A 46853-nucleotide genomic window follows, 5' to 3' on the forward strand; every position below is an offset into this window, starting at 1 on the left:
CGAATGCGCTGGGTCAGTCGACACAGTTGTCGTCTGACCCAGCGCATTCGCGAGCAAGCCCGCTCCCACAGGGGATTTTTGTCGTTTTGGAAATCCGGGTTCAGTGGCGGTTGCGCCCCATCCGGCACGCAATCTCGAACGCCTGGCGGATCGCGCCGACGTTGGCCTTGCCCTGCCCCGCGATATCAAACGCAGTGCCATGGGCCGGGGTGGTGATCGGGATCGGCAACCCGCCCTGCACCGTCACCCCACGGGAGAAGCCCATCAGCTTGATCGCGATCTGACCCTGGTCGTGGTACATCGTCACCACTGCGTCGAAGGCACTGGCATCGCCCTGGACCTTGAGGAAAATCGTATCGGCCGGATAAGGTCCGTCCGCCGCGATTCCCAGCGCCTGGGCCGAGCGGACCGCCGGGCCGATGATGTCCAGCTCCTCGCGACCGAACGAGCCGTTGTCGCCGTTGTGCGGGTTCAGGCCGCATACGCCGATCCGCGGCTTTTCCAGTCCGTTGCGCTTGAGCGCCGTGTCGATCAGTTGAATCGCCTCAACCACCCGTTGCTGGCTGAGCAGGCCCGGCACATCGGCCAGGGCCACGTGGGAGGTCACCCGTGAAGTCCAAAGGTTATCGAGCACGTTGAATTCGCAGAACGGCCCGTGGAAATCCAGCAGCTCGGCGAACCAGTGCAACTCGTCACTGTGGGCCATGCCGGCCATGTGCAACGAGGTTTTGTTCAACGGGCCGAACAGTACCGCATCAGTGGTGCCGGCCTCGGTCAGGCGCAGGGCTTTTTCCAGGGTGTCGAGGCTGTAGCGACCGCCGATCACACTGGCTTCGCTGCGAGGAAACTCACCGATGGTGTCGCCACGAAAGTCATAGAACAACGGCGTGTCATCGACGAATGCCAGATGCTCCAGGGACTCGACGCGACGATAGGGAAACTCCATCCCGGCGATGCGCATGCCTCGACGCATTTCCGCTTCGTCGGCAATCAGGATCACATTAGCCTGGCTGCGCACTTCGGGCTCGCCGAGCAGGCGGGCGATCAGCTCAGGGCCGATGCCCGCCGGGTCCCCAAGGACCATCGCGATGGTGGATTTGCTCATGCTTCACTCCTCAAGGGTTCAGGCTGCGCCCGGTCGATGGCGCAAGGTTCGCAGCGATAGACCCGCTGCGCGTTGCTGTAGAAAAGTCGCTCCTGATCGGCCGTCGGCAGATCGGCGACGATGGATTTGAAACCGCTGTAGATGTCATCGAACGAGCCGCAGAGGCTGTCCACGGGGAAGTTGCTGGCGAACATCGCCCGGTGGCTGCCGAACATCGCGATCACTTCGCGCACGATCCAGGCGTTGTCCTTGGCGCGCCAGCGCTGGCCGCCCTGCCCCAGACCGGAAATCTTCACCTGCACATTTGGCCACTGTGCCAGTCGCGCCATCGCCAGACGCCATCCCGCCAGGCCTTCGGCACTGCGGTCGTTGGGCAATCCGGTATGGTTGAGAATCAGCGTGATACCGGGAAAATCCCGGGCCAGGCGCTCGGCCTCGTGCAGGTTCCACCAGGGTGTCTGCAAGTCGAAATGCAAGCTCAGCCCTTCGAGCGTGGCGTAACTGCGGCGCCAGCGTTCGTCGCTCATCAGGCTGCGCATATGCCCGACTTGTTGCGGCGTGGCCGGCCCGCCGGGTTTGTGCCGCACGCTGCGCACATGCTTGAAGCGCGCCTGTGCGGCCAGGACATCGATGGCGTCCGGGTGGTCGAGCCAGGCTTGCGCCACGATCGCATTGGGCACGCCGTAGCGAGCGGCCAGTTGTTCGATGAATCGGGTTTCGCCAATCGGGTCCTTGGGGTTCCATTCGGTCTCGACGTACACCGTTTGCACCACGCGATGCTCGCCGGCATCGGCGAAGTAATCCTCGGGAAAATAGCGACGCTTGATGGCGCTGTAGTCACCGTATCGAAACGGGATATTGGCCTGGGGCGCGAGCCAGGGGTGATCGTTGACGGTCGGGTCCCAGAAGTGATGATGGGCGTCGATGATCGGGCCGTTCCATAACGCATTAGTCATGACGCACCTCATCCAGGCTGATGAACAAGGTCGCCAGCACGAAGACTGCCGAGCACGCAGCGAAGAACCCGAGCACCGGAGCAAAGCCACCGGTCGCTTGCAGGATCACCCCCACCAGAATCGGTACCGCGATGCCGCCCGTGCTGCCGGCCATGTTCATCACGCCGCCGATCAGGCCGACCCGCGCCGGCGCCGCCAATAGCGCCGGGAAGCTCCAGTAGAGACTGCCCCACATCAGGAAAAACGCGGTCATGGCCAACAGCGCCACCGCCGCAAAAGAATTACTCAAGGTCGGCAGCAACAGGAACGCGCCCAGAGCCACCAGGCCGGAAAACGCCAGCAGGCTCTTGACCGCCACACCGCGGCTGACGCCTTTGCGGATCAAGCCATCGCAGAGGAAACCACCGGTCAACGAGCCGAGCGCACCGCAAACGAAGATCACGAAGGTCGCCGCACCAATGCCCTTGATATCAAAACCACGGGCCTGGGCCAGGTAACTCGGGCCCCAGGTCAGCAGGCCGAAATACACCATGGCCCAACTGGCCCGGCCGATCAGCAAACCGCTCAGGGAACGGGCCGCGATGCCCAGGCCTTTGACCGCTACCCGCGCGGCTTCGGCAGCGGGAGTGGCGCGACCGGCGTTGATCTTCTCCAACTCATCTTCATTGACCTGCGGATGACTGGCCGGGTCATCGCGCAGGTAACGCCGCGCCAGCCAAGCCAACACCAGGGTCGCAATACCGGCGATCACAAACGCCAGGCGCCAGGAGTCCAGGGAGGCAATCAGCCAGGCAATGATCAACCCACCAAGGGCCACGCCCAACGGGCTGCCACTGTCCATCAGCACCGCCCCGCGACTGCGCTCGCTCGGCGCCAGCCACAGGGAAATCAGTTTACCGCCCGACGGGAACAGCGGTGCTTCGGCGGCCCCCAGCGCAACCCGGGCAAACAACAACGACAAGCCGCCGGTGGCGAACGCCGCCAGCACCTGAAACGTGCCCCACAACCCGGTGGACCAGCTGATGACCCGGTGCGGACCAAATCGATCAATCAACCAGCCGCCCGGAATCTGCAACAACGCATAGGCCCAGAAGAAGCTGCTGAGGATCAGCCCTTGCAGGCTCGGTGACAGGGAGAATTCATGGGCGATGGTCGGCATCGCGATGGACAGCGACACCCGGTCGATCAGGTTGACCATGGTCAGCGCGAAGATGATCGCGAAGATCCGCCAACGCACGTTGCTGGCCTTGGCGGTGGAGCTCTGCGCGGGTACCGCGGCCTGGGGCTGGATATCTGCACCGGCCAGATTCAGGGATGCACTGGAACGAGCCATGGTGCGTACCTCTTTTATTATTTTTGTGGAGACAGCAGCGCCGCTTCCTGGCGACGTTTGTGAGCACTATCGAAGGCTCGGTGATAACCGTCTAATCAAAACTTGAAATCAGGCGATAGCCTCGAGTTATGTCATGCCCTGCTTTCAATGCCCTTTCAACCATGCACGCCCTTCACTGTAGGAGCGAGCCAGCTCGCGATGGACTTCAACAAAAACGCTTGTTTCCTGAGTTAACGCAGCGCCCTTGAGTACATCGCGAGCAGGCTCGCTCCTACAGAAGTGCCTGTTCGTTTGCCGAGCTATAACCCCAGGCTATCGGTGTATGTATTGTTTTGACTAGACGCCGTGCCCGCACCTTCACACACTCAGCCCAGGCTTGCGGCTTCACGGCACAGTCAAGTCGCTCATAACAATTACAAGAACATAAAAACGAGGCTCTTCCATCATGCGAAATGCATTCGTCCGTCGCACCTCCCGTCTGTTTCTCGGCTGCACCCTGATCACCGCCAGCGCCCTTCCCGCTTTTGCTAACGCCTGGCAACCGGACAAGAACGTCGAAATCGTCGTCGCCGGTGGCCCCGGTGGTGGCACTGACCAGCTCGGTCGCCTGATCCAGTCGATCATCACCACCCACAAGCTGCTCGACGTGAACACCATCGTCCTGAACAAGGGCGGCGGCAACGGTGCCGAAGCCTTCCTCGACATGAAAATGAACAAGGGCGATGCCGAGAAACTGGTGATCGGCACCAACAACATCTACCTGTTGCCTCTGGTGTCCAAGCTCGGTTACCAGTGGCAGGAGCTGACCCCGATTGCCGCCGTGGCCGAGGATGACTTCATTCTCTGGAGCTATAAGGGCGCGCCGTGGAAGGATGCGAAAAGCTTCTACGAAGCGGTCAAGGCTGACCCGTCGAATCTGCGCATGGGAGGCAGCCAGTCCAAGGACGTCGACCAGACCCTGACCCTCCTGCTGAACCAGACCAACAACAGCAAACTGGTGTACATCCCGTTCAAGAGCGGCAGCGAGGCCGCGACCCAATTGGCCGGAAAACACATCGCCGCCAACGTCAACAACCCCAGTGAAAGCATCAGTCAATGGCGTGGCGATCAGGTCCAGCCGCTCTGCGTGTTCAGCAAGGAGCGCATGAGCTACACCGACAAAGTCGCCGGCGACAAGTCCTGGGCGGACGTGCCGACTTGTCACGAACAAGGTCTGGGCATCGATCAGTATCGCTTCCCGCGCACCGTGTTCATGCCCGGCGAAGTCACCGCCGAACAGCGGGCGTTCTATGTCGAGCTAATGCGCAAAGTCACGGAAACTCCGGAGTTCAAGGCCTACGTCAAGCAGAACGCTCTGGTGCCGACCTTCCTCGAAGGCGAGCCACTGACCGCCTACATCGAAAAAGACACCGCCCGCGTCACCCCGGTGTTCAAAGAAGCCGGTTGGTTGAAAAACTAAAGTTGTCACGACCGCTCGCCTGCGGGCGGTCGTCATCTGCTGGAGGTGTTTCATGTCCCATTCTTCGGATTCACCGGCACGGGTCGGCACCCGTTGGGTCGAACTCGGCCTGGCGTTGTTCACCACCCTGATCGGGGTTGTGGTGATGTTCGGCAGCGTCGAGCAAGGCATCGGCTGGGGGGATACCGGCCCCGAGCCGGGTTACTTCCCCTTCTACATCGGCCTGATGTTGAGCGCCGCGAGCATCGCCAACGGCGTGTTGACCGTGGTGCGCTGGCAAGCATTGAGCGTTGCGTTCGTCAGTTACAGTGCATTCAAACAAGTGATGTCGGTGTTCATCCCGATTGCGCTGTTCGTCGGCACCATGCCCTTCACCGGCATCTATGTGTCCTCGGCGTGTTTCATTGCCTGGTTCATGTGGCGTGACAAAGTGCGCGCCAAACCGTACAGCAAATGGATGATTGGCAGTGTGTCCCTGGGCGCGGTGCTCGCCAGTTACCTGATTTTCGCGTTGTGGTTCAAGGTGCCGCTGGATGCCGGCCCACTGGGCGACTGGATTGCCCTGGCCGGGAGAAATTTCAAATGAGCGAGTTCGATTCCCTGCTGCAAGGCATGAACCTGATCCTTACGCCGGGCCATATCGGCCTGATGGTGATCGGCGTGCTGCTGGGCATCCTGGTCGGCGTGTTGCCCGGTCTCGGTGCCCCCAATGGCGTGGCGCTGTTGCTGCCGCTGACCTTCACCATGTCACCGGTGTCGGCGATCATCCTGTTGTCGTGCATGTATTGGGGCGCGCTGTTCGGCGGCTCGATCACCTCGATACTGTTCAACATCCCCGGAGAGCCCTCATCGGTGGCGACCACCTTCGACGGATATCCGATGGCTCGCGAAGGCCGCGCCGCCGAAGCGCTGACCGCCGCGTTCAGCTCGGCCTTGATCGGCGCGCTGTGCGGTGTGTTGCTGCTGACTTTTGTGTCGACCCGGATTGCCGAATTCGCCATGTCCTTCAGTTCGCCGGAGTTCTTCGCGGTGTACCTGTTGGCGTTCTGCACCTTCATCGGCATGAGCAAGAACCCGCCGCTGAAAACCATGGTGGCGATGATGATCGGTTTCGCCATGGCGGCGGTCGGCATGGACACCGTGTCCGGCAACCTGCGCCTGACATTCGACCAGCCGATCCTGATGACCGGCATCAGCTTCGAAGTCGCGGTGATCGGTCTGTTCGGCATCGGTGAAATCCTCTGCACCGTCGAGGAAGGCCTGGTATTCCGTGGTGAGCATGCGCGGATCACGCCGATGGTGATTTTGCGCACCTGGGCGAAATTGCCGCGCTACTGGTGGACGATTGTGCGCAGCACCCTGGTCGGTTGCTGGATGGGCATCACCCCGGGCGGACCGACCGCCGCGTCATTCATGAGCTACAGCCTGGCCCGGCGTTTCTCGAAGAACCGCGAAAACTTCGGCAAGGGCGAAATCGAAGGGGTGATCGCCCCGGAAACCGCCGACCACGCCGCCGGCACCAGTGCCCTGCTGCCGATGCTGACACTGGGCATTCCCGGTTCCGCTACGGCCGCGGTGATGCTCGGTGGCTTGATGATCTGGGGCCTGCATCCGGGGCCGACGCTGTTCGTCGAGCAACACGATTTTGTCTGGGGCCTGATCGCCAGCATGTACCTGGGCAACGTAGTGAGCCTGATCGTCGTGCTGGCCACTGTGCCGTTGTTCGCTTCGATCCTGCGCATTCCGTTCTCGATCATCGCGCCGATCATCATCATGGTCTGCGCCATCGGTGCCTACTCGGTGCACAACTCGTTCTTCGACGTGGTGCTGATGCTCGGCTTCGGTGCGCTGGGTTATCTGTTCAAGAAACTCGGCTACCCGATTGCGCCGCTGGTGCTGGCGGCGGTGCTGGGGGACAAGGCAGAAGATGCGTTCCGCCAGTCGATGCTGTTCTCCGACGGGCACCTGGGGATCTTCTGGTCCAACCCGTTGGTCGGCAGCCTGACCACGGCAGCGCTGCTGATGCTGTTCTGGCCGTTGATTTCCAAAGCGCTGCAAAGCCTGATGGGCCTGCGCAAATCCCACGTTGCCAAGGCAAAATCGGTGCTGTGACACAGCAATGCTGGCAACGCCTGGCATTTGTTGTCAGGCTTGCCACAGTCCTTCTTTCGAGCACGGCCAATGACCCGAATTCCTGATGCCAATGTGATCCACAGTCGACTGCGCCTGCGCCAACTGCGGTTGATGCTGGCGTTGCAGGAATTCGGCTCGTTGCGCCGCGCCGCCGACCACATTGGCATGACCCAACCGGCTGCGACCAAAATGCTCCATGAAGCCGAGGACCTGTTGGGCGTCGAGCTGTTCGAGCGTCTGCCCCGGGGCATGCGCTCTACCCCGTTCGGGGAAACGGTCATCTACTACGCGCGTATGGTATTCGCCGAACTCAGCGGCATGCGTGAAGAACTGGTCGCTCTCGAATCCGGCAACCTTGGCCGGGTCGCGGTCGGGGCCATTCCGGCGCTGGCCTCGGGGCTACTGACCCGCACCATCGCCACCTTGAAACAAAGTCACCCGCGCTTGTCGATGAGCATTCAGGTCGACACCAGCGACGTACTGGTGCAGGCACTTTTACAGGATCAACTGGATATCGTGCTGGGGCGGATTCCGGCCGGTGCCCGGGCCGAAGAGCTGCTGTTCGACAGCCTTGGCGAGGAAGCTCTGTGCGTGATTTGCGGCGCACAGAATCCATTGGCGAAGGCCACGCAACTGAGTTGGGCCGAATTGCAGAACATGACCTGGGTGCTGCAACAACAGCCCAGCCCGATGCGCGCGATCATCAACCAGGTATTCCACAACGCGCGGGTCGACATCCCGAGCAGCATCGTCGAAACCACGTCGATCATGACCTTGCTGTCGTTGATCCAGCAGACCGACATGCTCGGCGTCACACCGCTGTCGGTGGTCGAGGATTATCCGGGTCGGGATTTGCTCGCGGTGCTGCCGATCAAGTTCGAGGCGCGACTGCCGCCTTTCGGGCTGATCACCCGGCGCCATCGCATTCAGTCTTCAGCGATGCAGGCGTTCATGAATTCGGTGCGGGCCGAGCATGCACTGGCCAAATGATAAAGGCCCGGAGCATTGCTCCAGGCCTTCTCGGGTTTACCCGCAATTACACGGTTTTACGGAAGACGAACACCAGACCGACAATGATCAGCAGCATGCCGAACAAGCTCAACATCGCCAGGCGATTGCCGAAGATCAGATAATCCATCACCGCCGTTACCGCTGGCACCAGGTAAAACAGGCTGGTGACATTCACCAGATTGCCTTGAGCAATCAAGCGGTACAGCAACAACGTTGCCAGCACCGACACCACCAGCCCCATCCACAACACCGGCAGGATGAAACCGCTGCTGTGCTCGAAGTGAAACGGCTGGAAGGGTACGAAAATCCCGCACAACAGCAGTCCGGCCAGATACTGCACCGGCAGTGTGCCGAGGGGATTGTCGGTGATGCGTTTCTGCATGATCGAACCGAACGTCATGCTCGCCAGCGCCAGCAGACCGAAGAGCATGCCCGCCAAAGACATGCCGGCCAAACCGATGCCCTGGTAAACCACCATGATCAACCCGGCCAAGCCTAGCGCCAGACCGAACATCCGGCTTATTGATCGGTGCCGCTCCATGATCACTACGGTGAGAATCGGCTGCACGCCCATGATGGTCGCCATCACCCCGGGCGTGACTTTAAGGTCCAGGGCCAGCAGATAGAAAATCTGATACGCCCCCAACAACACCACGCCGGTGACCATCGCATACAGCATCGGTTTGCCGCCCTTGGGCAACCTCAGCTTGAGCAACGGCACCAGCAACACCAGGCCGCCCAGGGCGATGACGAAACGGAACATCAGGAAGGCAAAGGGCGACGCGTGGGCCAGCCCCCATTTGGAGAAGATCGCCCCGCTGCTCCACAGCAGAACGAACAGGCTCGTGGACGCCGCCGCGAGCGCGGAGTTTTTCGAAAGGACAAACATGAATACCACCTGTAGTCAGGCAAAAAGCCAACTCAGCCGAAGCTGAAATTCAGTCGTTTTTTTCAGGCGGGCGCTTTTTCAGACGTGCTTGGGAACAGCAGAGAGCAGCTGTTCAGCCCGAAATGCCAACGCCTGGCGGTGAGACCACCGCGCACACTGGTGTGCGACTGACAGGAGGGGGGTAATGACTGATCTGCCCCGGCTGCTGATTCCCGCACGGCACGACGCCAGCGTTGACCGCTGAATCGACTACCGCGTTGATGAGGGATGCAGGCATTGGGCTGATCTTTGTTCGAGGGATAAAAAAGTGAGTCCGAAACTCACCGTGCGCCGACTATAACCAGCGTTCGACATGGATTGCAACGACTCGACCAAAAGGCCAGCTACGACAGTCGGTACAGAGTCTGCATTGTGCGGTTGGAGGGGTATTCAGGGATTGCGCGAAAACCTGTAAAAACCGCTCACAACGAGCGGTTCTTTTATTCTGTATCCAGCGTTAGCCAAACAACCAATACCCCAACAACATCAGCACCAGCACCGCCAGTACCGGACGCAGTACACGGTAGGCCTTGGGATTGCGCCGCTTCCATTGCTTGACCACACCACTGAGTTTATCGCTGGAGTTCTTGCTCCAGGCATAGACCCGGTTGATGCCTCCCACTCGCTCGTCATCAAGGTTCTGCGGTGCCGTCGCACGACCTAGCCAGGCGCTGATACTGCGATTGATGCGGGTCATGAAGCGATTGCTCAGCGGACGTTCGATATCGCAGAACAGTATGACACGGGTCTTTTGCGTTTCATTCTTGACCCAGTGCACGTAGGTCTCGTCGAACATCACGTCTTCACCATCGCGCCAGGCGTAAACCTGACCATCGACAAAGATGCGGCAACCATCGGAATTGGGAGTGGACAGGCCCAAGTGATAACGCAGGGAACCGGCAAACGGATCGCGATGCGGATTGAGGTGGCTGCCGCCCGGCAGTAGCGCGAACATGGCGCCTTTGACGCTGGGGATGCTGTTGACCAGTTGCACGGTTTTCGGGCACAAGGCTTCGGCGGAAGTCAGCGGTTTGTCGTACCACTTGAGATAGAAACGCTTCCAGCCCTTCTTGAAGAACGAGCCAAAGCCGGCGTCGTTGTTCTTTGCCGCCGCGCGGATATACCCCTCGTCGAACAAGTGCATCGCTTCGTCGCGAATCACCTCCCAGTTGTCCTTGAGTACATCAAGTTCCGGGAACTTGCTGCGATCCAGATACGGTTTCGAAGGTACACCGGAAAACAGGTACATCAGGGCGTTATAGGGGGCGAACAGTGCCGAATGGTTAACGAACTGGCGCAAAACCGGCAGGCGCGTCTTGCCGCGCAAATGCACATAGAGGGTGCTACCGAGAAACAGCAACAACAACGAGGCTTTCGCGGCAAACGACGGGATCATCGACAACTCCTTTGAAGATAAACGGCACCGCACCACGTCCATTGCCCGACGTGGCTACCAGCATGATAAACACTACCGCCCCGGTGAAAACCTGCACTTTTCAACATTCAATGTTAATGAATGTGCAACAAAGCACTTATTAACATAAGGTGCCTGAACGCTGGCTGATGCAATCCATCATCAACCGGAACAGATCAATGGATCGCAACCAGCGATAACGCCTCAACCGTCAGCGCCAGTCACGATCCGCCAATATCTGGCACTTACTGGCGATTCTCCTGTTCGGTAAACAGATCACTGAACAGCATGCTCGACAGGTAACGCTCACCGGAATCCGGCAAGATCACGACAATGGTCTTGCCCTGCATTTCCGGGGTCTCCGCCAGTCTTACGGCCACCGCCATGGCGGCGCCGCTGGAAATCCCGCACAAGATTCCCTCTTCCTGCATCAAGCGCAAGGCCATGGCCTTGGACTCTTCGTCACTGACCAGTTCCACCCGATCGACGATCGACAAATCGAGGTTCTTCGGCACAAAACCGGCACCGATGCCCTGGATCTTGTGCGGGCTCGGCTTGATTTCTTCACCCGCCAGGGCCTGGGTGATCACCGGCGACACCACTGGCTCCACCGCCACCGAAAGTATCGGTTTGCCCTGGGTGTTCTTGATATACCGTGAAACCCCGGTGATGGTTCCACCGGTTCCGACACCTGCCACCAGCACGTCGACCGCGCCGTCGGTATCGTTCCAGATCTCCGGGCCGGTGGTTTTTTCGTGGATGGCCGGGTTGGCCGGGTTGTCGAATTGCGCCGGCATGAAGTACTTCGACGGGTCGCCGGCAACGATTTCACCGGCCTTCTCGATGGCGCCTTTCATGCCTTTGGCCGGCTCGGTCAACACCAGTTCGGCGCCCAGTGCCTTGAGTACCTTGCGGCGTTCGATACTCATGGACGCCGGCATGGTCAGCATCAGCTTGTAGCCACGGGCGGCGGCCACGAAGGCCAGGCCGATGCCGGTATTGCCGGAGGTGGGTTCTACGATGGTCATCCCCGGCTTGAGTTTGCCGCTGCCCTCGGCATCCCAGATCATGTTCGCACCGATCCGGCACTTGACCGAGTAACCGGGGTTGCGCCCTTCGATCTTGACCAGGATGGTCACACCACGCGGCGCAATACGATTGATCTGCACCAGCGGCGTATTACCGATGGAGTGGGCGTTGTCAGCGAAAATGCGGCTCATGGCTGGGTCCTTAACGACAGCATTGAAATAGGGCATCAAGGTAAGCCTCTTGCCCGCAGGCGTCCAGTCGGGTCGAACGTCCGCTTATCAGTGCAGTCAATGGCTTTAGACAGCCAGAGATTTGCCGCCATGAAACGTCGATACAGCTGGCCCCTGTGGACCCTCGCCGGCCTCGGTCTGCTGCTGGTTGCCTTGCACATTGCCCTGCCCTACATCGTGCGCGATTACCTCAACGAGAGATTGGCGAACATGGGTGACTACCGCGGCCAGATTACCGACGTGGACCTGGCCCTGTGGCGCGGCGCCTACAAAATCAATGGACTGAAAATCGTCAAGGTCAATGGCAAGGTCCCCGTGCCTTTCGTCAATGCGCCATTGATTGACCTCTCCGTCAGCTGGCACTCGCTCTGGCATGACCACGCAGTGGTGGCCGAGGCGCAGTTCGACAAACCCGAGGTCAACTTCGTCGATGGCGCCAACAAGCAAAATTCCCAGACCGGCGAGGGTACCGACTGGCGAGCACAATTAGGCAAGCTGCTGCCCATTACCCTGAACGAAGTGCGGATCAACGACGGCAAGATCAGTTTTCGCAACTTCAACTCCAAGCCACCCGTGAACATGAATGCCACAAAAGTGGATGCCAACATCTACAACCTGACCAACGTGGTCGACACCAAAGGCAAGCGTGATGCGCGCTTCGAAGGCAAAGCCCTGCTGCTGGGGCACGCACCACTGGAAACCACAGCCACATTCGATCCCTTGAGCGACTTCGAAGACTTCGAGTTTCGCTTGCGCACCACGGATATCGAGCTCAAGCGCTTGAACGACTTCGCCGCGGCCTACGGCAAGTTCGACTTCAACGCCGGCCATGGCGACGTGGTGATCGAAGCCTCAGCCAGCAAGGGGCGACTGACCGGCTATATCAAGCCATTGCTGCGCGATGTTGACGTGTTCAACTGGCAGCAGGATGTGCAAAGCGAGGACAAAGGGCTATTCCGCTCGATTTGGGAAGCCCTCGTCGGTGGTACCGAGACCGTCTTGAAAAACCAGGGCAAAAACCAGTTTGCGACACGGGTCGAGCTCAAGGGTAATGTGCATCAGCAAGATGTCAGCGCATTCCAGGCTTTTTTACAGATTTTGCGCAATGGTTTCATCCAGGCATTCAATGCGCGGTATGAACGGCCAAAGCCGGATGCAGGCTGAGTCACCAAGTGACGCCCCATTCAGAGACTGAATAAGCCGTCTGCGTTCACAGTCGACCGGACACCGCGTTATAGTCGGGGCTGACTCTTTTATTGCTCCCCCGCCCTGCCTCGTACAGGTCGGCGTTACCGTTCGAGGATTAGCAGATGAAGTTCGAAGGCACCCAGGCCTACGTCGCCACCGATGACCTGAAGCTGGCGGTCAACGCCGCCATCACCCTGGAGCGGCCGTTGCTGGTCAAGGGCGAACCGGGCACCGGCAAGACCATGCTCGCCGAGCAACTGGCCGAATCCTTTGGCGCCAAGCTGATCACCTGGCACATCAAATCCACCACCAAGGCCCACCAGGGCCTGTACGAGTACGACGCGGTCAGCCGCCTGCGCGATTCGCAGCTCGGCACGGAAAAGGTCCACGACGTTCGCAACTACCTGAAAAAGGGCAAGCTCTGGGAAGCCTTCGAATCCGAAGAACGAGTCATCCTGCTGATCGACGAAATCGACAAGGCCGACATCGAATTCCCGAACGACTTGCTGCAAGAACTCGACAAGATGGAGTTCTACGTTTACGAGATCGACGAGACCATCAAGGCCAAAAAACGTCCGATCATCATCATTACCTCCAACAACGAAAAAGAGCTGCCGGATGCGTTCCTGCGCCGCTGCTTCTTCCACTACATCGCTTTCCCGGATCGCGTAACGATGCAGCGGATCGTCGACGTGCACTACCCGGACATCAAGAAAGACCTGGTCAGCGAAGCGCTGGACGTGTTCTTCGACGTACGCAAGGTGCCGGGCCTGAAGAAGAAGCCTTCGACCTCCGAGCTGGTGGACTGGCTGAAGCTGTTGATGGCCGACAACATCGGCGAAGCGGTGCTGCGCGAGCGTGATCCGACCAAGGCCATCCCGCCGCTGGCCGGTGCGCTGGTCAAGAACGAACAGGACGTGCAACTGCTGGAGCGTCTGGCGTTCATGAGCCGTCGCGGCAGCCGATAAGGGTCAACGCCATGTTGCTCAACCTGTTCAATGAAATGCGTGCAGCCAAGGTGCCGGTCTCGGTGCGTGAGCTGCTGGACCTGATCAACGCGCTGAAACAACGCGTGACCTTCGCCGACATGGACGAGTTCTATTACCTGTCCCGGGCGATCCTGGTGAAGGACGAAAAGCATTTCGACAAATTCGACCGGGCGTTCGGTGCCTACTTCAATGGCCTTGAAAAACTCGACGACCACTTGCAGGCCTTGATTCCCGAAGACTGGCTGCGCAAGGAATTCGAGCGTTCGCTGACCGACGAAGAGCGGGCGGCGATCCAGTCCCTGGGTGGCCTGGACAAGCTGATCGAAGAGTTCAAGAAACGTCTGGAAGAACAAAAGGAACGCCACGCCGGTGGCAACAAGTGGATCGGCACCGGTGGCACCAGCCCGTTCGGTTCCGGCGGTTTCAACCCGGAAGGCATTCGGGTCGGCGATGCCGGCAAGCGCCAGGGCAAGGCGGTCAAGGTCTGGGACCAGCGCGAATACAAGAACCTCGACGATTCGGTCGAGCTGGGCACCCGCAACATCAAGGTCGCCCTGCGGCGCTTGCGCAAGTTTGCCCGACAGGGCGCGGCCGAAGAGCTGGACATCGACGGCACCATCGACCATACCGCCAAGGATGCCGGCCTGCTGAACATCCAGATGCGGCCGGAGCGGCGTAACACCGTCAAGCTGTTGCTACTGTTCGACATCGGCGGCTCGATGGACGCCCATGTGAAGATTTGCGAGGAGCTGTTCTCGGCCTGCAAGACCGAGTTCAAGCATCTGGAGTACTTCTACTTCCACAACTTCATTTATGAATCGGTGTGGAAGAACAACATGCGCCGCACCTCCGAGCGTACTTCGACCATGGACCTGCTGCACAAGTACGGCGCCGACTACAAAGTGATCTTCATCGGTGACGCCGCCATGGCGCCCTATGAAATCACCCAGGCGGGCGGCAGCGTCGAGCACTGGAACGAAGAAGCCGGTTACGTGTGGATGCAGCGGTTCAAGGAGAAGTACAAGAAACTCATCTGGATCAACCCGTATCCGAAGGACACGTGGGGCTATACCTCTTCGACCAACATCGTGCGGGACTTGATTGAGGACCAGATGTATCCGCTGACCCTTCGCGGGCTGGAGGAAGGGATGCGGTTTCTGTCCAAGTAGAAATTCGTCGCCTGTGGAGGCCTCTTCGCGAGCAAGCCCGCTCCCACATTGGTTTTGTGCACGACACAGATCAAATGTGGGAGCGGGCTTGCTCGCGAAGCTTTTAGCCTTTCAAAAAGCGCTGCAAGTACTCGACCTGTTCACGATGAGCGACATCCTGCACCACCGGCCGCAACCGCACCCGCGCCCCTGGCAGGCACTGCGCAAGCCGCGCCAGCGCCAACGGTGTCAATGCCCCCAATCGCGGATAACCACCGATGGTCTGCCGATCATTGAGCAACACAATCGGCTGCCCGTCAGGCGGCACTTGCACCGCCCCCAACGGAATACCTTCGGAAATCATCGGTTTGCCCTGGTACTGCAGCGCCGTGCCCAACAGGCGAATGCCCATCCGGTCGGCTCGGCTGTCAAGACTCCACACGCTGTTGAACGCATCGAACAGACTCTGCCCGCTGAACTCGCCAATCTGCGCACCCAGCACCAGATCCAGCAATGGCTCGCCGGTGAAGTCCGGCACGCATTGGCTTGGCAACTCCCGCAGCAATACCAGCGAGTTCCCCGAGTAGCTCAAGGACGCGCCTTTACCCAGCGCATGGCCCATTCCGTCCAGGCCACCCAGTTCCTCACGGACCACCGTCGCGCTGCTGCCCAGCACTTTCGGTGCATCAAACCCACCCGGCGCCGCCAGATAGGCCCGGGCGCCGAGTAGCGGCCGGGTGAATTGCAAACGCTGACCTTTGTGCAACCTGAAACTGCGCCATGGCGCCAGCGCTTCGCCGTCCACCTGCGCGCCAAGATCCGCTCCGGCCAAGGCCAGCACGCAATCTTCCTCGGCCGCGAGGGTGAATCCGCCAAGGGTGATTTCGATTACCGGCGCATCCAGCCCGTTGCCCAATAGCCAGTTGGCCCAGGACATCGAACGCCAATCGGCGGCTCCGCCCTGGGTCACGCCCAGATGCCGCACGCCGAATCGACCGGCATCCTGCAACAGGCACAGCGCCGTACTCGCTTCAATGGTCAGACGGCTCATGCCTGGGCCTCCAGTGGCGTATCGTCACCGCCCAGATTAATGAATTCGGCATGGCCAACTGCTTCGAACCGTACGGTGTCACCGGGTTGCATCAGGCTGTAGCCGTCACGGTTGCGATCGAACAATTTGGCCGGTGTGCGGCCGATCAGGTTCCAGCCCCCCGGCGACACCACCGGGTAGGCTGCCGTCTGCCGTTCGGCGATGCCGACACTGCCGGCGGCGACTTTCTTGCGGGGCGTGTTCAGACGCGGCGCGGCAAGCACCTCTTCCACCAGCCCCATGAAGGCGAAGCCCGGCGCAAAGCCCAGGGCAAACACCTGATATTCACGCTCGCAGTGACGACGGATCACCTCCTCCACCGCCAACCCGCTGCGTTGCGACAACAGGCTCAATTCCGGACCGACGCTCAAGTCGTACCACACCGGCAACACATGGCAGGTACCGCGCGTACGCGCATTGGGCGACAGATCGATCAACGCCTGGGCAATCAATTCCCGGGCCTGGGCAGGACTCAGCGCGGTCAAGTCGTAATGCACCATCAAGGTGGTGTAGGACGGCACCAGATCGATCAGATGCCCGGCAAATGCCGTGCGCAGACTTTCACTGGCCGCCAGCATCCACGGCATGTTGGTTTCGGCAATTTCATCGAACAGGCGCACCATCAGGCAGTCCAGCGCCACCACTTCCACCCGCAGCTTCATGACGCGCTCTGCCGGTTCAAGGCTTCACGGATGCGTTGCACGGCAGCGACCGAACTGGCGTTGTCGCCGTGCACGCACAGGGTATTGGCCTGCAAATGCAGGGCGCTGCCATCGCTGGCAGTGAGCGGATCGCCACGGGCAATGGTCAGCGCCTGCTCGATGATTTTTTCCGGATCGTGATGCACCGCTCCCGGCAGTTGTCGCGACACCAGTCTGCCGGCGCTGTCATAAGCGCGGTCGGCAAAAGCCTCGAACCACAGGGTCACGCCGTATTCATCGCCCAGTTGTTGGGCGGCGCTGTTGTCGCGGGTGGCCATCAACATCAACGGCAGGTTGCGATCATAGGACGCTACCGCTTGCAGCACCGCGCGCAGTTGTGCCGGGTTGGCCATCATGTCGTTGTACATCGCGCCATGGGGTTTGACGTAACTGACACGACCGCCCTGGGCCCGGCAGATGCCGTCGAGGGCGCCGATCTGGTAATGCAGAATGTCTTGAAGTTCCTGGGGGGCATAGGCCATGGATCGACGGCCGAACCCCACCAGGTCCTGATAGGCCGGATGCGCGCCAACTTGCACACCGTGGCTGAGGGCCAGGCTGACGGTCTTGCGCATGATGCTCGGGTCGCCGGCGTGAAAACCGCAGGCGATGTTGGCGCAATCGATGAAGGGCATGATTTCCGCGTCCAGACCCATGGTCCAGCTGCCGAAACTCTCGCCGATGTCGCAGTTCAATAGCAGGCGGCTCACACTGAACACTCCTGTAGGCTTTATTCTTTTCAGCTGCGGGACATATCTGTAAGACAGCCCCGCAGATTATCAGTTACTGGGCGTCGAGTTGCTTGCCACGGGTTTCCGGCAAACTCAAGGCCGCGAGGATCACCACGCCGTAGGAAACCGCCGCAAAGGCACCGATGCCTACACTCAGCGGCACAGTCTGGCTGAGCAGGCCAATCAACAGTGGAAACAACGCCGCCAGCGCCCGTCCGATGTTGTAGCAAAAACCCTGGCCCGAACCGCGAATGCGCGTGGGGAACAACTCGGTCAGGAATGCACCCATGCCACTGAAGATCCCGGAGGCAAAGAAGCCCAGCGGAAAGCCCAGCCACAGCATCACGCCGTTGCTGACCGGCAGTTGCGTGTACAGCAACACAATGGTGAACGAGCCGACGGCGAACAGGATGAAGTTCTTTTTACGTCCGAGGATGTCGGTCAAATAGGCGCTGATGACATAACCCACGTAGGACCCGACGATCACCATCGCCAGATAACCGCTGGTATTGAGTACGCTCAAACCACGCTCGTTCTTCAGGAAAGTCGGCAACCAGGAAGTGATCGCGTAGTAACCACCCAGCGCACCGGTGGTCAGCAACGAAGCGCGAATCGTGGTGAAGAGCATGCCGGGGGCGAAAATCTCGTAGAACTTCGACGGGTTGCTCGGCTCCTGCCTGGCTTTGGCTTCACGATAGATTTCCGGGTCCTTGACCAGGCGACGGACGAATATCACGAAGATTGCCGGCACGATGCCGAGGATGAACAGCGCGCGCCAGGCGTCTTCCGGTGGCAATACCGAGAACAGCAGCGCATACAGAATCGCCGTCAACCCCCAACCCAGCGCCCAGCCGGACTGCACCATGCCCACGGCCTTGCCACGGTCCTTGGCTCGAATGACTTCACCGATCAGCACCGCGCCGGCCGTCCACTCGCCGCCGAAACCGAAGCCCATCAGGGTCCGCGCAATCAGCAGTTGCTCGTAGCTCTGGGCAAAGCCGCAGAGGAAGGTGAAGAAGGCAAACCACAACACCGTCAGTTGCAAGGTGCGCACACGACCGATGCGGTCGGACAGAATCCCTGCCACCCAACCACCGATGGCCGAAGCGATCAGTGTACTGGTATGAATCAGCCCGGCTTGACCGGTGGTGATGCCCCACATGGCGATCAGGGTCGGCACCACGAAGCTGAGCATCTGGGTGTCCATGCCGTCCAGGCCATAGCCGATCTTGCAGCTCCAGAAGGTGCGGCGTTCCTGCTGATTGATGTTGCGATACCAGTCGAAAGGTCCCGGGCGGGCCGAGGCTTTCGAAATGGCAGTGGTGTCGGGCGCACTCATGGCAAATCTCCGCGCTGATTTTATTGGTATTGTTCTGAGCCCCGACGACGCCTATCGTGGGAACCGGATGCGTCGATTTTTGGACGCGCGCCCCTGCTGCGTCCAACTAATAAAAACCCGCCTTAGACATAAGAAATCTTTATCCCATGAACCTGAAGTTTCTCGAGACCTTTGTCTGGGTCGCCCGACTCAAGAGTTTCCGCCTGACCGCCGACAAGCTCTTCACCACTCAGGCCTCGATTTCCAGCCGCATCGCAGTGCTTGAAGGTGAACTCGGGGTAAAGCTGTTTCTGCGTGACTCGCGCGGTGTGAGCCTGACGCCCGAAGGCCTCAAGGTGCTTGATTACGCCGAGCAGATGATGGACACCATGCAGGCGCTCAAACAGTCGATCGAGACCCGCTCGAGCAAGGCCGGGCGGGTGCGCATCGGCGTGATGGACACAGTGATCCATACCTGGCTCAGCCCGTTGGTGGCGCAGATGACCGATCACTACCCGCTGGTGGAAATCGAGCTGGTGGCCGATACCTCGCTCAACCTCTGCGATCAGCTGCAAAAAGGCTTTCTCGATGTGATCCTGCAGACCGACCTGCTGCGCCAGGAAAGCGTGCGCAGCCTGGAACTGGCCAGCCACCCCATGGGCTGGATTGTCGCCAGCAACTCGATCTACAACCGAAATTACACGAACGTCGCCGAACTGGCGCGTGAGCGGATTATCACTTATTCGAAAAACTCCCATCCACATCAGGAAGTGCTGGCGCTGATGCAGGCCAATGGCGTCATGACACCGCGACTGAACTGCGTGAATTCGGTGTCGGCCATCACCCGTTTGTTGCGCGACGGCTTCGGCATCGGCGCATTGCCACCGGTGCTGGTGGCCGAGGAACTGGAGCGGGGGGAATTGACCTTGCTGGCCATCGACCAACGCCCGCCCAACCTGCAAGTGGTGGTGTCATGGCGGGTCGGCGCGGAGTGGGTCGAGGAGATCGTGACGTTGTGCCAGCACGTGGTGGAGAACTATGCGCAGAAGGTGGGCGAGCACTACATGGTCTTGAGCAAACCCCTGGCCAGCCTCTGAAAAGGAGCGCCCCACAGCACAACAAGCAATTACTATCATTTGCATTAATATTTTGAAAATGTATTCTCTGCGCGCATTCAGCTAAACCACTGTCCAGAAGGAATCGGACTTGATGCGCGCTTTCACGCAAAGACAGCAGCAACTGCTCTCACACTGGAGCGAAGCCTTCGGCACTCAGGCCTTCCAGTCTCGCCGCATCACCCCCGACCATTTGAGCTATGCACCGGCGCCCGCCGCGCTGCGCTGCTTCCAGCATCTGATCCCGCTTATATCTTGCGTCTCATCGAGAGCGTTGCCTGGCTCTGCGCCTTGACACTGGCGGCCACGGCGCTGGCTTACGAATGGCTGGGGGTTCTCGTCTCCGGGGCATCTGGCAAGGCGCACTGTTCCCCATCACCTAGGCACTGATCGCCAACACCGTGTTTTCAAGCCAGCAGGGTTTTGCCCTCGGGATCCGCCGGGTGCGCTCATTCACCTCCACATCCGGCCCCGCAAATTTGCCTAGCCACACTTATCACGACTAAAAAAAGACCACCTCATGACCCGAACCAAACTTTCCTTGCTGATTCCGTTGCTCGGCTCCGTCAGCGTCCAGACCTGGGCCGAGGACAGCGACCAGCAACCCGGCACATTGAACATGCAAGCCACCGTCGTTTCCGCGACTCGCAGCGAAGCGAGCATTGCCTCGATTCCTGGCTCGGTCCAGGTGATCGACGAGCAACAGATCCGCGAGCAGAGTGGCGCGGGGCGTCGGGTCTCCGACATTCTGGGGCAACTGGTTCCCGGACTGGCGCCGTCCAGCGGCGGGATGAGCAACTTTGGCCAGACCCTGCGCGGGCGCAACATGCTGGTGTTGATCGACGGCGTGTCGCAGAACGCCACGCGTGACAACTTCCGCCAGCTCAACAGCATCGCGCCGGCCAGTATCGAACGCATCGAGGTGGTTTCCGGCGCCAGCAGCATTTACGGTGCCGGTGCCTCAGGCGGCATCATCAACATCATCACCAAGCGCAATCAGGGTCAGGACCTTGCCTACAGCAGCAAACTGGGCCTGACCAGCGGCAACAACCTCAACAGCAAGGGTTTCGCCTACGAGGCCTTTCAGAGTGCGACCGGGCGCAAGGATGCCTTAGACTGGTACGTGTCCGCCGACCTGACCCAGCGCAACGACCAGTATGACGGCAACGGCAATCGCATCCCTCAGGACACGTCCCAGGGCAGCAACATGGACACCGAAACCTATGACCTGCAAGGTCGTTTCGGTTACGAACTGGATGCCGACAAAAAACTCAGCCTGTCGCTGCAGGACTACAAGGATCAGCAGGACACCGGCTACACCAAAGACCCGAAAAACCCGCAGCAAGCCGTGGCGGTCCAAGGGCTGAAACTTGATGACCAACCCTATACCCATAACCAGGCGGCCAACCTCAACTACACCGACAACGACTTCTACGGCCAGGGCCTGCAACTGGAAAGTTACTGGCGCCGGGCCGACGCGTTGTTCTTCCCGGACCTGTCGCGAGGCAAGGCCGGGATCGCCGACAATAACAGCGTGCAGGATGTCTACGGCCTGCGTGCGGCCATCGACACGCCGTTGCCGGCCATCGGCAGCGCCACAGGCAACCTGGTCTGGGGCGCCGACTATGATCACGAACGCTCCCGCCAGCGTGGTGACCAATACACCCTCAAAGGGCTGACCTACACCAAGACCGGCACCACTTACGAGATGGGCCCGGATATCGAAACCACCACCAAGGCGCTGTTCGGGCAGATGTCCTGGGACATCGGGGACTGGACCTTGCGTGGCGGTGTGCGCCGCGAATGGATCGAAAGCGAGGTCTCCGACAGCATCGCCTACGGGCAGATCGTGCAGACCGGCGTACGCGCCGTCCTGCCCGGTGACACCCTCAAATACGACGCCACGCTCTATAACCTGGGCGCGGTCTATCACCTGAGTGAGCATCAGGACGTCTTCGCCAATTTCAGCCAGGGCTTTTCGCTGCCGGACATCCAGCGCTTCCTGCGTGACGTGAGCAGCACCTTCGACATCCAGAGCCTCAACGCCCAGGCCATCAAGGTCGACAGCTATGAGCTGGGCTGGCGCGGTGACTGGGACCGGTGGCAGGCCGACGTCACCGTCTATGAAAACACCTCGGACGTGACCCAGTTCTACGATGCCAATAGCCGTGTCTTGCGTCTGATCAATCAGAAGGAGCGGGTTCGCGGCATCGAAAACAGCCTGACCTACCGCGCAACCGATCACTGGTCGGTGGGTGGTACCTATGCCTGGGCCAAGGGCGAGACCCAGCAGAACGGGAAATGGATCGATCTGCCGGCAACACGTATTTCACCGGCCAAGACCACGCTATTCGTCGGCTACACCGAAGACGACTACAGCCTGCGCCTGCAAGGCATGCACCTGTCCAGTTACGACGCTGCGGCCAAGGACAACAACGGGCGCGACATCGAAGGCTATACGCTGGTGGACCTGCTCGGCTCCGTGTACTTGCCGGTCGGTCGCCTGGAAGGCGGGGTGTACAACCTGACCAACCGCACGTACGTCAACCTGTTCGCCCAGGCCAACGCCAAAGCGCCATACCCCAACGCCGAAGGCCGTACCTTGAGCATGAGCTATTCGATAGATTGGTAATCAACCGAGGAGCCGGCTTGCCGCCTCCTCGACGTTCGACGGGGTTACAAACCGCGCAAATCCCGCTCTTCGATCGGCCGGCTCTGGCGCAGACGCTTGCCGCCCAGCACCACCCAGTCGATCAGTCGGAACAGGCACTCGATCCCGAACGACAGCAGCAAGGCGCCGCTCATGCCCCAGACCATCGCTTCGGGCGTCAACAGGATCTGGTAGCTGTAGCCATTCCAGGTTTCCTTGCGGATATCCGGATCGGCGGCCAGCACCACTTGCAGGAAGCGGATGTACCACGGGCCCTGCATCGCCTGGAATTGCTTGTCCAGCGCCACCTGACGGGTCAGCAGGTTGCCCAGGCTGTCGGCGTCGCTGCGAAAGATCGGGTCTTCGCTGGCGCGGTAATGCGCGACCAGAGCCTGCATGTCACCCTTGAAGAACTGATTGGCGGTGTTCTGGAAGCCGCTCAGACTGGCCTGCGCCTCGATCAGGTGGGCCTCGACCCGTTTGGTGTAATCGCTGATGAAGCCCGGTACCTGGACACCGATCAACAGGCCCGCCGCAAACAACACCAGCCGTAGATAACTGAGCAACATGCAAGGAGTCCTTATTCGGTCTGGCCCTGGCTGACACATTCGCCGCGTCGCCACAGGCTCCATTGACCCGGTTCGTAACGGGTCCAGGTTTCGTTTTCGGTCAGGGGTTCGGTGGCGATGACGGTCACCACATCGTTAGGCGTGGTTTCGGCCTGAAAGTCGACGATCACGTCGACATCTTTCAAGCGCGCCGGGCCAAACGGTGCACGACGGGTGATTTGCGCCAGCTTGGTCGAGCAATAGCAGAACAGCCAGTCACCGTCGCTGAGCAGGCAGTTGAACACGCCTTTGCTGCGGTATTCGGCGCACGCTGCCACCAGATCAGGCAGCAGCTCTTCGACCTCGACCGGCTCGGGGAACGCCGCACGCACACGGTTGAGCAAATCGCAAAACGCTGCTTCGCTGTCGGTATCGCCGACCGGGCGATAGAAACTGGCCACTGGCTGGAAGTCCGCCAACTGGCCGTTATGGGCAAAACACCAGTTGCGCCCCCACAGCTCACGGACGAACGGATGCGTGTTGGACAGGGAGACCTTGCCGACGTTGGCCTGGCGGATGTGCCCGATCACCACTTCGCTCTTGATCGGATAGCGCTGCACCAGGTTCGCGACCTCCGACTCGCAGCTCGCCGCGGGGTCCTGGAACAGCCGTAGCCCACGGCCCTCATAGAAGGCAATGCCCCAGCCATCGCGGTGCGGGCCGGTGCGTCCGCCGCGCTGCATCAGCCCGGTGAAGCTGAACACGATATCGGTCGGGACATTGGCGCTCATGCCCAATAACTCACACATGCTCGGACTCTCGCTCAATCGCAGGGGGCAAGGTTACAGACGGGGTTCGACTCGCATCCGCTGAGGAGTGCTCGGCACGGGCGGACGACCGTAACGATCATCGCCGGCACCGCCGAACGGTTGATCGTCCTCGGGCTCGTCGGCACGGACGGCGGCTTTGGCGGCGGCAGCCTGTTCCCTGCGGGCATTGGAGGCACGCTCGATGGGGAAACGGATCGCCACCAGCACCAGATAGAAGCCGAACGCGATCATGCCGTACATGAACAGATCGGAAATCGCCCGCCAGGCGTTGTTGCCGACCTTGAACAGCAGGTCGAGCGCGGTAATGGCGAGAGCCGGTGCGACTTTATCCTTGACCGGGTCGATGATGGTCGGGCTGAACAGCAGCACGACCATCGCCAGCCGTAGCGGCTCACGCAGCCAACGCCACATCCAGCGGGTCAAGCGCATCCACACCAACAGGCAGCCCAAAGCGGCGAAGGCGTAGAGGCCCCAAGCGATCAGATAGTCGTTCTCGGTCATGGTGTCCATGGCAAGGCAGGCAAGTCGGGTGGAGACAGGCCATTACTGGCCTGCCTCCCCCTAAGAACCGTACGTGCGCCTTTCAACGCATACGGCTCAAGTCTTTAGAAAGCCCCTTGCGGAGCCGGTTTGTTCACTGTCAATCCACGGCTGTGAAGCTGTTGGTGACAAATAGGATGCAATAGTACCCGGTTATCCAGGGTGTCTCTACCGCCATGAGTGCGGTGGATAATGTGATGGTCATGCCATCCCGTTTCCTTCGTAATCGGTTGTTTGCACATCAGACACAGTCCTTTCTGGCTTTGATAGAGACTGAGAATCTGTTTGCGATACTTCAGCTTTTTCAGCATCTGTGCCGTCCGCAGCTTCTCGCCCATTTCTTCCATGGAGGGGTCGAAGGGGTTGTACTCCCCACTAACCTTCCTGTGTCGTTCGATCGGTGTACTCGCAAGCGAATACAGAGCGACCTCCTTTTTCGTCCCGTTTTCCTCCAACATCGTGGTGGCAAACACCCAACTTCTGCTTCCTTGAATTCGGAAATACTTCTTCCCGATCCATTGCAGTGACTTGTTCGGGTGCCGCCGCTTTGCCCAACGCCATAGAGCATGAAACAACAAATTATCCATGCGGCTGTAGGCCTGCTTGGCTACTACAGGCTGGTGATACAGCGCCCAGCCTTTCAAGATGGGATTGAGCAATCGAATCAAATACTCCTGCTTCACCATCTTGTTGGCGTCGATGACATCCTTCACCTTGTGATAGAACGCCTTGACGTTCTTCTTACTCGGTTTGATCAGAAGCTTCCCGTCGTACTTACGGAAATTCCAACCCAGAAAGTCGAAGCCTTGATCGGTATGGACGATATGTGTTTTCTCAGGGGATAACTGCAACCCGCGTACTGCCAGGAATTGCTCCACCCAAGGTCTGATTTCGCTTGCCAGTACCTCTTTCGAGTTTCCAGTAATCACAAAATCATCCGCATACCGCACCACGTTGATCTTCAGCTTTCTGGCCCTTGTCACGCCCAGATACTGCTTGAGCTGTGTTTCCAGACCATCGAGCGCCGTATTTGCCAAGGTAGGCGAGATAATCCCGCCTTGTGGCGTACCAGCATCCGTTGCCTGTAGCTGGCCTTTATGAATCACGCCAGCCTTCAACCATTTCCGAAGAATCGCTTTGTCCATAGGGACGTTGGCGAGCATCCAGTCATGATTAATGTGATCAAAGCAGCCTTGTATGTCCGCCTCCAGTATCCATTGGGCCGAGACCTTCTTGGACAGGCAAACAAACAACTGACCCATCGCATCCGCCGTGGAGCGTTCGATCCTGAAGCCGTAGCTATTCGGATCGCCCTTGGTTTCTGCAATGGGGGCCAGAGCCAGCAAATACAGCGCCTGCATAGCCCTGTCAGTCATGGTTGGGATACCCAAAGGGCGTTCCTTCCCATTCGACTTCGGAATGAACACACGCCGTAAAGGTCGTGGCTTATATCCGTGACGCTTCAACCCATTTGCCGCTTTCCATTTTGCGTCGGGTGTATCCCAGAGCACGCGGTCGACTCCCGCCGTGCGCTTACCCTGGTTTTCAGTGACTCGCCGTACGGCCAAGTATCTGGCCGATCGAGAGCGGGTCAGCATCCGTTGCAGGGCTTTCACCCTGCGCCATTTGCCTTCCCGACAAGCCTTCGCAATCCGCACCTGCATTGCCCGAACATTCCGCTGAACACGACACCAATCGATGTCATGCCATTGTTGCGGAGTGCCAGAAAGCGCAGGCACGGCCATTTGGCTGTGCTCTATCATGCTGCCTTCCTCTCAAGTTTCCCCGAGCAGAAGACGTACGCATCCCCTGACGGGAATGGACGCTCCCGTCAGGGTTGGATTAGTAGGAGGCCCAATACTGCTGGGTCTCTAAGATCATTGAGACAGGTTCAGTCAGAGTTCATGCGACGAAAGACCACGCAGAAGTCTGCCCAGTTTCCCGTGGGGTAATGTCCCAACCCCTATCCGAGCCATTACAGCCCGGCTTTCGCTTTCTCTGCGATCCCATACCCACACAGCCAACAGATCCCCTTGCGGTTCACCTGCCCGAAGGCGGCCATACGGGCTTACCACGTTCCCTGCCTGTCACACGATTGGTTTAGGGCCTGCCTTTTCACCGATGGTCCTATGACGACGTACCTCAAGCCTCTACAGAGGTATCCGACCACGTGCCTTTTGGCTCAAGCCTGACAGCAGTTTTGGCTTGTTCATAATTACGGCGTTTATCAGCAGTTCACTTACGTTACCCATGCCAACCAGCCTAGCGTCTCAACCCGGTACTGCTCCGAGTATCTATGCTTTACCTCGCGGCAAAAGCACACCCTGACGGGGACTACATTGTGAGAAGAGCTTCACACCTCACCGTTACCAGTGACGCATGTCTTCCTAGGCTATCGTTGGTCGCACAACGAGTCCGCTGCCACCTTGCGAGCAAGGTAGATGGACAATGACAGACAGAGCTTTCGCTCATGTCTCCGGTTTGATGTGAGCAGGGACTGCCGAGGCAGCATGCCCAAAGAATTGTTACCTCCTGTTTCAAAAGCAGGAGGGAACCCCAGCGGGGATTCTCTCCCGCATGGGTTTAACCCTGAATAGGGCTGATGTGTAGTAGGCACTCCAGCACCGGAAAATCTGGTACTGCGGTCGAGCCACCGAGCGCTAATCGACCTTGAGTTTGCCACCGCCGCTGCGGCAAGTCCTTGAAGGCATTGGACTTCTGGGAGGGTTTTGTTTCTTGGGGTTGGGTACCCAAGCTCTTGGCTTCCTTTCGGAAGCCCTTCAAGATGACTCTACACCTCGAAGTCTTGGAGACACGCTACGCGTGTCGCACAGAGGCGCTTATGATAACGGCTTTTCGCCCATCAGGCTGCATCAATGCCTGACTGTTGGGCGCTATCCATGTGGGAGCGGGCTTGCTCGCGAATGCGGCTTATCATTCAACAATGATATTGACTGACCCAACGCCTTCGCGAGCAAGCCCGCTCCCACAGGTTGCCAAGCCCCTATTCCGTACACTGCTCGAGAGCCCTTCATGCCCCTATCCGCCAACATTCACGACGCTCCGATTGCCCACAAGGCTGAAGGCTCCGACCCGTATGCCTGGCTGCAAGAGCGCGACACCGAGGCAGTGCTCGACTACCTGAAAGCCGAAAACAGCTATCAGCAAGTGCAAACCGCCGACCAGGCCGCATTGCGCGAAACCCTGTTCCAAGAGATCAAGGGGCGGATTCTCGAGACCGATCTGTCCCTGCCCTCGCCATGGGGCCCCTATCTGTATTACACCCGCACCACGGCAGGCGATGAGTACGCCAGGCACTACCGCTGCCCGCGTCCGGCCGATGACAGCCTGACCCTCGACGAAAGCCGCGAACAACTGCTGCTGGACCCCAACGAACTGGCCAAGGGTGGTTTCTTTTCGCTCGGGGCGTTCAGCATCAGCCCGGACCACCAGCGTCTGGCCTACAGCATCGACTCCAGCGGCGAGGAGATTTACACGCTGTTCGTGAAGGAATTGTCCGACGGCCGTGTCAGCGAGCTGGAATTCCAGGACTGCGACGGCAGCATGACCTGGGCCAACGATAGCCTGACGCTATTCTTTGGCGAACTGGATGACACCCATCGTCCGCACAAGCTGTATCGCTATCGACTGGACGGTACGGCGGCCGAAGAAGTGTTCCATGAGCCGGACGGGCGCTTCTTCATGCATTGCTACCGTTCCAGCTCCGAGCAGCAATTGCTGCTGTCCGTGGGCAGCAAGACCACCAGCGAAGCCTGGGTGCTTGACGCCAACCAACCGCAGCACGCCTTTGCCTGCATCGCGCCACGGGTCGAGGAGCATGAGTACGACGTCGACCACGGCGTACTCGACGGTCAATGGACCTGGTTCATTCGCAGCAACCGTGACGGCATCAATTTCGCCTTGTACACGGCCGTCGATACCGGCGCCGCGCCCACCGAAGCCGACTGGCAGAACCTGATCCCCCACAGCGACACGGTGATGATCGACGGCATCAGCCTTAACACCGGGGCCATGACCCTGAGCCTGCGGGTTGGCGGCTTGCCGGTCATTGAAGTTCACCCACAAAGCCTGGCGCCTTATCGTGTGCAACTGCCGGATGCGGCCTACAGCCTGCACGTGCAAAACAGCCTGGAGTTCGAAAGCGACCGGATTCGCCTGCGCTACGAAGCGTTGAACCGTCCGGCGCAAATCCGCCAGCTTGAACTGGCGACCGGCGAGCAGAAAGTCCTCAAGCAAACCCCGGTGCTCGGCCCGTTCGATGCCGACGCCTACGTCAGCCAACGCCTGTGGGCCACTGCGCCGGACGGCACGCAAGTGCCCATCAGCCTGGTGATCAAGCGCGCAGACCTGGGCAAACCCGTGCCGCTGTACCTCTACGGCTATGGTGCCTACGGCGAAAGCCTCGACCCATGGTTTTCCCACGCGCGCCTGAGTCTGCTGGATCGCGGCATGGCGTTTGCCATTGCCCACGTGCGTGGCGGCGGCGAACTGGGGGAAGCCTGGTATCGCGCCGGCAAACAGGAGCACAAGCACAACACCTTCAGCGACTTTATCGCCTGCGCCGAACACCTGATCGCCCAAGGCTTCACCACTGCACCGCAGTTGGCTATCAGTGGCGGCAGCGCCGGTGGCTTGCTGATCGGCGCGGTGCTCAACCAACGGCCGGAGCTGTTTGGCGCCGCCATCGCCGAAGTGCCGTTCGTCGACGTACTCAACACCATGCTCGACCCTGATCTGCCATTGACCGTGACGGAGTACGACGAGTGGGGCAACCCTGAAGAGCCGGACGTCCATGATCGGATCAAGGCCTACGCCCCGTATGAAAATGTCACCGCGCAAGCTTATCCGGCCACCCTGGTGATCGCCGGTTACAACGACAGCCGCGTGCAGTATTGGGAAGCGGCCAAGTGGGTGGCGAAATTGCGCGCGACCAAGACCGACAGCAATCCCCTGCTGCTCAAGACTGAATTGGGTGCCGGGCATGGTGGGATGAGCGGTCGATATCAGGGATTGCGTGACGTAGCACTCGAATATGCATTTTTGTTCAAGGTTTTGGGCATGGCCTGAGGAACCTGGCGCGGCGTGCCGGTCTTAATTGCGTACACCGGCAGCCGATACAACACAAAACCCCTGTGGGAGCGGGCTTGCTCGCGAAGGCGGTGTGTCAGTCAACATCTCTGCTGAATGTTACGGCCCCTTCGCGAGCAAGCCCGCTCCCACAAGGGATTTGCGGTGAATTCAAGTCAGCGACAATCACAAAAAAGACCGTGACGACATGTCTGAACCAACCTTTCTGAACAACGAAATTCGCGACTGGCTGATGGATTGCGGCCTGTTCAATCAACTGCAGCCAGCCGACTTCGCCGCGGCTTCGGGCTACTTCAGTATCAGCACCATTGCCCAGGGCGAGGAAATCTTCCAGGAGGGCGATGCCGGCAGTTTCATGTGCATCATCCATACCGGTCAGGTGGCGGTGCAGAAAACCAACGCTGACGGGCAGCGAGTCACCATCGCCACGTTGCGCAGCGGCCGCTCGTTCGGTGAAATGGCCGTGCTCGACGGCGAACGGCGCTCGGCCAGTTGCGTGGCCGCAAGCAACTGCCAGTTGCTCAACCTGGGCAAGGACTCGCTGGAAAAGATGCTCAACGACGCACCGAAAATCGCCGCCAAGATCATCCGCGCCCTCGCCGTTTCCCTTTCCAAACGACTGCGCATGGCCGACGGTCAACTGCTTTCGCAGCAGGTCTAGCCGCCCGGCGATTTGGTTTTCGGCGGATTGGGCTCCAGGCCCGGTATCGGCTGGTCCTTGATCGGCGGGCTGGGCATTTCAATCGGCACCAACGGCGGACCGCTACTGCCGGGGCCGACTTTAGGCAAAGGCGCCGGGCTGATTTGCGGGTACGGCGTGGGCGTCGCGGTGCCGGGCGAACCGGGTATCGGCGCGGGGCTGACGGGAATCGATTGCAGCTGTTGCGCCTGCACTGCAGTTATCGAGAGCGCGGCCAGGGCAATGACCGTTAGAATGGTGCGCTTCATCAATGGCTCCGTTGGCCTTGTCGTCATAAACAGGCTACTCCCAACTGCGTCTGTTTGCCCTCCCGAGTTCTGCCAATTTTCTTCAAGTGAGCCCCATGAAACGTTTCGTTCTGCTGGACACCACCCCCATCCCTGAAAACGGCGGCGCCCTGTGCCTGTTCGAATACGGCGAGGATTTTGTCATCAAGATCCAGGGCGGCGACGGCGGACAATTGATGAACACGCGCATGCACGGCTCCGAAGATGCCCTGGCCGAGATCCCGTGTCGCAAGGTCGCCGGCCGGCCGGGTTCACGGGTGCTCATCGGCGGCCTGGGCATGGGTTTTACCCTCGCTTCGGCGCTCAAGCACCTGGGCAAGACTGCCGAAGTGGTGGTCGCTGAATTAGTGCCTGGCGTTGTGGAGTGGAATCGCGGGCCACTCGGCGAGAAAGCCGGAAACCCGCTTCAAGACCCGCGGACCGTGATTCGCATGGAAGACGTGGCCAAAGTCCTGCAGGCCGAGCCACAGGGTTTCGATGCCATCATGCTCGACGTCGACAACGGTCCCGAAGGTTTGACCCAGAAAGCCAACAGCTGGCTCTACTCCGCCGCAGGCCTCAGTGCCTGCGCCAAGGCCCTGAGACCAAAAGGCGTGTTGGCCGTCTGGTCGGCCAGCGCTGACCGGCAGTTTTCCGACAAACTGAAGAAGGCGGGTTTCAAGGCCGAGGAAGTGCAGGTCTTCGCCCACGGCAACAAGGGCACCCGCCACACCATCTGGATTGCCGAGAAGCTCAAGGGCTAGGCTAAACTTCACCCTATAACCGTCATTAGTCTTTCTACAAAGGTGAACCCATGAGTTCGTCCACCCCGACCAACACTTCGAAGCTGGATCGCATCCTCGCCGACAACCAGCGCGACAAGGAAATGGGCTACCGCGACAAGGCCCTGAAGATGTACCCGCACGTCTGTGGCCGCTGCGCCCGTGAGTTCTCCGGCAAGCGCCTGAGCGAACTGACCGTGCACCACCGCGACCACAACCACGACAACAACCCGCAGGACGGCTCGAACTGGGAGTTGTTGTGCCTGTACTGCCACGATAACGAGCACTCGCGGTATACCGACCAGCAGTATTTCGACGAAGGCTCGCTGAGCACGCCGAAAATTGCCAAGGCTACGCACAACCCGTTTGCTGCGTTGGCGGGATTGATGAAAAAAGAAGACTGAAAATCTTCAGCGCCCGAACTGCCCCCTTCGCGAGCAAGCCCGCTCCCACATTGATCCGCGTCCGCATGGGCTCCTCGGTCAACTGTGGGAGCGGGCTTGCTCGCGAAAACAATCGCCTCGACACCGCCAATCTCAAACCGAACACCCCCGCCCCATTCCCCGTATAATCCCGCTTTTTTCCCAAAAGGCACCCCGCTCGTGGCAGACAAACGGTACAGCTGCATTGGTTTGTATAACCCCAAATCACCGGAGAACGTCGGTTCGGTGATGCGCGCCGCTGGCTGTTATGGCGTGGCGTCGGTGTTCTACACCGGCAAGCGCTATGAGCGCGCCGCCGACTTCGTCACCGATACCAAGCGCGTGCACTACGACATCCCGCTGATCGGCATCGACGACCTGAAGAAAATCCTGCCCCTCAATTGTGTGCCCGTCGCCGTGGAACTGGTCGAGGGCGCCCGCCCGTTGCCGGAATACACCCACCCGGATCGCGCGCTCTACATCTTCGGCCCGGAAGACGGATCGCTGGATAAAGAGATTCGCGACTGGTGCGAAGACGTGGTCTACATTCCGACCACCGGTTGCATGAACCTGGCCGCCACGGTCAACGTCGTGCTCTACGACCGCATGTCCAAGGGGCTCAATACCCGCTCCGGGCCAAAATTCCGCTGAATCGCCACACATCCGATTGAACGAGCTGCCCGCCCAGGCTGTCAGTTTGACTATCGATCACTGAAGCCTGGAGACAGACCATGAGCGAACTCAAACCCGTCGAGCGTATCGAATCCACCCCGTTCCAGAGCCCTTCCGAGCAAAACGTGCAGGGCTGGGAACGCATTGGCTCCCTGGCCGGCGGCGTGGTGATGGTGGGCAAGGGACTGCGGCGTGGCGGGATCTTTGGCCTGGTCCAGGTGGCCATCGGCGGCGTGGCCCTGGCGCGCGGCATTACCGGTCACAGCTCGGCGAAAAGCCTGCTGGAGAAAAGCCGTCAGGACATGAACAACGTGCGGGCGAAAATTCAGCGGGCGGGTGAAGAGTTGAAGACGCTGAAGGCCAATGCCGAGGCGGCGACCAAAACCGCCAGCGTTACCGGCAATGACGCCTTGAAGTCGCCGAAAGCCGGGGTTTGATCCAGGAATTGCACCGAGGCTACCGGCCTCTTCGCGAGCAAGCCCGCTCCCACATTGGTTTTGTGTACGACACAGATCAAATGTGGGAGCGGGCTTGCTCGCGAATGGCGGTGTTACTGAATCAACTCGGTACTGAGCACTTTTGAAGAACCACCGATCACGCTCTCGCTGAGCTGAACAAACGCCTTGGTATCGATATCCCCCTCCCGCATCGCCCCGCGCAACACGTCGTCCAGCGAACGTTTGTTATGGGTTTTCAGGCGAATTTCGCGATCCAGTTCCTGCAGCAACACCACTGCCCTGGCCACCTGCGCCGGGTTGATCCGCTCACCGCGCAGCGTGGTGACTTTCTGGCTGATACTGACCAGCTTGCCGTGCAGGCTCTCGTAGCGTTCATCGCTCATGCCCCCGGCCCGGCGCACCAGTTCGATAGCGTAATACTCGGCAAAGCCTTCACTGATCCAGTTACTGCGCTGCGTGCCGTTGATTCGCCCGAACATCTGGGCCAACTCACGGACCAGGGCACTGGTGCCGCTTTCGCTGACCAACGGCAGGCGACTGTTGAGATAGATCGACTCGTGCGCCGACTGGCTGCCGCGCCACATTGGATCATTGGCCCCGACGATCAGCAGTTTGCCCGGGTGTCGCGGATACAGCGCCTGCACTTGCGGCCAGACGAAGGTCAGCAGCGTCAGCACATCCATACGGCGCATGCCCTGCCCCAGCGGCGAGGCGACTGTGACTTCGGTCTCGCCCAGACGAGTGCGGCGACTGCCGAGCTCACCAGCGAGCATCCAGCCGGTAGGCCGGTCGAACAGTCGGGAAGGGTTATCGATACGGAATTTATTCGGGCCGATTCGTGGCCAAGCGGTTTCAACGCTTTTCCAGCCACCGGGCAGCTCGAACTCAAGACGTGAAACCAGTTCGATGCCGTCCTGTTGATCGAGTCTGGCAGCCGGCACCAGATTGTCGCCGCGCATCAACGCCCAGCCTGGCGTCATGCGCGTGTCGAAGCTGCCGCTCTTGCGCCCGTGGCTGATACTCACGCGGTAGGTCAGGCTGGCCTTGTCCGCAGCCGGACGCCAGACACCGCGCGCCGCTTTGCCGGGGGTCAGTTGCCATTGGCCGTCAGCCTTGAAATCGCTGTAGTGGCTGCCGTCGCCAAGGTCGAAATCCAGGCTGCGTACCGCCGAGCCCTGGGCGAGCGTCAGGCGCACTTCGGCCTGATCGCTCTGCGGCAACAGGCGCACGTGGTAATCCAGATTGACCTTGTTCGCAGCCCATGCCGGCGAATTCACGGCCAGTAATCCAAGGATCCACGCCTGCCGCCATCCCACAGCCATACACACTCCTTCGTGAAACGTTGAACCTCAGGCAATCAGCCTGCGCGGAAAATCAGATGATCTTCCCAATCATCTTCCGGCACGCTGCCTTCGGCGAGCATGCGCCCGGACTGGGAAATCCGCTCGTGATGAACGGCATCGCGATCACCGCACACCAGGTGATGCCACAACGGCAGGTCCTTGCCTTCGCTGACCAGGCGATAGCCGCAGGTCGGTGGCAGCCATTTGAATTCGTCGGCCTTGCCCGGCGTGAGCTGGATACAGTCCGGCACCGAGTCACGGCGATTGGGATAGTCCGTGCACTGGCAGGTTTTCAGGTCCAGCAACTTGCAGGCGATGCGCGTGTAATAGACGCTGTTGTCGTCTTCGTCTTCAAGCTTTTGCAGGCAGCACAATCCACAACCGTCGCACAGCGACTCCCATTCCTCCTGATCGAGTTGATCAAGGGTCTTGCGTATCCAGAACGGTTCTACTTTGGCGGCCATGGTTCGAGCATCGACATCAGGTGGTGAAAAGGCCGCCAGTCTAGTGCCCGAAGCCCCTTGGGCCAAGCATTGGCGACTGTCGGTAGAACGGGCTTGTCAGTTTTTGCGCTGCCAAGTAGGGTTTTGCGTCGTTCCCACCTTCAAACGTAGCAAGGAATCTCTTGATGAGTGCCAACCCACGCGTTGCCGATTACGCCATTCACCCTCAGTTCACCGATCGCTGGTCGCCCCGCGCCTTTACCGGCGAAACGATCCCAGAGGAAACCCTGCTGAGCTTTTTCGAAGCCGCCCGCTGGGCACCCTCGGCCTATAACTCGCAGCCCTGGCGCTTCCTCTACGCACGTCGCGACACGCCGAACTGGGAGCGTTACCTGGGCCTGTTGAACGAATTCAACCGCAGCTGGGCGCAACATGCTTCGGCCCTGGTGATCGTGATTTCGAAAACCACCTTCGTTGCGCCTGGCGCAGCCGAAGAAACCCCGGCCCTGTGGCACACCTTCGACACCGGCTCCGCCTGGGGTCACCTGGCCTTGCAGGCGAGCCTGAGCGGCTGGCACACCCACGGCATGGCCGGCTTCGACCAGGAGCTGACCCGCAAGACACTGAACATTCCTGAAGGCTACGCCCTGCACGCCGCCGTCGCGGTGGGCAAGCTGGGGGACAAGGCGAGCCTGGCGGATTATCTGCAAGCCCGTGAAGAACCCAGCCCGCGTCGTCCATTGAGCGAGTTGGCGGCTGAAGGTGACTTCACCCTCTAAGCCACACTGCAAAACCAATGTGGGAGCGGGCTTGCTCGCGAAGAGGCCGTGTCAGACAAAGATATGTTGAATGACACAACGCATTCGCGAGCAAGCCCGCTCCCACATTTTTGATTGCGGCGAATCAATACCCGCGATCGAAATCCACTTCCCCGCGCAACGCCTCTCCCGCCTCATAAGCTCGCAGGTTCTCGACAAACAGCTTCACCATCATCGAAGGCGAAGTCGGTGCCGAGCTGTGGCCGGTCAGCAGCAGGCCCCAGGCCGTCCAGAACGGATGACGCTGGGGCAAGGGTTCCTGACGGCACACATCGATCACTGCACCCGCCAGATGCCCTTCCTTCAAGGCATCCACCAGATCCGCATCGACCACCGCCACTCCGCGTCCGGCGTTGATGAACAACCCGGTCGGCTTGAATTGCTTGAACAGCGTCGCGTCGTAGACATCGTGGGTGTCCGGCGTGTTCGGCAGCAGATTGACCACGTAATCGACTTCACCGACCAGCCGCGGCAAATCCGCCATCGAACCAACTTCGATAAACGGTGCCTGCTCCCGTGCGCTGCTGGCAACGCCATACAGTTCGACGCCAAACGGGACGAGGAACTGCGCGACACTTTGACCGATATCACCGGTGCCGACGATCAACACCCTGCGCCCCGCCAGGCTCTGGACCTGGCGACTGTCCCACTTGCGTTCGACCTGGCTGACCAGTCGCGCCAGCACTTCACGCTCGTGACCGAGCATGTACGTGAGCACGTACTCGGCCATGACCTGGCCAAAGATTCCGACTGCTCGGGTCAGCCGATAGTGCCGCGGCAAGCCATCGGCCAGCAGCGGCGTGATGCCGGCCCAGGTCGATTGCAGCCATTGCGGTTGATGGCCCTGGCGTAACAGGGTCGCCAGCAAATCAGGCTGGCCGAGCCACACCGGGCAATCGGCGGCCTGGCTGGCCAGTTCGGCGGAATCACCGCTGGTCAGCACCTCCAGGTCCGGTGCCGCCTCGCGCAACAGTTGGGCGTACACGGGGTGGTCGTGTTCAGCAATCAGGACGCGCATGCTTCAAACCTTTCAAAAACAGTGCAGACGGCCGCCGACAGAGCAGTGCTCCGTCGATGCTGCCATCGCTAAAATCAATCAGTGTTTCATAACCACTCTGAACAGAGTCTGTCTGCCGCTCACATCGGATCGTTGCGACGCAACAATTCTTCCGGCAAGTGCTCGATGTACTCGTCTTCGGCAGGCGGCATTTGCAGGTGATAACCCTGTTTCTCGAGGTTTTCCAGCACGACCGTGATGTCCTCGCGCGACAGTTTGCGCTCGGGGCTCAGCACCAGGTCGAACGCGTGGATGGCCTTGCCGAAGGCTGCCATCAGGGTATCCGGTACGCGCTCCAGAGCATCGCTCTTGAGCACATACAGGTACATTTCGTTTCTTTTCGAGCTGCGGTAGATGGAGCAAATACGTTTCAAGGCTGTTCTCCGGCGGTGGCCAGGCTGTCGAGCAGCGCCTGGCCCATCAATTCGCGGCGCCAGCCACGCAGCGAATCAGGCAATTGGTAGGGACCATTGGGGAAGCCGCTCTTGAGCAGCGCCTCCAGGGTTTTCTTGCGCAGCATCAGTTCCGGCGCGATGTTCAGGCGCTCGGCTTCGGCCTGACCTATGGCCTTCATTTGTTTGAGCAGCGCAGCAGCATCCACCGGCAACGGCTCCGGCACGGCTGGCGGCCACTGATCAGGCGACACACTGCCAGAGCGCTTGATCAGATCAAGCAGAAACTCGCCGTCCTGACGCACGGTACGTGGGTGCATGTCTTCGATTTTCGCCAGCGCGCCGAGGTTATCCGGTTGCGTACGCGCCAGTGGCCACAACGAATGCTCGCGGATGATCCGGTTGCGCGGCAGGTCGCGGGCCCGGGCTTCCTTTTCACGCCAGGCGCAGAGCTCACGCAAAACGGCAAGTTGGGCGCGAGACAGCTTCCAGGCCAGCTTGGCATCGCGATAGACCTCGTACGGATCGATCTCGCGGCGCAGGTTGGCCACCAGTTCGGCGCCATCTTCCAGGACCCAGGCGTATTTCTCGTCGGAAAGCTTTGGACGCAGTTTTACGAAAACTTCAGCCAAATGCACGGCATCTTCGGCGGCATAGCTGATCTGGGTTTCGGAAAGCGGGCGTTGCAGCCAGTCGGAACGGGTTTCCCCCTTGGGCAGGTCGATGCCGAGCACTTCCTGCACCAGCCGCGAATAGCCCATGGAAAAACCAAGGTTCAGATAAGCGGCAGCCAGTTGCGTATCGAACAGCGGCGCCGGCAGGCTGCCGGTCAGGCGTAGCAGGACTTCGAGGTCTTCGCTGCACGCGTGGACAACTTTGACCACCGCAGGGTTTTCCAGCAAAGCGGCCAATGGCTGCCAGTTGTCGATGGTCAGCGGGTCGATCAGATAGGCGCGAACGCCATCACCGATCTGCAGCAGGCCGGCGATTGGGTAGAAGGTGTCGACCCGCATGAATTCGGTGTCGAGGGCAACGAATGGCAACTGTTGCCACTCGGCACACAACCGTCCGAGGCTATCGTTGTCGCGAATCCAGTGAATATCGATGGCCACACGGCTCTCCCTTGAAGAATGGCGCGCAGTATATATCGCCCCCGGCGATTTCCGCGCATCCACTGAACAAGAGCATTAGCGAAAATTACTGCGCGACATAAAGAATAGTCCTACAAAGCCGAACTAGCCGGTCTTACCCAGCACCTGGAACCGTCGCGAGAATCACCGTATTCGGCCAACACCTGTCAAAAGCCAGGTCGACGGCCGCTGCGTGAAACAGAGTCAGAGGCGATCATTCCTTGGCCAACACGCCGTCTGTCACTGGACGACGACATCCGGCAAACATGTCCAGATCCTGGTGGTAGACCTTGCTGTCGACCTCCAGCAGCCCAAGCATCGAATGGAACAGGTTGTCCTGGCTGAGGGACTTTTCACGGCTCTGTTGCAAGCAGCGGGTATCTAGCGCAAACGACTTTTTATAGCTGTCGGAGAACCAGGCAAACATGGCGACATGCTTTTGCTGCTCCGGTGCCAGCATGTAGGGCGTGCCGTGGAGGAACAAGTTGTATTCACCCAGGGACTCGCCGTGGTCCGACAGATACAGCATCGCGGTATCCACTTTGTCCTGGTTGCTGCGCAGCAGATCGATCAAGGTCGACAGTACATGGTCGGTATAGACCAGGGTGTTGTCGTAGCCATTGACGATACTTTCGCGACTGCAATTGTTCAGGGCATTACTCTCGCAAACCGGGGTGAAGCGCTCGAACTCTTTCGGATAACGCTTGAAGTACTCAGGACCGTGGCTGCCCATCTGGTGCAATACCAATACCGTGTCCTTGTCCAGGGTATCGATGAAATGCTGCAGCCCTTGCAGCAGGATTTCATCGCGGCATTCACTGTTGGCGCACAGCGCCGGGTCCTTCAGGTTGCTGACGTCCTGAAGGGTGACGCGATCGCACGTACCTTTGCAGCCTGACTGGTTGTCACGCCAGATCACGTCGATACCCGCATGCTTGAGCACGTCCAACAGGCCTTCTTCGTTCTTTGCCTTGCTGGCGTTGTAGTCCTTGCGCCCCATGTTGGAGAACATGCAAGGCACCGATACGGCGGTTTCAGTACCGCAGGAGTGCACATCGGTGAAAGCGATCAGGCCGTCTTCCTTACTCAGCTTGGGAGTGGTGTCGCGGCTATAGCCAAGAATGCCGAAGTTCTCCGCCCGGGCACTTTCACCCACGACAAGTACCGTCAGGGATTTGCGCCCGTGAGTTTGCCAGGCTGGATTGCGCCGGGCATCTTCACCGAGCTTCACAAAAGGTTGATGTGCAGACGCAACCTGCTCGCGCAAGAAGCCAGCCGAGGCACCAATGTAGTTACTTGGCACCACCATCAGGCGTAACTCGTGGTGATTGCGAAACAACGAAGACAGGCCTTGATAGTTAACCAGTGCAACTCCACCAATGACTGCTGCCGAGGCAAAAGTCACCACAACTTTACTGAGCAGTTCACGGTGCCAACGACGATAATTAATCGGTGTCTTCCACAACAGCCAGGACGGCAAAACGCCGAGCAGTAAAATATAAACAAACAACTTGAGCGACAGCAAGTCACGCACTTCCGTTGCATTGGTCTCGGCGAAGTTACGCAGCATGCCGGTATCGATCAAAACACCATACTGGCTCATGAAATAAACCACGCCCGCGCTGGTCATGAACAGCAGGGTCAGGAGCGGCTTGAGCACCGGCCGGAATGCCAGCAGGGTCAGCACAATGTTGAAGGCCGCGAAGATCATCACCCCGAAGGCCGCGCGCATGACGATGCCTTTGCCATCGGATGCGGTGATTTCGAACAGGTGCTGCCAGAGTACAAAATTGAAGCCAACTAACAAAAGTGCACTGGCAATCAGTGTCACCCATTCGGGGCGCACGGCTTTAATATTAAGCATGATATTTGGCGGATCCTGAAAATAAGTGTCTACGGCAAATGTGAAAATTTCATTTACCGAGACAGCTCTAATTTTAGGAAGCCAACAATCAATTTTTTGTGAAAAATAAGCCAACAATTAGTTGGCTTATTAAGTCCGCCTGAAACTTTCAGACTATTTGAGAATGGTTCAGCCCCGATTCAGATTCGACTCAGGCCTGATGCAAATACCAGCGCCAGTCCTGCTCACCGACCTCCCCCATGAATTGACGATACTCAGCGCGTTTCACCGCCAGGTAGACGCCGAGGAATTCACCGCCGAAGGCTTGCCTGGCCCAACTCGAACCTTCCAGTGATCGCAAGGTGGTCAGCCAGTCTGTCGGCAACAGTTTCGTGGCCTGGGCGTAGCCATTGCCTTCCACCGGCGCACCAGGATCGAGTTGTTCGCGGATACCGCGATGAATACCGGCCAGAATCGCCGCAGCCGCCAGATAGGGGTTGGCATCTGCGCCACAGATTCGATGCTCGATGTGCCGGGAATACGCAGGCCCACCAGGTACGCGCAGGCTCACGGTGCGATTGTCCACGCCCCAGGTGGCCGCCAGGGGCGCATAGCTGTTGGCCTGGAATCGACGGTAGGAGTTGGCGTTGGGGCAGAACAGCAACAGCGAATCGAGCAAGGTACTGAGCATGCCGGCGACGGCCTGCTTGAGCAGCGGCGTTCCATCCGCAGCTTCGCTGGCGAAGAGGTTGTTGCCGTCCTTGTCCGCCAGGCTCACGTGCATGTGCATCCCGGTGCCGGCAAGGTCATCGAAAGGCTTGGCCATGAAACAGGCTGTCATACCGTGCTTGTGCGCCACGCCTTTGACCAGACGCTTGTAGCGCACCGCTTCATCCATCGCCTGTAGTGCGTCGGTGCGGTGTTCGAGGGTGATCTCCACTTGCCCCGGCGCGTATTCGGAAATGGCCGTGCGCGCCGGAATCCCCTGAAGTTTGCAGGCACTGTAGAGATCGGCCAGGAACGGCTCGATCTGTTCAAGCTCGCGTAAACCATAGACCTGGGTGCCGTACGGACGCCCGCCATCGACATCCCGTGCCGGTTGCGGCCGGCCATTGCTGTCGCGTTGCTGATCCAGCAGGTAGAACTCCAATTCCGCCGCCATGACCGGGTAATAACCGTCTGCCTGCAAACCCTCGATGACCTTCGCCAGCAAATGACGGGGATCGGCAATAGTGGCGGGCATTCCCTCCGTTGGGTGCATGCTGACCTGCACGGCCGCGGTCGGTATCAGACGCCACGGCATACGCGTGAGGCTGCCGCTGATCGGGTAGGCCCGGCAGTCGATATCACCGACATCCCAGACCAGCCCGGAGTTTTCCACGTCATCACCGTTGATGGTCAGGCCGAGGATGGTGCTTGGCAATGGTCGCCCGCTTTCATACACCGCCAACAACTCGTCACGATGCAGCAACTTGCCCCGCGGCACACCGTTGTTGTCGAGGATGAACAGCTCGAACATTTCAATATCCGGGTTCTGCTCCAGAAAGGTCAGGGCTTCTTGCCGGGTGGCAAACGAGGTCGTGGCACAACTCATGGGAACTCTCTTTTTCCGTGTCAGACGGGTACGCAAAAGCACCCGCACTTTAATCCCGCCATCAAGCGGAACAGGTAGGAACAATCAACGGAAAAAGCAGGAATCCGGCGGGCGCGCATGGCGGCAATGCCACAGCGCCCAAAAAGCCAGTTCAGAAGGAAGTGCAGAGAGGTTTGGCGCGGTGGCAGGCGTGAATCGACGACCAAGGCTCGACGCTCGAACGCCGTTGGATGCCTTGCAGTGGATTGCGACTGGCCAACCGTCCATAGAGAGAACCGCAGAAAACAGATGACCCGCAGCGTCACACGATGGCTTAAGTCGTTAAATCAGGATTTGAAGAACCTTGGATGTCGTCTGGCTAAACATTTGGCGGTTTTGTGCTGCCTTCTGTGGGGAGAAGGCCTGTATTTGATTTCTAAATACCACCCCGGACTTTCTGATTTGCGCCCTTCGGGCCTCGCGCGCCTTAATCGCCCGCCTATTCATCAAGGTCCGATCATGGAAAACACCCGAGCCACTTCCCGCCCTGCCCTATGGCTCATGTTCAGCATTGTCCTGGTTGCCCTGAACCTGCGCCCTTCCATGGCCGCTGTCGGGCCGCTGCTCTCAGCGATTCGCGACGACATTGCGCTGAGCTTCAGCCAGGCTTCACTGCTGACAATGTTGCCGGTGACGGCCATGGGGCTGGCGATGTTTGTCGGCCTGCGCGTCAGTCAGCGATTCGGCGATCAACGCACGGTAGTCTTCTCATTGTTGATCATCGGCGTGGCCACGCTTTCGCGGTTGTTCCTTGATTCAGCCGCGCAGTTGCTCCTCAGCGCGGTGCTGGCCGGTGTCGGGATCGCCCTGATCCAGGCCCTGATGCCAGCGTTGATCAAATCCCGCTTCAGCGACCACGTTGCGCTGTGCATGGGGCTCTACGTCACATCGATCATGGGCGGTGCGGCCATGGGGGCTTCCTTTGCGCCGCTGGTGATGGAGCGTACCGGCAGCTGGCGTATGGGCCTGGCGATCTGGGCCGTTCTCGCTGTGCTGGCATTGCTCTTCTGGCGCAGCCAAAGCGCGGGGATGCCAACACTGGACTCGAGGGCATCCGGCAAAGGTTCGTACTTTGCCAATTCCCGCGCGTGGTTACTCGCGATTTTCTTTGGCCTGGGCACTGCGTCCTACACCTGTGTTCTGGCCTGGCTGGCGCCTTACTACGTGGAAAAGGGCTGGAGCGAGCAACACGCCGGATTGTTGCTCGGTTTTTTGACCGCCATGGAAGTGCTGTCGGGTCTGTTGACGCCCGTCATCGCCAACCGCAGCCGCGACCGCCGCGTCGTGCTGATGGTATTGCTGACACTGATCATCGCCGGTTTCTGCGGACTGATTCTGAGCCCACGGCATTTGAGCCTGCTGTGGCCATGCCTGCTGGGGCTGGGCATTGGCGGCCTGTTCCCGATGAGCCTGATCGTATCGCTGGATCATCTGGACAATCCATTGCGTGCTGGCGGCCTGACCGCATTCGTGCAAGGCATCGGCTACTTGATCGCCGGCCTGTCGCCGCTGCTGGCGGGGATCATCCGCGACCAGCTCGGCAGCTTTGAATGGGCCTGGTGGTCGCTCACGGCGGTCATGGCACTGATGATGCTGATGGTTTTGCGCTTCAACCCAAGGCACTACGCCCGCCACATCCATTGACCCGGAGCCTGCCATGAAAACCACCGTTTTCGCCGTCGCTCACGCCAGCATGCTGCTTTGGGCCTTGTTGATCGCCGCATCGTTTTCCGCGGCGGCGCAAGTCAGCCAGGCCATCGACCCGATCCTGCTGACGGGTTTACGCCTGCTGTTTTGCGCTTTGGTGTTTCTGCCGTTGTTGCTGCTCAAAGGCGATGCCGTCATGACCGCCCGCGCACTGTTTGGTCACGCGGTGCTCGGCCTGCTGCTGGCGCTGTACTTCGGTTCGCTGTTCGAAGCGTTGCGCTACACCTCGGCCGTCAACACCGGGACGATGTTCACGCTGGTGCCACTGATGACCCTGGGTTTCGAAGCCGTGCTCACACCTGACAGCCGTCTGAAACAACGGATTATGCCGATGCTGCTCGCCGCTGCCGGGGCGGTGTTGTTGATCATGAAAGGCACCGGCCCCGGCGAGTTGCCATCGCCCTATGCATTAACGGTGTACGGCATCGGTTGCTTGGCGATGGCGCTCTACGCCCCCCTCAGCCAGCGCCTGAAAGCCAATAGCCTCAAGGGACGCGGACCGGTGTCCATGACGTTCTGGAACATGCTGTTCGGTGCGCTGTTTCTGCTGGTGTTCTGTGGATTGAGTGGCGGTTGGCGTTCGGCATCATTACTGACGCTCAACGACTTCTATTGGCTAATGTACCTGGCAGTGTTCGCCACCCTGGCGACGTTCTGGCTGCTGCACCGGGCCATCGGCGTGATCGCGCCGTCCTCGGTGATTTCCTACATCTACCTGAGCACGCTGTTCATCACCTTGTTCCACTGGCTATGGGGACACCAGACGCCGCTGCCGCTGGAAATGACCGGCGCGGTGCTGGTGGGCCTCGGCATGTTCGCGCTATTGATGTCCAGCCGCCGCGCCGTGTCGGCGATGGTCCAGGGCTGACACGGCCTTGGGCGAAACGTCCTGCAAGGCATTCTCCCTGCTCGCCCATTCCGCTAGGATAATTCACCACCCTTGCACACGGTCAGCGCAAGGGACGCAGCGAGATGGAATGGATGCTGAACAGTAATTCGCTTAGAAAGCTCGACATGCAGGACCTCATGGTGTTCGTCGCCGTGTATGAGCAGAACAGCGTCACCGACGTATCCGAGACGCTTTGCGTCAGCCAGTCCACCGTGAGTTACTGCCTGAAAAAATTGCGCGCCAGTTTTGAGGACGAACTGTTCATCAATACTCGCACCGGCGGCATGCAGCCCACCGGCAAGGCCAGCGCGATGTACCCTCACGTGCTGAAAATCCTCGAAAGCATCAACCTGTGTCACGCCGGCTTACCCACGTTCGACCCAGGCCTGCAACCCGTGACCTTCAACATCTGCGCCCCGGAATATTTCGAGCAACTGATCCTGCCGCGCTTGTTGAAAACCTTCGACCTCGCCGATCTTCCGGTGATGGTCAATGTGTTCAAACTCCAGGCCGATATCCCTGCCCAAGCGTTGCGCGAAGGCAGCCTCGACCTGGTGATGTGCTTCGGCCCGAACTTTCATCGCAGTCACGTCGATTTCAAATCGCAGACGCTGCTCGAAGATGACCTGGTGTGTGTTTTCGACAAACGCGCCACGCCGGCAGAACCACGCTTGAGCCTGCAAACCTATGTCGAACGTCGACACGTGTTCCCGACACCCTGGACGTCCGCCACCAACATGGTCGACGGCTGGCTAGCGCAGCAGGCTCAACAGCGCCAGATCGTCGCACGCGCCAACAGCTACAGCGCAGCGTTGAAGCTGATTACCGGCACCGACTATGCCCTGACCCTGCCCCGACGCATTCAGCGACTGCTGGCCAGTGCAGACACCTTCAATCACTGTGAAGCGCCCGAAGGCTTGCCGGGTTTTACCCTCGACATGCAGTGGGACCAGGGTGTCGATCAGGACAGCGCCAACACCTGGCTGCGAGCGCAGGTGATCCAGGCCTGTGTCGAGCAGGAAACGGCCTGAAACTCAGTTGCTGATGGCGGTCTTGCTGTAGGAATCGCGATCGATGTCGAGAATTTCCACGCACAACTGGACTTCAACGCCGCTCGGCCACTCACACACGTCCTGCACCACCGCCAGCAGGCTTTCAGACAGCTGTTTCTTGATCTGTGCGGAACGACCACTCAACAGTGCCAGCTTCACATGCACGAACGCCCGTTCAGCCAATGCAGTACCGACCTTGAACGCCTCGACCCTGATCGCGCGGCTCTTGATGTCGAATTCGGCAGCAAACTGACCGGAAGCCACCAGCGTATTGTTCAACCGCATCAATGCCACTTCGGCATTCAGATCAGTCAGGTTGGCGGTGTATTCCATGTGCAGGTGAGGCATGAGTGGGTTCCTGTAAGTGGGGTGGAAAGGTCGTACATATAACACAGCGCCACCCTGTTCATTCGGGCAGCGGCAATACGGCACGCTCACTCATGAACGCCTCCAGGCGCGATCGTAACCAGCGCTCGGCAGGGTCGCTATCGACATGGCTGAGCCAGACCATGGATAGATCCAGGGTCGGTGTCTTGAAGGGAAAGGGTTCCTTGAACAGCATTCCCGATGCAGCCATCGCCTCAGCGGTGTAGTCCGGCAGGCTGGCAATCAGGTCGGTGCCGGCAAGCAGGGCCGGTAATGCACTGTACTGCGGCACCGAAAGCACCACCTGGCGTGTGCGACCGATATCCGCCAGCCACTCGTCGGCATAGCCACTGACGTTGGCGGTATGGGACACCAGCACGTGCGGTCGCGCGCAATATTCATCGAGGGTCAGCGGTGTATCAGAGGCATCGGCGCGCAAAATGCTGGGCTGGATGTGTCGCAACAACTTGCGCTTGGCATTGGCCGGCAAGCCACGGGTCTGGCTGATACCCACCGTGATATCGCCGGCTGCCAGCAAGTCGGGAATCCGCCAGTAATCGACATGCTGCACCACAAACACCACGTTGGGCGCTTCCTGGCGCAGCGCTCGCAGCAATGGCGGTAACAGCCCGAACTCGACATCGTCGGACAACCCGATGCGGAACGACATCGTGCTGCTGGCCGGGTCAAAATCATGGGTCAGGCTCAAGGCCACGGACAAGGAATCCAGCGCCGGCGACAGGTGCCTGATGATCTCCTCGGCCCGTGCCGTCGGCTCCATGCGATGGCCAACGCGTATGAACAGCGGATCATTGAACATCGCACGCAAGCGGTTGAGCGCCGAACTGATGGTCGGCTGACCGAGAAACAGCTTCTCCGCCACCCGAGTGACATTGCGTTCGAGCATCAGCGTTTCGAATACCACCATCAGGTTGATATCCGCCTTGCGAAGTTCATTGCGATTCATCCACTGCCCCGATCCCAAAAATCTGCTGACAGTTTAGGTAGCTGGTGCGACTGCCGTCTATCCAACACAGGTCCAACAGCCCAACGCGAGTCAGGTTTATGTGATTTTTTTTACAATGACCTTGTAGGAGCGAGCCTGCTCGCGAAAAACTTCTGGACACCCGGCGGCATCAGACAGCCAGTGTCATCGTTAAAGACCATCGCGAGCGGGCTCGCTCCTACAGGGACGCCAAAAACAAAACCCCTACCTGCATACGCAGATAGGGGTTTCGGAATTTAATCTTGACGATGACCTACTCTCACATGGGGAAACCCCACACTACCATCGGCGATGCATCGTTTCACTGCTGAGTTCGGGA

At 59.5% G+C, this 46853-nt stretch carries 43 protein-coding genes and 1 pseudogene; 20 read left to right on the forward strand and 24 right to left on the reverse strand.

All coding sequences use genetic code 11. The features are described from left to right. Window positions 1–100: 100 nt before the first annotated feature. From KGB20_RS19430 to KGB20_RS19440, 3 genes are read right to left on the reverse strand one after another with little or no spacing between them, the layout of a single operon-like run. Window positions 101–1105, reverse strand: a complete 1005-nt coding sequence (locus tag KGB20_RS19430) for a 4-hydroxythreonine-4-phosphate dehydrogenase PdxA (RefSeq protein WP_154946943.1) — start codon at window positions 1103–1105, stop codon at window positions 101–103. Then, window positions 1102–2061 (reverse strand): amidohydrolase family protein, encoded by a 960-nt coding sequence (locus KGB20_RS19435; protein WP_154946944.1) that lies wholly within the window; start codon window positions 2059–2061, stop codon window positions 1102–1104. Before KGB20_RS19435 ends, KGB20_RS19430 begins: the two co-directional genes overlap by 4 nt. After that, window positions 2054–3394, reverse strand: coding sequence for an MFS transporter (locus tag KGB20_RS19440; RefSeq protein WP_150814865.1), 1341 nt, complete (start codon window positions 3392–3394; stop codon window positions 2054–2056). The genes KGB20_RS19435 and KGB20_RS19440 overlap by 8 nt, the downstream gene beginning before the upstream one ends. A 445-nt stretch (window positions 3395–3839) precedes the next feature. Between KGB20_RS19440 and KGB20_RS19445 the strand changes: the two genes are divergently transcribed. From KGB20_RS19445 to KGB20_RS19460, 4 genes are all read left to right on the forward strand, one after another. Continuing rightward, the gene (locus KGB20_RS19445; protein ID WP_150814866.1) at window positions 3840–4853 is read left to right on the forward strand and encodes a Bug family tripartite tricarboxylate transporter substrate binding protein; all 1014 of its coding nucleotides are present in this window, start codon (window positions 3840–3842) and stop codon (window positions 4851–4853) included. A 52-nt stretch (window positions 4854–4905) separates the two neighbouring features. Beyond that, window positions 4906–5439, forward strand: coding sequence for a tripartite tricarboxylate transporter TctB family protein (locus tag KGB20_RS19450; protein WP_150814867.1), 534 nt, complete (start codon window positions 4906–4908; stop codon window positions 5437–5439). After that, a complete protein-coding gene (locus tag KGB20_RS19455; protein WP_154910889.1) occupies window positions 5436–6965 on the forward strand; it encodes a tripartite tricarboxylate transporter permease in 1530 nt (509 codons plus the stop codon). Before KGB20_RS19450 ends, KGB20_RS19455 begins: the two co-directional genes overlap by 4 nt. Window positions 6966–7034: 69 nt before the next feature. Next, the gene (locus tag KGB20_RS19460) at window positions 7035–7976 is read left to right on the forward strand and encodes a LysR family transcriptional regulator (protein ID WP_150814869.1); all 942 of its coding nucleotides are present in this window, start codon (window positions 7035–7037) and stop codon (window positions 7974–7976) included. A gap of 46 nt (window positions 7977–8022) precedes the next feature. Here KGB20_RS19460 and KGB20_RS19465 read toward each other — a convergent pair whose 3' ends face one another. The 3 genes from KGB20_RS19465 to cysK all read right to left on the reverse strand — a co-directional run bounded on the left by KGB20_RS19465 (window position 8023) and on the right by cysK (window position 11559). Next, entirely contained in the window at window positions 8023–8886 is an 864-nt protein-coding gene (locus tag KGB20_RS19465) for a DMT family transporter (protein ID WP_154946945.1), read from the reverse strand. Window positions 8887–9382: 496 nt separating this feature from the next. Beyond that, window positions 9383–10321 (reverse strand): aspartyl/asparaginyl beta-hydroxylase domain-containing protein, encoded by a 939-nt coding sequence (locus KGB20_RS19470; RefSeq protein ID WP_150814871.1) that lies wholly within the window; start codon window positions 10319–10321, stop codon window positions 9383–9385. Window positions 10322–10584: 263 nt separating this feature from the next. After that, window positions 10585–11559: a cysteine synthase A gene (gene cysK, locus KGB20_RS19475; RefSeq protein ID WP_090453716.1), complete on the reverse strand. Its 975-nt coding sequence runs from the start codon at window positions 11557–11559 to the stop codon at window positions 10585–10587. A gap of 129 nt (window positions 11560–11688) precedes the next feature. Between cysK and KGB20_RS19480 the strand changes: the two genes are divergently transcribed. From KGB20_RS19480 to KGB20_RS19490, 3 genes are all read left to right on the forward strand, one after another. Beyond that, entirely contained in the window at window positions 11689–12762 is a 1074-nt protein-coding gene (locus KGB20_RS19480; protein WP_057715988.1) for a DUF748 domain-containing protein, read from the forward strand. Between the two features lie 146 nt (window positions 12763–12908). Then, on the forward strand, window positions 12909–13754 hold the full coding sequence (locus KGB20_RS19485; protein ID WP_057715989.1) for an AAA family ATPase: 846 nt from the start codon (window positions 12909–12911) through the stop codon (window positions 13752–13754). A gap of 11 nt (window positions 13755–13765) precedes the next feature. After that, window positions 13766–14944 (forward strand): vWA domain-containing protein, encoded by a 1179-nt coding sequence (locus KGB20_RS19490; protein WP_008055445.1) that lies wholly within the window; start codon window positions 13766–13768, stop codon window positions 14942–14944. A 103-nt stretch (window positions 14945–15047) separates the two neighbouring features. On the opposite strand, the gene KGB20_RS19495 is transcribed toward KGB20_RS19490, so the two are convergent. From KGB20_RS19495 to KGB20_RS19510, 4 genes are all read right to left on the reverse strand, one after another. Continuing rightward, window positions 15048–15974, reverse strand: coding sequence for a biotin-dependent carboxyltransferase family protein (locus KGB20_RS19495; RefSeq protein WP_154946946.1), 927 nt, complete (start codon window positions 15972–15974; stop codon window positions 15048–15050). Beyond that, entirely contained in the window at window positions 15971–16675 is a 705-nt protein-coding gene (locus KGB20_RS19500) for a 5-oxoprolinase subunit B family protein (protein WP_154860798.1), read from the reverse strand. Before KGB20_RS19500 ends, KGB20_RS19495 begins: the two co-directional genes overlap by 4 nt. Continuing rightward, window positions 16672–17424, reverse strand: coding sequence for a 5-oxoprolinase subunit PxpA (locus tag KGB20_RS19505; RefSeq protein ID WP_057715992.1), 753 nt, complete (start codon window positions 17422–17424; stop codon window positions 16672–16674). The genes KGB20_RS19500 and KGB20_RS19505 overlap by 4 nt, the downstream gene beginning before the upstream one ends. 73 nt (window positions 17425–17497) lie before the next feature. Continuing rightward, on the reverse strand, window positions 17498–18784 hold the full coding sequence (locus KGB20_RS19510; RefSeq protein WP_154910882.1) for an MFS transporter: 1287 nt from the start codon (window positions 18782–18784) through the stop codon (window positions 17498–17500). 146 nt (window positions 18785–18930) lie between these two features. Here KGB20_RS19510 and KGB20_RS19515 point away from each other — a divergent pair, with 146 nt between their 5' ends. The 3 genes and pseudogenes from KGB20_RS19515 (at window position 18931) to KGB20_RS19525 (ending at window position 22510) form a co-directional block, all read left to right on the forward strand. Beyond that, a complete protein-coding gene (locus KGB20_RS19515; protein ID WP_154910881.1) occupies window positions 18931–19860 on the forward strand; it encodes a LysR family transcriptional regulator in 930 nt (309 codons plus the stop codon). Window positions 19861–20121: 261 nt separating this feature from the next. Continuing rightward, window positions 20122–20384, forward strand: a pseudogene (locus tag KGB20_RS19520) (MFS transporter); the annotation flags it as partial. A 14-nt stretch (window positions 20385–20398) separates the two neighbouring features. Beyond that, a complete protein-coding gene (locus tag KGB20_RS19525) occupies window positions 20399–22510 on the forward strand; it encodes a TonB-dependent receptor (protein WP_150814874.1) in 2112 nt (703 codons plus the stop codon). A 44-nt stretch (window positions 22511–22554) separates the two neighbouring features. On the opposite strand, the gene KGB20_RS19530 is transcribed toward KGB20_RS19525, so the two are convergent. The 4 genes from KGB20_RS19530 to ltrA all read right to left on the reverse strand — a co-directional run bounded on the left by KGB20_RS19530 (window position 22555) and on the right by ltrA (window position 26209). After that, the gene (locus tag KGB20_RS19530; RefSeq protein ID WP_057715995.1) at window positions 22555–23097 is read right to left on the reverse strand and encodes a DUF2937 family protein; all 543 of its coding nucleotides are present in this window, start codon (window positions 23095–23097) and stop codon (window positions 22555–22557) included. An 11-nt stretch (window positions 23098–23108) separates the two neighbouring features. Then, a complete protein-coding gene (locus KGB20_RS19535) occupies window positions 23109–23885 on the reverse strand; it encodes a class II glutamine amidotransferase (protein ID WP_090453698.1) in 777 nt (258 codons plus the stop codon). 33 nt (window positions 23886–23918) lie between these two features. Beyond that, entirely contained in the window at window positions 23919–24416 is a 498-nt protein-coding gene (locus tag KGB20_RS19540) for an MFS transporter (RefSeq protein WP_154860800.1), read from the reverse strand. Window positions 24417–24511: 95 nt separating this feature from the next. Next, a complete protein-coding gene (gene ltrA / locus KGB20_RS19545; RefSeq protein WP_150757528.1) occupies window positions 24512–26209 on the reverse strand; it encodes a group II intron reverse transcriptase/maturase in 1698 nt (565 codons plus the stop codon). A gap of 1270 nt (window positions 26210–27479) precedes the next feature. On the opposite strand from ltrA, the gene KGB20_RS19550 reads away from it, so the two are divergent. Together KGB20_RS19550 and KGB20_RS19555 are read left to right on the forward strand one after the other, a co-directional pair. After that, window positions 27480–29534, forward strand: a complete 2055-nt coding sequence (locus KGB20_RS19550; RefSeq protein ID WP_154946949.1) for a S9 family peptidase — start codon at window positions 27480–27482, stop codon at window positions 29532–29534. Between the two features lie 208 nt (window positions 29535–29742). Then, entirely contained in the window at window positions 29743–30216 is a 474-nt protein-coding gene (locus KGB20_RS19555; protein ID WP_057715999.1) for a Crp/Fnr family transcriptional regulator, read from the forward strand. Here KGB20_RS19555 and KGB20_RS19560 read toward each other — a convergent pair. Then, window positions 30213–30503 carry a hypothetical protein gene (locus KGB20_RS19560; RefSeq protein WP_057716000.1) on the reverse strand — a complete coding sequence of 97 codons (291 nt, stop codon included), beginning with the start codon at window positions 30501–30503 and terminating at the stop codon, window positions 30213–30215. The genes KGB20_RS19555 and KGB20_RS19560 overlap by 4 nt on opposite strands. A gap of 95 nt (window positions 30504–30598) precedes the next feature. On the opposite strand from KGB20_RS19560, the gene KGB20_RS19565 reads away from it, so the two are divergent. The 4 genes from KGB20_RS19565 to KGB20_RS19580 all read left to right on the forward strand — a co-directional run bounded on the left by KGB20_RS19565 (window position 30599) and on the right by KGB20_RS19580 (window position 32834). After that, window positions 30599–31285, forward strand: a complete 687-nt coding sequence (locus tag KGB20_RS19565; protein WP_154860803.1) for a spermidine synthase — start codon at window positions 30599–30601, stop codon at window positions 31283–31285. A 50-nt stretch (window positions 31286–31335) separates the two neighbouring features. After that, complete coding sequence (locus KGB20_RS19570) at window positions 31336–31707, forward strand: YajD family HNH nuclease (RefSeq protein WP_007898702.1); 372 nt, start codon at window positions 31336–31338, stop codon at window positions 31705–31707. Between the two features lie 198 nt (window positions 31708–31905). Then, window positions 31906–32376: an RNA methyltransferase gene (locus KGB20_RS19575; RefSeq protein WP_007993783.1), complete on the forward strand. Its 471-nt coding sequence runs from the start codon at window positions 31906–31908 to the stop codon at window positions 32374–32376. A gap of 80 nt (window positions 32377–32456) precedes the next feature. Then, window positions 32457–32834 carry a DUF2892 domain-containing protein gene (locus tag KGB20_RS19580; protein ID WP_154910877.1) on the forward strand — a complete coding sequence of 126 codons (378 nt, stop codon included), beginning with the start codon at window positions 32457–32459 and terminating at the stop codon, window positions 32832–32834. Between the two features lie 113 nt (window positions 32835–32947). On the opposite strand, the gene KGB20_RS19585 is transcribed toward KGB20_RS19580, so the two are convergent. Further along, a complete protein-coding gene (locus KGB20_RS19585; protein ID WP_154946950.1) occupies window positions 32948–34177 on the reverse strand; it encodes a hypothetical protein in 1230 nt (409 codons plus the stop codon). Window positions 34178–34212: 35 nt separating this feature from the next. Then, window positions 34213–34662 carry a YcgN family cysteine cluster protein gene (locus tag KGB20_RS19590; RefSeq protein WP_008015986.1) on the reverse strand — a complete coding sequence of 150 codons (450 nt, stop codon included), beginning with the start codon at window positions 34660–34662 and terminating at the stop codon, window positions 34213–34215. A 164-nt stretch (window positions 34663–34826) separates the two neighbouring features. Between KGB20_RS19590 and KGB20_RS19595 the strand changes: the two genes are divergently transcribed. After that, window positions 34827–35420, forward strand: coding sequence for a nitroreductase family protein (locus KGB20_RS19595; protein WP_154860806.1), 594 nt, complete (start codon window positions 34827–34829; stop codon window positions 35418–35420). A gap of 124 nt (window positions 35421–35544) precedes the next feature. Here the strand turns inward: KGB20_RS19595 and KGB20_RS19600 are convergent, their stop codons facing one another. The 5 genes from KGB20_RS19600 to KGB20_RS19620 all read right to left on the reverse strand — a co-directional run bounded on the left by KGB20_RS19600 (window position 35545) and on the right by KGB20_RS19620 (window position 41475). After that, window positions 35545–36477 (reverse strand): D-2-hydroxyacid dehydrogenase, encoded by a 933-nt coding sequence (locus tag KGB20_RS19600; RefSeq protein ID WP_154946951.1) that lies wholly within the window; start codon window positions 36475–36477, stop codon window positions 35545–35547. 119 nt (window positions 36478–36596) lie between these two features. After that, on the reverse strand, window positions 36597–36890 hold the full coding sequence (locus tag KGB20_RS19605; RefSeq protein WP_057716006.1) for a YcgL domain-containing protein: 294 nt from the start codon (window positions 36888–36890) through the stop codon (window positions 36597–36599). After that, the gene (gene rnd, locus KGB20_RS19610; protein ID WP_090453691.1) at window positions 36887–38020 is read right to left on the reverse strand and encodes a ribonuclease D; all 1134 of its coding nucleotides are present in this window, start codon (window positions 38018–38020) and stop codon (window positions 36887–36889) included. The genes KGB20_RS19605 and rnd overlap by 4 nt, the downstream gene beginning before the upstream one ends. A gap of 232 nt (window positions 38021–38252) precedes the next feature. Next, window positions 38253–39902 (reverse strand): phosphoethanolamine transferase, encoded by a 1650-nt coding sequence (locus KGB20_RS19615; RefSeq protein WP_150815306.1) that lies wholly within the window; start codon window positions 39900–39902, stop codon window positions 38253–38255. A gap of 190 nt (window positions 39903–40092) precedes the next feature. After that, entirely contained in the window at window positions 40093–41475 is a 1383-nt protein-coding gene (locus tag KGB20_RS19620) for a glutamine synthetase family protein (protein WP_154947932.1), read from the reverse strand. Between the two features lie 498 nt (window positions 41476–41973). Between KGB20_RS19620 and KGB20_RS19625 the strand changes: the two genes are divergently transcribed. The 3 genes from KGB20_RS19625 to KGB20_RS19635 all read left to right on the forward strand — a co-directional run bounded on the left by KGB20_RS19625 (window position 41974) and on the right by KGB20_RS19635 (window position 45141). After that, the gene (locus KGB20_RS19625; protein ID WP_090453687.1) at window positions 41974–43158 is read left to right on the forward strand and encodes a cyanate transporter; all 1185 of its coding nucleotides are present in this window, start codon (window positions 41974–41976) and stop codon (window positions 43156–43158) included. Window positions 43159–43171: 13 nt separating this feature from the next. Further along, a complete protein-coding gene (locus tag KGB20_RS19630) occupies window positions 43172–44089 on the forward strand; it encodes a DMT family transporter (RefSeq protein WP_150815307.1) in 918 nt (305 codons plus the stop codon). Window positions 44090–44202: 113 nt separating this feature from the next. After that, complete coding sequence (locus KGB20_RS19635; protein WP_150815308.1) at window positions 44203–45141, forward strand: LysR family transcriptional regulator; 939 nt, start codon at window positions 44203–44205, stop codon at window positions 45139–45141. A gap of 3 nt (window positions 45142–45144) precedes the next feature. On the opposite strand, the gene KGB20_RS19640 is transcribed toward KGB20_RS19635, so the two are convergent. Both KGB20_RS19640 and KGB20_RS19645 read right to left on the reverse strand, forming a co-directional pair. After that, window positions 45145–45510 (reverse strand): 5-carboxymethyl-2-hydroxymuconate Delta-isomerase, encoded by a 366-nt coding sequence (locus tag KGB20_RS19640; RefSeq protein ID WP_090453683.1) that lies wholly within the window; start codon window positions 45508–45510, stop codon window positions 45145–45147. A 58-nt stretch (window positions 45511–45568) separates the two neighbouring features. Further along, the gene (locus KGB20_RS19645; RefSeq protein WP_150815309.1) at window positions 45569–46495 is read right to left on the reverse strand and encodes a LysR substrate-binding domain-containing protein; all 927 of its coding nucleotides are present in this window, start codon (window positions 46493–46495) and stop codon (window positions 45569–45571) included. Window positions 46496–46853: the final 358 nt, after the last annotated feature.

It is taken from the genome of Pseudomonas sp. BF-R-30 (assembly GCF_019956175.1).
Lineage (GTDB): Bacteria > Pseudomonadota > Gammaproteobacteria > Pseudomonadales > Pseudomonadaceae > Aquipseudomonas > Aquipseudomonas jessenii.

Excerpts from the sequence above, each read along its gene's own strand:
- KGB20_RS19430 (WP_154946943.1), bottom strand. The coding sequence starts at position 1,105 with ATGAGCAAATCCACCATCGCGATGGTCCTTGGGGACCCGGCGGGCATC.
- KGB20_RS19435 (WP_154946944.1), bottom strand. The coding sequence starts at position 2,061 with ATGACTAATGCGTTATGGAACGGCCCGATCATCGACGCCCATCATCAC.
- KGB20_RS19440 (WP_150814865.1), bottom strand. The coding sequence starts at position 3,394 with ATGGCTCGTTCCAGTGCATCCCTGAATCTGGCCGGTGCAGATATCCAG.
- KGB20_RS19445 (WP_150814866.1), top strand. The coding sequence starts at position 3,840 with ATGCGAAATGCATTCGTCCGTCGCACCTCCCGTCTGTTTCTCGGCTGC.
- KGB20_RS19450 (WP_150814867.1), top strand. The coding sequence starts at position 4,906 with ATGTCCCATTCTTCGGATTCACCGGCACGGGTCGGCACCCGTTGGGTC.
- KGB20_RS19455 (WP_154910889.1), top strand. The coding sequence starts at position 5,436 with ATGAGCGAGTTCGATTCCCTGCTGCAAGGCATGAACCTGATCCTTACG.
- KGB20_RS19460 (WP_150814869.1), top strand. The coding sequence starts at position 7,035 with ATGACCCGAATTCCTGATGCCAATGTGATCCACAGTCGACTGCGCCTG.
- KGB20_RS19465 (WP_154946945.1), bottom strand. The coding sequence starts at position 8,886 with ATGTTTGTCCTTTCGAAAAACTCCGCGCTCGCGGCGGCGTCCACGAGC.
- KGB20_RS19470 (WP_150814871.1), bottom strand. The coding sequence starts at position 10,321 with ATGATCCCGTCGTTTGCCGCGAAAGCCTCGTTGTTGTTGCTGTTTCTC.
- cysK (WP_090453716.1), bottom strand. The coding sequence starts at position 11,559 with ATGAGCCGCATTTTCGCTGACAACGCCCACTCCATCGGTAATACGCCG.
- KGB20_RS19480 (WP_057715988.1), top strand. The coding sequence starts at position 11,689 with ATGAAACGTCGATACAGCTGGCCCCTGTGGACCCTCGCCGGCCTCGGT.
- KGB20_RS19485 (WP_057715989.1), top strand. The coding sequence starts at position 12,909 with ATGAAGTTCGAAGGCACCCAGGCCTACGTCGCCACCGATGACCTGAAG.
- KGB20_RS19490 (WP_008055445.1), top strand. The coding sequence starts at position 13,766 with ATGTTGCTCAACCTGTTCAATGAAATGCGTGCAGCCAAGGTGCCGGTC.
- KGB20_RS19495 (WP_154946946.1), bottom strand. The coding sequence starts at position 15,974 with ATGAGCCGTCTGACCATTGAAGCGAGTACGGCGCTGTGCCTGTTGCAG.
- KGB20_RS19500 (WP_154860798.1), bottom strand. The coding sequence starts at position 16,675 with ATGAAGCTGCGGGTGGAAGTGGTGGCGCTGGACTGCCTGATGGTGCGC.
- KGB20_RS19510 (WP_154910882.1), bottom strand. The coding sequence starts at position 18,784 with ATGAGTGCGCCCGACACCACTGCCATTTCGAAAGCCTCGGCCCGCCCG.
- KGB20_RS19515 (WP_154910881.1), top strand. The coding sequence starts at position 18,931 with ATGAACCTGAAGTTTCTCGAGACCTTTGTCTGGGTCGCCCGACTCAAG.
- KGB20_RS19525 (WP_150814874.1), top strand. The coding sequence starts at position 20,399 with ATGACCCGAACCAAACTTTCCTTGCTGATTCCGTTGCTCGGCTCCGTC.
- KGB20_RS19530 (WP_057715995.1), bottom strand. The coding sequence starts at position 23,097 with ATGTTGCTCAGTTATCTACGGCTGGTGTTGTTTGCGGCGGGCCTGTTG.
- KGB20_RS19535 (WP_090453698.1), bottom strand. The coding sequence starts at position 23,885 with ATGTGTGAGTTATTGGGCATGAGCGCCAATGTCCCGACCGATATCGTG.
- KGB20_RS19540 (WP_154860800.1), bottom strand. The coding sequence starts at position 24,416 with ATGGACACCATGACCGAGAACGACTATCTGATCGCTTGGGGCCTCTAC.
- ltrA (WP_150757528.1), bottom strand. The coding sequence starts at position 26,209 with ATGATAGAGCACAGCCAAATGGCCGTGCCTGCGCTTTCTGGCACTCCG.
- KGB20_RS19550 (WP_154946949.1), top strand. The coding sequence starts at position 27,480 with ATGCCCCTATCCGCCAACATTCACGACGCTCCGATTGCCCACAAGGCT.
- KGB20_RS19555 (WP_057715999.1), top strand. The coding sequence starts at position 29,743 with ATGTCTGAACCAACCTTTCTGAACAACGAAATTCGCGACTGGCTGATG.
- KGB20_RS19560 (WP_057716000.1), bottom strand. The coding sequence starts at position 30,503 with ATGAAGCGCACCATTCTAACGGTCATTGCCCTGGCCGCGCTCTCGATA.
- KGB20_RS19565 (WP_154860803.1), top strand. The coding sequence starts at position 30,599 with ATGAAACGTTTCGTTCTGCTGGACACCACCCCCATCCCTGAAAACGGC.
- KGB20_RS19570 (WP_007898702.1), top strand. The coding sequence starts at position 31,336 with ATGAGTTCGTCCACCCCGACCAACACTTCGAAGCTGGATCGCATCCTC.
- KGB20_RS19580 (WP_154910877.1), top strand. The coding sequence starts at position 32,457 with ATGAGCGAACTCAAACCCGTCGAGCGTATCGAATCCACCCCGTTCCAG.
- KGB20_RS19585 (WP_154946950.1), bottom strand. The coding sequence starts at position 34,177 with ATGGCTGTGGGATGGCGGCAGGCGTGGATCCTTGGATTACTGGCCGTG.
- KGB20_RS19590 (WP_008015986.1), bottom strand. The coding sequence starts at position 34,662 with ATGGCCGCCAAAGTAGAACCGTTCTGGATACGCAAGACCCTTGATCAA.
- KGB20_RS19595 (WP_154860806.1), top strand. The coding sequence starts at position 34,827 with ATGAGTGCCAACCCACGCGTTGCCGATTACGCCATTCACCCTCAGTTC.
- KGB20_RS19600 (WP_154946951.1), bottom strand. The coding sequence starts at position 36,477 with ATGCGCGTCCTGATTGCTGAACACGACCACCCCGTGTACGCCCAACTG.
- KGB20_RS19615 (WP_150815306.1), bottom strand. The coding sequence starts at position 39,902 with ATGCTTAATATTAAAGCCGTGCGCCCCGAATGGGTGACACTGATTGCC.
- KGB20_RS19620 (WP_154947932.1), bottom strand. The coding sequence starts at position 41,475 with ATGAGTTGTGCCACGACCTCGTTTGCCACCCGGCAAGAAGCCCTGACC.
- KGB20_RS19625 (WP_090453687.1), top strand. The coding sequence starts at position 41,974 with ATGGAAAACACCCGAGCCACTTCCCGCCCTGCCCTATGGCTCATGTTC.
- KGB20_RS19630 (WP_150815307.1), top strand. The coding sequence starts at position 43,172 with ATGAAAACCACCGTTTTCGCCGTCGCTCACGCCAGCATGCTGCTTTGG.
- KGB20_RS19635 (WP_150815308.1), top strand. The coding sequence starts at position 44,203 with ATGCTGAACAGTAATTCGCTTAGAAAGCTCGACATGCAGGACCTCATG.
- KGB20_RS19640 (WP_090453683.1), bottom strand. The coding sequence starts at position 45,510 with ATGCCTCACCTGCACATGGAATACACCGCCAACCTGACTGATCTGAAT.
- KGB20_RS19645 (WP_150815309.1), bottom strand. The coding sequence starts at position 46,495 with ATGAATCGCAATGAACTTCGCAAGGCGGATATCAACCTGATGGTGGTA.